This window comes from Croceicoccus ponticola (genome assembly GCF_004004515.1).
GTDB classification, from domain to species: domain Bacteria; phylum Pseudomonadota; class Alphaproteobacteria; order Sphingomonadales; family Sphingomonadaceae; genus Croceicoccus; species Croceicoccus ponticola.
Genome location: NZ_RXOL01000001.1, coordinates 228,042 through 283,169 on the forward strand (window position 1 = coordinate 228,042; position 55,128 = coordinate 283,169).

Here is a 55,128-nt window from a genome sequence, read left to right on the forward strand (position 1 = left end):
TGGCTCGTGAAGAAGTCGAGCGTGGTCAGGTTCTTTGCAAGCCCGGTTCGGTTACGCCGCACACCGAGTTCAGCGCAGAGGTTTACGTCCTGTCGAAGGACGAAGGCGGCCGTCACACTCCGTTCTTCGCCAACTATCGTCCGCAGTTCTACTTCCGCACGACCGACGTGACGGGCGAAGTGATCCTGCCGGAAGGCACCGAGATGGTCATGCCTGGCGACAACGTCACGATCGGCGTGAAGCTCATTGCTCCGATCGCCATGGACGAGGGTCTCCGCTTCGCAATTCGCGAAGGTGGACGGACCGTCGGTTCTGGGGTTGTCAGCAACATCACTAAGTAATATAGGCACGCGACGGCGGGGGTGATTCACTCCCGCCGTCCTGAATTTTCGGAAGGGCCGCCCCTTCCCGCGCAGCTCGAAATCGACGCTGCGATGGTGAGGCGGGGCGGTTCTTTCTTTTTTGGGATCTGCTTCGGCCGGTCTCTTGGCTCTTTCGCATCGGTATGGACATGGAAGCTCAGAATATCCGCATTCGCCTGAAGGCGTTTGATCACCGCGTTCTCGATCAGGCAACTGGTGAGATCGCTGAAACCGCCCGTCGCACGGGCGCGCTCATCCGGGGCCCCATTCCGCTTCCGACGCGCATTGAGAAATTCACCGTGAACCGCGGTCCGCACATCGACAAGAAGTCGCGGGAGCAGTTCGAGGTTCGTACCTACAAGCGGCTGCTCGACATCGTGCAGCCCAACGCCGCTACAGTCGACGCTTTGATGAAGCTCGACCTTGCTGCTGGCGTCAACGTTGAGATCAAGCTGGCTTGATCGGCGAGGATCCGAAAGGGTCCTGGGCTACAGGGATACCGCCGGAATTCATTCCGGGCTGCGTCCCCCGTCTCGCTCTTTCCCTAACGGGGAAGGGCATTATCAGCCCGGGCGGGGTGGTGCATTACAAATTGGGCTGACACGCCTGCCGGGATGGTCTCGGCAGGCCTCTGTTAGGAGAATGGATCATGCGCACTGGCGTGATCGCTAAAAAGGTCGGGATGACCCGCCTTTTTCAGGAGGATGGACGGCACGTTCCCGTTACCGTCCTGGCCCTGGAAGATTGTCAGGTCGTTTCGCACCGCACGATGGATCGCGATGGTTATGTCGCTGTTCAGCTCGGCGCGGGCGAAGCGAAGCTGAAGAACGTCGCCAAGCCGCAGCGCGAGCATTTCGCGAAGGCTGAAGTGACCCCGAAGATGAAGGTCGCCGAATTCCGTCTGGAGGCCGAAGACGGCCTTCCGCCGGTTGGCTCGACCATCAGTGCAGAGCACTTCATCGCTGGCCAAAAGGTCGACATCACCGGTCACACGCAGGGCAAAGGCTTTGCCGGCGCGATGAAACGTTGGGGCTTTGCCGGTTTGCGCGCAACGCACGGCGTTTCGCTCTCGCACCGTTCGCACGGTTCGACGGGGCAGCGTCAGGATCCAGGTCGCGTCTTCAAGAACAAGAAGATGGCTGGCCACATGGGCGATCGTCAGCGCACTCAGCAGAACCTCGAAATCGTGCGCACCGACGCCGATCGCGGCTTGCTTTTCGTTAAGGGTTCTGTTCCGGGCGCAAAGAATTCGTGGCTGGTCGTAACTGATGCCATCAAGCTGCCGCTTCCCGAAGGCCTGCCGTTCCCGGCAGCGCTGCTCGAGAGGAAGAGCACGCAGCCTGAGCATGAAGAAGCACCCGCCGGCATGGTCGAGGCAGCAGCCGAACACGAAGTGCAGCCGGACGTTTCCGTCGAACAGCAGGCTAAGTTGCTGAGCGAACAGGAAGCCGGTGCCGACACCGAAACCAACGCCGCTGAGGGTGACACGCCCGCCAGCGACGCGAACAAGGAGGGCTGATCCGTGAAGGTGAAGGTCCAGAAACTCGACGGCAATGCGTCGGGTGACATCGAGCTGAACGACGACGTCTTCGGCATCGAGCCGCGTGCGGACATCCTGCACCGCGTGGTCACCTGGCAGCTTTGGAACCGTCGTGCCACAGCCCGTCCGACGCGTGAGCGTTCTGAAGTTGCTCGCACCGGCAAGAAGTGGGGTCGCCAGAAGGGCGGCGGCACGGCTCGCCACGGCGATCGCAAGGCCCCGATCTTCATCGGTGGCGGCAAGGCTCATGGTGCACGCAAGCGTGACTTTGACATGTCGCTGAACAAGAAGATCCGCGCACTTGGCCTGAAGATGGCCCTGTCGAGCAAGGCGAAGGACGGTCTTATCGTCGTTGATACGCTTGAGCTTGCAGATGCCAAGACAAAGGCTCTTCGCGCGCAGTTCGAAAAGCTCGGTTTTGCCGGTAAGATCCTCGTGATCGACGGTGAAAGCGTCAATGACGGCTTCCGCAAGGCATCGAGCAATCTTCCGGGCGTGAATGTCATGCCGGCCGTGGGCGCGAACGTCTACGACATCCTGAAGCACGACACGCTGATCCTCACCAAGGACGCGGTCGAGAAGCTGGAGGCGCGTTTCAATGGCTAAGGCTAAGGAAATCGACGTGCGGCACTATGACGTTATCGTCGCCCCGCACATTACCGAGAAGTCGACGCTTCTTTCGGAACATAACGCTGTGGTATTCAAGGTCGCCGAAAGCGCCACGAAGCCGCAGATCAAGGAAGCGGTCGAAGCGCTTTTCGACGTAAAAGTCACCGGCGTGAACACGCTTGTCCAAAAGGGCAAGGTTAAGCGCTGGAAGGGCAAGCCCTACCGGCGCACCGACATGAAAAAGGCGATCGTGACGCTGGCCGAAGGCCAGTCCATCGACGTCACCAGCGGTATCTGAGGCTAGGAAATCATGGCACTCAAGAACTATAAACCGACATCGCCCGCCCGCCGTGGCCTGGTGCTGGTCGACAAGTCGAGCCTCTGGAAGGGTAAGCCTGTCAAGGCTCTCACCGAAGGCAAGAACAAGACTGGCGGCCGCAACAACAAGGGTCACGTGACTTCGCGCGGCATTGGCGGCGGTCACAAGCAGAAATATCGCTACGTCGACTTCAAGCGTCGCAAGTGGGATATGGCTGCGACCGTCGAGCGGCTCGAGTATGATCCCAACCGCACGGCATTCATCGCTCTCGTCAAGTACGAGGACGGCGAAGAGGCCTATATCATCGCTCCGCAGCGGCTCGCTGTTGGTGACAGCGTCATCGCCGGCGAGAAGACCGACACGAAGCCTGGCAACGCTATGCTCCTGTCGCAGATGCCGGTCGGAACGATCGCCCACAACCTGGAAATGAAGCCGGGCAAGGGCGCGCAGATCGCGCGTTCGGCAGGAACTTACGCCCAGATCGTCGGCCGTGACCGCGGCATGGTGATCGTGCGTCTCTCTTCTGGCGAACAGCGCTACCTGCGCGGTGATTGCATGGGCACTGTCGGTGCGGTTTCGAACCCGGACAACAGCAACCAGACGCTGGCCAAGGCCGGTCGTCGTCGCTGGATGGGTAAGCGTCCGCTTACCCGTGGCGTCGCCAAGAACCCGGTCGATCACCCGCATGGCGGTGGCGAAGGCCGTACCTCGGGCGGCCGTCATCCGGTTACGCCATGGGGCAAGCCGACGAAGGGCGCCCGGACCCGCAACAACAAGCAGACGGACAAGTTGATCATCCGTTCGCGGCACGCCAAGAAGAAGAGGTAAGCGGTAATGGCTCGTTCGCTCCGCAAGGGTCCGTTTGTTGACCTGCACCTGCTGAAGAAGGCAGAAATCGCCCAGGACGCTGGCACGCGCGCTCCGATCAAGACTTGGTCGCGTCGCTCCACCATCCTTCCCCAGTTCGTTGGCCTGACCTTTAGCGTCTACAACGGCAAGAAGCACATTCCCGTGTCCGTCAACGAGGACATGGTCGGCCACAAGCTTGGCGAGTTTGCGCCCACGCGCAGCTTCCCGGGTCACGCCGCTGACAAGAAGGGCAAGCGCTGATGAGCAAGCAGTCCGCTCCGCGCCGCGTCGCCGAGAATGAAGCTCTGGCAGTCGGCACCACGATTCGTGGTTCCGCCCAGAAGCTCAACCTTGTCGCCGGCCTCATTCGCGGCAAGAAGGTGGAGGATGCGCTGAACATTCTCACCTTCTCTAAGCGTGCCATGGCGCAGGATGCTCGCAAGGTCCTGGCTTCGGCGATCGCGAATGCCGAGAACAACCACAACCTGGACGTCGACGCGCTCGTCGTGGCGGAAGCCTCGGTCGGCAAATCGATTACCATGAAGCGTTTCCACACCCGCGGCCGTGGCAAGTCGACGCGCATCCTGAAGCCGTTCAGCCGTCTGCGCATCGTGGTTCGTGAACAATCCGACGAAGGGGAGGCCTGATCCATGGGTCATAAATCCAATCCGATCGGCCTGCGCCTTCAGATCAACCGCACTTGGGACAGTCGCTGGTACGCCGAAGGGCGCGACTATGCCGGTCTGCTCAAGGAAGACATCGAGATCCGCAAGTATATCGTCGGCGCATTGCCGCAGGCGGCGATTTCGAAGGTTGTGATCGAGCGTCCGGCAAAGCTTTGCCGCGTGTCGATTTACGCTGCGCGCCCCGGTGTCATTATCGGCAAGAAGGGTGCGGACATCGAAAAGCTTCGCCTCAAGCTCGCATCGATGACCGCGAGCGAAGTGAAGCTGAATATCGTCGAGATCCGCAAGCCGGAAATCGACGCCAAGCTCGTCGCTCAGGGCATTGCCGATCAGCTCGTCCGTCGTGTGGCCTTCCGCCGCGCGATGAAGCGGGCCGTGCAGTCTGCGCTGCGTCTTGGGGCCGAGGGCATTAAGATCACGTGCGGCGGCCGTCTCGGCGGTGCGGAAATCGCGCGCGTCGAATGGTATCGCGAAGGCCGCGTGCCGCTTCACACCCTGCGTGCAAACGTCGATTATGCGGAAGCCGAAGCGCTGACCGCATACGGCATCATCGGTATCAAGTGCTGGATCTTCAAAGGCGAGATCATGGCGCACGACCCGATGGCGCAGGACCGTCTGATGATGGAGGCCCAGACCTCCGGCGTGCGACCGGCGCGCTGAGGCTAGGCTGAGGTAAGACAATGCTGCAACCGAAAAAAACCAAGTTCCGCAAGGCGTTCAAGGGCAAGATCCACGGCGAAGCCAAGGGCGGCACCTCGCTGAACTTCGGCTCGTACGGGCTGAAGGCGATGGAACCCGAGCGTATCACCGCACGCCAGATCGAAGCTGCGCGTCGTGCGATCACCCGTCACATTCGCCGTCAGGGTCGTCTGTGGATTCGCGTGTTCCCCGACGTTCCGGTGTCGAAGAAGCCTGCTGAAGTCCGTCAGGGGAAGGGCAAGGGTTCGGTCGAATACTGGGCTGCACGGGTAAAGCCGGGTCGCATCCTGTTCGAACTGGACGGCGTTCCGGGCCCGCTCGCTGCAGAGGCATTCAGCCGCGCCGCGATGAAGCTGCCGATCAAGACCAAGGTCGTCGCCCGTCTTGGCGACCAGTCGCACCTGGGAGGCGAATGATGGCGAACAACGAAGATATTCGCGCCAAGACCGACGATCAGCTTTCGTCTGATCTCGTCGAGCTGAAGCGTGAGCAGTTCAACCTGCGCTTCCAGGCCGCGACCAACCAGATCGAGCGTCCTGCTCGCATCCGGGAAGTCCGTCGCCAGATTGCGCGTATCAAGACCGCACAAGCGGAGCGTTCGAAGACCGCTCAGCCCGCGGCCGCGAAGTAAGGAAGAGACCATGCCCAAGCGCATCCTCATCGGGACCGTGGTTTCCGACAAGCCCGACAAGACCGTTGTGGTCAACGTCGAACGCAAGGTGAAGCATCCGCTCTACGGAAAGATCATCCGTCGTTCGAAGAAGTACCACGCACATGACGCCGACAACGCTTTCCGCGCTGGCGAAAAGGTGCGGATCGAGGAGGTCGCGCCGATCTCCAAGCTGAAGACGTGGAAGGTTCTCGATCGCGTTGGCGGCCAGGCCGACACCGCCTTGGAAGCCGACATCGAGGTCGACGCCGCAAACGGCTGAACGACGAAAGTTTTTGGAACTACCGGGCTCGTCTAGGCCGTTGTCCCGGCAAGCCGATTGAGAAGGAACCGGATCTATGATCCAGATGCAATCCAACCTTGATGTTGCTGACAACAGCGGCGCCAAGCGAGTCCAGTGCATCAAGGTGCTGGGCGGATCGAAGCGGCGTACTGCCAGCGTCGGTGACGTGATCGTCGTCTCCATCAAGGAGGCGCAGCCGCGTGCAAAGGTCAAGAAGGGCGATGTTCATCGCGCCGTGATCGTTCGCACGAGGAAAGACGTCCGTCGCACCGATGGCAGCGTCATTCGCTTTGACTCGAATGCTGCGGTCCTCGTGAACAAGAACGAGGAACCCATCGGCACGCGTATCTTCGGCCCCGTCGTGCGCGAACTTCGCGGTCGTGGCTTCATGAAGATCATCTCGCTTGCTCCGGAGGTGTTGTAATGGCATCCGCAAAGATCAAGAAGGGTGACAGCGTGGTCGTGTTGTCGGGCAAGGACAAGGGTAAGACCGGTACGGTCACCCAAGTCATGCCCAAGGCTGGCAAGGTTCTGGTCGACGGCGTCAACGTCGCGACCCGTCACCGCAAGCCCACCCAGGTGAATCCGCAGGGCGGGATCGACCGCTCGCCGGCACCGATGGCAATCTGCAAGGTTGCCTTGGCCGATCCCAAGGATGGCAAGCCCACCCGCGTCCGCTTTGAAGAGCACGACGGCAAGAAGGTGCGCGTCGCCGTCAAGTCCGGGGAGAAGATTGATGGCTGATTATATGCCCCGCATGAAGGCGAAGTACGATGCGGAAATCGCCAAGGCGATGACCGAAAAGTTCGGCTACACCAATGCGCTTCAGGTGCCCAAGCTGGCCAAGATCACGCTCAACATGGGCGTTGGCGAAGCCAGCCAGGACAAGAAGAAGGTCCAGACCGCCGCAGCGGAAATGGAACTGATCGCCGGCCAGAAGCCCGTGATCACCAAGGCGAAGAAGTCGATCGCGCAGTTCAAGTTGCGTGAAGGCATGCCGATCGGTTGCAAGGTTACCCTTCGCGGCGAACGGATGTTCGAATTCCTCGACCGTCTGGTCACGATCGCGATGCCCCGCATCCGCGACTTTCGTGGCCTGAATCCGAAGTCGTTCGACGGCAATGGCAACTATGCCATGGGCCTGAAGGAGCAGATCATCTTTCCGGAGATCAGCTACGATCAGATCGACAAGGTGCGTGGCATGGACATCATCGTGACCACCACCGCGAAGACCGACGACGAAGCGCGCGAACTGCTGCGCCTGTTCGGTTTCCCGTTCCCCGCCCCCGAAGAATCGGACACCGGCGCGGATCAGAAGGAGGCGGCGTGAGCCGCTAAGGAAGAGAGCTTAAGTCCATGGCGAAACTGAGTTCCGTGAACAAGAACGAGCGTCGTAAGAAGCTCGTCAAGAAGTATGCATCGCAATACGCGAAGCTGAAGGCGATCGCTGACGATGAGTCGGTCGATGACAGCGATCGTTGGATCGCGCGCCTCAAGCTGGCCGAAATTCCCCGTAACGGGAATCCGACCCGCGTGCGCAATCGCTGCACCACCACCGGCCGCCCGCGGGGTTACTACCGCAAATTCGGCCTCTGCCGCATCGAACTGCGGGATTTGGGCAATAAGGGCCTGATCCCCGGTCTGACCAAGTCGAGCTGGTGAGGAGCCTTTAGATGGCAATGACCGATCCCCTGGGTGATATGCTCACCCGTATCCGCAACGGCCAGCAGGCGAAGAAGGATTCCGTCCTTTCGCCCGCGTCAAAGCTGCGTGCAAACGTACTCGAAGTTCTTCAGCGCGAAGGCTACATTCGTGGTTATAGCGAAGACGAAACCGGCAAGCACAAGGCGCTGCGGATCGAACTTAAGTATTTCGAAGGCGAACCTGCTATCAAGCATGTCGCCCGTGTCTCCAAGCCTGGCCGCCGCGTTTATTCGGGTTCCAAGGAACTTCCGAACATCCGCAACGGTCTTGGCATCACCATCGTCTCGACGCCCAAGGGCGTGCTCTCGGATGCCGAAGCACGCGCCCAGAACGTCGGCGGCGAAGTGCTTGCGGAGGTGTTCTGATGAGCCGCATCGGTAAAAGGCCGGTCGCGATCCCGAGTGGCGTGACCGCTAACATCGAGGGTGACTCGCTCACGGTAAAGGGGCCCAAGGGCACCTTGTCGCTGGGTCTGTCCGACCTCATCGAGTACAAGGTCGAGGACGACCAGATCTCGATCATTCCGGCGAACGACACCAAGGCTGCCCGTAGCCACTGGGGTATGCAGCGCACGCTGGTATCCAACCTCGTCGAGGGCGTGACTCAGGGTTACACCAAGTTCCTTGAGATCACCGGCGTCGGCTATCGTGCGCAGGCGCAGGGCCAGAAGCTCAAGCTTCAGCTCGGTTACAGCCACGACGTCGATCTCGACGTTCCCGAGGGTGTCGAAGTGAAGACGCCCGATCAGACAACTGTGGAGATCAGCGGCATCGACAAGCAGGCCGTTGGCCAGTTTGCCGCCGAGATTCGCCGCTGGCGCAAGCCCGAGCCTTACAAGGGCAAGGGCATCAAGTACCGCGGCGAGTATATCTTCCGCAAGGAAGGGAAGAAGAAGTAAGATGGCAAAGCTTTCCCTTTTCGAGCGCCGCCGTCGTCGCGTGCGCACCGCGCTCCGCGCCCGTTCGGGCGGCAAGCCTCGCCTGTCGGTGCATCGCACCGGCAAGCACATCTACGCTCAGGTTATCGACGATGCACAGGGCAAGACGATTGCCGCTGCTTCGACGCTTGGTGCCGACAGCTCGGGTGCGAACATCGATGCCGCTTCCAAGGTTGGCAAGGACATCGCCGCTGCAGCCACCAAGGCGGGCGTGACGACAGTCGTGTTTGATCGCGGCGGCTTCCTATTCCATGGCCGCGTCAAGGCGCTTGCCGATGCCGCGCGTGAAGGCGGGCTGGAGTTCTGATGATGGCTGACGAAAACAACATCGAAAACAACGCTGGCGAGACCCCCGTGGTCGACAACGCCGGTTCGACTCCTATGCCGACGGTTGCGTCGACCGAAGCGGGTGATAACCAGTCGACGGCGGGCGGCGATCCTTCGCAGCCGCGCGGTGGACGTGGCGCCCGTGGCGGTCGCAACGACCGTGCAGGTGGCGGTGGCGACCGGGGTGGCGATCGTGGCGGCCGCGGTCGTGGCCGCCGTGACGATCGTCGCGGCAATCAGGATGACGGCGGCGAAGAGCTGATCGAAAAGCTGGTGCACATCAACCGCGTTTCGAAAACGGTGAAGGGCGGTAAGCGCTTCGGTTTTGCAGCGCTTGTAGTCGTGGGTGACGGCAAGGGCCGCGTTGGCTTCGGCCATGGCAAGGCTCGCGAAGTCCCTGAGGCGATCAACAAGGCGACTGCGGCGGCCAAGAAGAAGATGGTCCGCGTTCCGCTTAAGGATGGCCGTACGCTGCATCACGACGGCAAGGGCCGCTTTGGTGCGGGCAAGGTCAATCTCCGCACCGCGCCTGCGGGTACCGGCATTATCGCAGGCGGACCGATGCGCGCCGTCTTCGAATCGCTCGGCGTTGCCGACGTGGTTACCAAGTCGGTTGGTTCGTCGAACCCCTACAACATGATCCGCGCCACGTTCGACGCGCTGACTGAACAGACTTCGCCGAAGTCGGTCGCTCAGCGCCGGGGCAAGAAGGTCGTCGATCTTCTGGGCCGCGGTGGTTCGAGCGTGGCCGAGGCCGAGGCTGACGCCGCGGCATTGGTGGAGTAAGCAACCATGGCAAAGACAAAGACCATCAAGCTCAAGCAGATCGGTTCGCCGATCCGTCGGCCCGAAAGCCAGAGGAAGATCCTCATCGGACTGGGTCTGAACAAGATGCACAAGGTCGTAGAGCGTCAGGACACCCCTGAAGTTCGCGGGGCGATCGCGAAGCTTCCGCACATGGTCGCAATCGTCGACTGAGGCGTTGTGATTCGATAACGAGAAGGGGTTCCGGTCGTACGATCGGGACCCTTTTTTCGTTGGCCGTCACTGTTTTCATGCGGTGTGCTTTTTGGGTGCACAATATGCTTCGCGAAAAATCGGTGTGCGGGAGGTAAGCGCCCACTAGAACTGTATTTGCCGGTTCTCGACTTTAATGAGGGGCTGGGCGCGCGTGCGTTGGGTACGAACACACGTCACATGACGATTTGATTTTGGTATCTATTATCAATGCTTTCAGAAAATGACGCGGTGTCGGACGGCCCGTGGATTATTAAGAAGGGCATTACCGCGTTAAGACGGGATCTTCCGTGATCAGCTCCACGACCGAACGACCTAGTTATCAGTACATGGATGCGTTTCGCTTCGTTGCGGCGACCGTTGTCGTGCTCGGGCACGCGAAAGATCTGTTATGGGTGGATGCCGACGAAGTTGAAGCCGGAGTGGCGGGGGTGCTCAAGGCGGTCTATTTCCTGACCGGCTTGGGGCATGAGGCGGTGATGGTCTTTTTCGTGCTCTCGGGTTTCTGGATTGCCCGTTCGGTCGACAGGCGGAAGCATGATGACCATTTCTGGAGGCCTTACCTCGTCGATCGTTGTTCCAGATTGCTAGTCGTGCTCGTTCCGGCACTTTTGATCGGCGGCATTCTGGACGGATATGGCCTGATGCACTTCGATTCGATGCATTTCGGCGGCGCAAGCCCCGCAGTCAGTGTACCAAACGATCTAGCCGGGCGGCTCTCCCTCATCGCCTTTCTTGGCAACGTCGCCTTCCTTCAGGGTCTTGCCGTGCCCACGTTCGGCAGTAACGGGCCATTGTGGAGCCTCTCCTACGAATTCTGGTTCTACATCTGGTTTCCGGCCATCGTCTTTGCCGTTCGTGGCCGCTGGCAGATCGCGCTCGCCTCGCTCGCAGTCGGTGTGATCTGGCCGAAGGTGCTTCTCGGATTCGTCATCTGGCTTATGGGAGCCGGGCTCTATTACGCCGACCGTTCGACGATTGCGAGCGGACGCCCGATGGGCAGGGTGTTCGCGACGCTGCTGCTGCTGTCCTGTGCAGGAGCTTTGCTAATCGCCTTGGTCGTCGCACGGCTTCATATTGTTCCGTTGGCCGTGAGCGACATCGCAGTCGGTGGGACATTTGCAGGGATTGTCTGGGCATTGCTGCGGCTCGATCCGTGCTTTCCTCGTATCGCGCAGATTTTTGCACTCTATGGCTCACGCTCGAGCTTTTCGCTCTATGCCATTCACTTTCCGTTGTTGATGTTCGTCCTCGGCTTGACAGGACTGTCGGACCGTATGCAGCCAGGGGTGGAGGCGATGTTCGGTCTTGGGGTGTTGGTGTTGCTTGCCATTGCCGCCGGATGGGGTTTTTCACTGTTGACCGAAGCGCGCACATCAAATGTTCGGCGGTGGTTTGGCACTGTAATGTCCGGTCGCGCTACTTCGGGCCGCTAGCCCCGTCGGCACCGCGCACGACGAACATGCGCGGGAGGGGTCGACAATGCCTTTGCTATGCCCTAAGCGCCCCGCTTTCCAGGCCGATTGCGGCCACCAACGCGAAGAAAAGCGAAAGCGAGTGTTGAATTATGAAACTCAATGATATCCGCGACAACGAAGGCGCCCGCCATCGTCGCATGCGCATCGGCCGTGGCATCGGCTCGGGCAAAGGCAAGACCGGCGGACGCGGCCAGAAGGGTGCGAAGGCGCGTTCGGGCGTTTCCATCGCTGGTTTCGAAGGCGGCCAGATGCCGCTGCACATGCGTCTCCCGAAGCGCGGGTTCAACAACCCGTTCGGCAAGGACTATGCGCAGGTTAACCTCGGCATGATCCAGAAGTTCATCGACGCCGGAAAGCTTGATGCTTCGGGCGTGGTCGATCACGACATTCTGCAGGCCGCTGGCCTTGCACGTGGCGGCAAGCATGGCGTTCGCCTGCTCGGCAAGGGCGAACTGACCACCAAGGTCAGCTTCAAGGTTGCCGGCGTGTCGAAGGGCGCGCGCGAGCAGATTGAAAAGCTCGGTGGTTCGATCGAGACGACCGCACCGGTCAAGGCCGCCAAGGCCGACGCCGAATAATCAGGACAAGGTTCGGGCGAGGGTGGTTGCATCCTCGCCCGCGCCCTATATGGGCTGTTCCTGACTGGCATGCGGCCATCCGCCGCCACCCCCGCAAGGCGACAGATTCAAGAACATGGCATCACGCGCCGACAATATCGCGAGCAACATGTCCCTGGCCAATTTCGGCAAGGCGACGGAGCTCAAGCAGCGCATCTGGTTTACCCTAGGTGCGCTCATCGTTTTCCGCTTCCTGAGCTTCGTTCCGCTTCCGGGCGTGAACCCGCTGATCCTGCAGGATCTGTATGCGCAGACGCGCGGCGGTGTGCTCGACCTGTTCAACACATTTTCCGGCGGCAGCCTCGAGCGGATGAGCCTCATCGCGCTCGGCATCATGCCGTACATTACCGCCTCCATCGTCGTACAGCTTGCCGCAGCGCTTCATCCGGCAATGGCCGCGATGAAGAAGGAAGGCGAGAGTGGGCGCAAGAAGCTCAACCAGTATACCCGCTACGGGACTGTGGGCCTTACCGCGATCCAGGGTTATTTCCTTGCCGTAGGGCTGGAAACTTTTTCTGCGTCGAGCGGCCTGCATGCGGTCGTCGATCCCGGACTGATGTTCCGCATCGGTTCGGTTATCAGCCTCGTTGGCGGTACCATGTTCCTCCTGTGGCTGGGTGAACAAATCACGTCGCGCGGGATCGGCAACGGCGTTTCGCTTATCATCATGGCGGGCATCATCGCCCAGTTCCCGACGATCACTGCACAGCTATTCGAAGGCGGTCGTTCGGGTTCGATTTCGCCGTTTCTTATCGTGGCCCTGATCTTCGTGATCATTGGGCTGATCCTTTTCATCTGCTTTATGGAGCGTGCGCAGCGCCGGCTCCTGATCCAGTATCCCAAGCGTGCAAGTCAGCGCGGCATGATGCAGGCAGACCGATCGCACCTCCCGCTCAAGCTGAATACGGCCGGCGTCATTCCTCCGATCTTCGCTTCATCGTTACTGCTTCTGCCGCTTACGATCACGCAGTTCGCTCAAAACTCGATCTCCCCGGAAAGCACCATGGGCGGCGTTCTCGTAACGCTTAACCAATATCTTCAGCATGGGCAGCCGATCTATCTGACCCTTTATGCGGTCGGCATCGTGTTCTTCGCATTTTTCTACACGGCGGTCGTTTTCAACCCGGAAGAGACCGCGGACAACCTGAAGCGGAATGGCGGTTTCATTCCCGGTATTCGTCCCGGCAAGCGGACAGCAGACTATCTTGACTATGTCCTGACGCGCATCACGGTCATCGGTGCGGCTTACCTGGCGCTTGTCTGCGTGCTGCCTGAATATATCATCGGCCAGACTGGCCTGCCGTTTTTCCTTGGTGGGACGAGCCTTCTCATCGTCGTCAACGTGACGGTCGATACGATTGCCCAGATCCAGAGCCACCTGCTGGCGCACCAGTACGGCGATCTCATCAAAAAGGCTAAGTTGAAAGGTCGGCTTCGCTGATCGATAAGCCGTCCGGCAACAGGGAGAGTATTCACGTGGACATCATCCTCCTCGGACCGCCGGGTGCTGGCAAGGGGACGCAATCGCAGCGTCTGGTCGATAAGTATGGCATGCGTCAGCTATCGACCGGTGACATGCTCCGGGCCGCAGTGAAGGCTCAGACCCCTGTCGGCATTCAGGCAAAGGCCGTCATGGATGCAGGTGAGCTCGTCTCCGATGCGATCGTCTCAGCCCTGATTAGCGATGAGCTGGCGTCGATGGGGGTTGGAAGCGGCGCGATTTTCGACGGATATCCGCGCACCGCGGTTCAGGCTCGCATGCTGGATGACATCCTCCAAAAGCATGGCCGTACCCTGGCCCATGTCATCGAACTGGACGTAAACGAAGACGCACTGGTCCAACGGATTACCGGCCGTTTCACCTGCGCTTCGTGCGGCAAGGGATACCACGACGTATTCGAACGGCCAAAGCAACCGGGCGTCTGCGATCGATGCGGCGCCACGGAATTCAAGCGCCGCCCCGATGATAACGAGGCCACCGTCCGTACCCGCATGGCGGAGTACCGGGCCAAGACCGCTCCGATCCTCCCTATTTATGAAGCGCGCGGGATCGTCTCGCGAGTGGATGGCATGGCGGACATCGATGACGTGACGAGAGCGATCGGCAAGATACTCGACTGATCTGGTTTGGGGTATAGTGGGCAGGATTGTTTCTGAACCGTTGGCTGGGAACTTACGGAGACACAGCTTCTAATTGCGGCACGACGACGGCCCGTTACTTCTTGCAAAATATTGAAGGGTGTTGCTCGACAAAGCAGCCAGGCACGTTAAGGCGATTGATATGCGTGGGCTTTCAGGACGGCGTGATCTGTCAGCGAAGCTCGGCCCTCTTTGATCGCTTACGCTGTCCGGAATACACGGATCGTCAGGCACATCATTGAGAGGTTGCAACGGTTACTTGCTGCCCGTTGACTTGTAGATCGAATCACCGTAAGCGCGCCCTTCGCTCGTTATGAATCGGGTTAGTCCGGCAGGTTGGCGCTTCGTCGCCTTCCATCCGGACTTTTTGCCGTTGAAGGCTTAAGGGTCTGATTGGCATGGTCGATTTCTGACGGGCATTCGCAAGCGTTGAGATAGGGGCATGGCTAGCCGCCACCCCTGTGGAGCATGGAGAACTAAGTGGCTCGTATTGCCGGGGTAAACATCCCCACCAACAAGCGCGTTATCATCGCGCTCACCTATATCCACGGTATCGGTCCCAAGTCGGCCAAGGATATCGCCGACAAGCTGGGCATAGATCAAGCCCGCCGCGTCCAGGACCTGACGGACCAGGAAGTGCTGCAGATCCGTGAAACGATCGACAGCGACTTCATCGTCGAAGGCGATCTTCGTCGCGATACCGCGATGAACATCAAGCGTCTGATGGACCTGGCCTGCTATCGCGGCCTGCGTCACCGTAAGGGACTTCCCGTTCGCGGCCAGCGCACGCATACCAATGCGCGCACTCGCAAGGGCAAGGCCAAGCCGATCGCCGGCAAGAAGAAGTAAGGATCGCTTTCGTAGCGAACCTCTCCTTCCTTTCAGGATACAGGAACCAAGATAATGGCACGCGAACCCCAGCGCATCCGGCGCCGCGAACGCAAGAACATCTCGAGCGGCGTCGCGCATGTGAACGCCAGCTTCAACAATACCATGATCACCATCACCGACGCTCAGGGCAACGCTATCAGCTGGTCCAGCGCAGGCGCGATGGGCTTCAAGGGTAGCCGCAAGTCGACCCCTTATGCGGCGCAGGTTGCAGCGGACGATGCGGGCAAGAAGGCCGCCGAACACGGCGTCCGTACCCTCGAGGTTGAAGTCAAGGGCCCGGGTTCGGGTCGCGAAAGTGCGCTCCGCGCCCTGCAGGCGGTGGGTTTCACCATCACCTCGATCCGCGACGTTACCCCGATCCCGCACAACGGTGTGCGCCCGTCGAAGCGTCGCCGCGTCTGATCCGATAGGCGAGGGGCGGTCCGACCAGGATCCACGGTCCGCCCATTTGCACTCGCCCGCGGATCACGAAGTGGGATGGGCAGCTTCCCTCGAGCAGCCGACCCACGAAAATAGAACCGACAAACCCTAGGGGAAGTCCATGTCCGTCAATATCAAGAACTGGCAGGAACTGAAGAAGCCCAACAGTCTCGAAATCAAGCCGCAGGGCGATGCCAAGCTGCGCGCTACTTTCGTTGCTGAACCGCTCGAGCGCGGTTTCGGCCTCACGCTCGGCAACGCGCTGCGTCGCGTCCTGTTGTCGAGCCTACAGGGCGCCGCGATCACCTCGATCAAGATCGACAATGTCCTGCACGAGTTCTCGTCGCTGGCCGGCGTTCGCGAAGACATCACCGACATCGTCCTGAACATCAAGCAGGTCGCGCTTAAGATGGAAGGTGAAGGGCTGAAGCGTCTCAACCTCTCCGCGACCGGTCCTGCCGAGGTCACCGCAGGTGACATTCAGGTGTCGGGCGACATGGAGGTCATGAACAAGGACCTCGTGATCTGCCACCTCGACGAAGGTGCGACGCTCAACATGGAGCTGACCTGCGACAGCGGTAAGGGATATGTCCCAGCCGTACAGAACCGCATGGCGGATGCACCGATCGGGCTCATCCCGGTCGACTCGCTATATTCGCCGGTTCGTCAGGTTTCCTACAAGGTCGAGAATGCTCGCGTCGGTCAGGAACTCGATTACGACAAGCTTTCGCTGACTGTCGAGACTGACGGCACGATCACGCCGGAAGACGCGGTGGCGTACGCTGCTCGTATCCTGCAGGACCAGCTTGCGCTCTTCGTGCACTTTGAAGAGGGCATCCCGCAGGGCGTTCCGCAGACTGCCGGGATCGCCGTTGCACCCGAAGAAAGCGATGCCAACCAACTCAACCGTTACCTTCTCAAGAAGGTCGACGAGCTTGAACTGTCGGTTCGTTCGGCCAACTGCCTCAAGAACGACAACATCATCTATATCGGTGACCTGGTCCAGAAGACCGAGGCCGAGATGCTCCGTACGCCTAACTTCGGCCGCAAGTCGCTCAACGAGATTAAGGAAGTTCTTTCCTCGATGGGTCTGCGTCTTGGCATGGACATCCCCGGCTGGCCGCCGGAAAACATCGAAGAGATGGCCAAGAAGCTCGAGCAGGAACTGCTGGGCTGATCGAATTACCGTCCCGGCCCCGGCCGGGACGGTAATTCGGGGTTCATGGCTGACCTCAGCAAACAGCCAGGATCGGGCTACCTGACACGGGCCCCCTACGAACGCCGAGAGATCGGCAAAAAAGGAAAAGACCATGCGTCACAAAATTGCGGGGCGTAAGCTCCAGCGCAAGACCGGCCATCGCAAGATGCTGCTGCGCAACCTCGCTGCCGCTCTTATCAAGCACGAGCAGATCAAGACCACGACACCGAAGGCTCGCGAACTGCGTCCTTATGTCGAGAAACTGATTACGCTCGCCAAGCATGGCGGCCTTTCGAACCGTCGCCTCGCGCACTCGAAGCTGCTCGACGACGCTCAGCTTGCCAAGCTTTTCGACGTTCTTGCTGAACGTTACAAGGACCGTGAAGGCGGCTATACTCGCATCATCAAGGCTGGCATCCGCGCTTCGGACGCTGCCCCGGTTGCGATCATCGAATTCGTCGACCGCGACATCGATGCAAAGGGCCAGGATTCGGGTCCGGTCATGTCGGACGAGGAAGAGTACGAAGAGGCCTGAGCCCTTTCGGACTGCCCACGCGGCATCGATCACAATTTAAGGGGCGCTGGTTGTAATTGCACAACCGGCGCCCTTTCTTATATGCGCGGCTCATTCATGTAAGCTCGTCTCTTGCTGAACGAAAGCTGTCAGAAAGATTCAGGTTCGTCTCAGTATCGATTCGCTAATCCTCTGACTTGTCCGGGCTATCTCGTCCGGTCAGAGCAAAGGATCGCACCGATGAAATCTGTTTCAAAAGCCATTATCGGCTCAGCGGCGGCCGGCGCGATGGCCCTTGCCTCTGCCAGCCCCGCGTTTTCCCGTGACCGTTACGGCCATGATGGAATCGACGCTGGCGACGTGATCGCCGGGGCCCTGATTATCGGAGGCATCGCCGCTATCGCCAGCGCGGGCAGCAAGAACCGCAGTGACGGTTATTACTATGCAGGCGACGATCGAGATTATCGGGATGGGCGTTACGATCGCGACGACCGATATGATCGGTACGACCGGTCCTACAATTCGCGTGGGGGCAGCGCCCGCAGCGCGGTAGAGCAGTGCGTCAATGCAGCAGAGCGCGATGCGCGTCGCGCAGGTTTCCGTCGAGCCGACGTTACCGACATCCGCGAAGTCGATCGCCGGAATGGCGGTTACCGGATCAAGGGTCGGATCGCAGTCGACACCGGCTACAGCGGTTCACGCTATGGTCGCGGATGGGATAATGATTATCGCGGATCGCGCAACGACATGCGCAGCTGGGACAGCGGTAAGTTCACCTGCGAAGTGAGCCATGGGCGCGTCCGTGACCTCGGCTATTCGGGCATCCGCGGCCTGCGCTGATCGATGATCAGTTCGCGCACGAATGCCTTTTGGGCCCGGCGGTAACCCCTTCCCGCCGGGCCCTTTTTTGTTTGCCAGTCGGGAAAACGCGAGTCTGGTTCAGGAATGGGAAACCCTTCTGTGGGCAATCTATGGTATACTGGGTGTCTGTGTGGCGCCTATTGAGGGATCGCAACCATGACCATTCGCATTCGCAAGTCCGCCGGGGCTGTTGCCTTTCTGGCCGCCACATCGCTTGCCATTCCGACGCAGGCCGCAAGCTTGGACGTTCCGGGCAGCGGCGCTGTCGGTCATTGGAGCGCGGTTGACGACACGGCTAACGGCTGGGGCGGCGGTTGGGGTGGTTATGGCGGCCGCTGGCGTGGTCACGGCCGTGTCGACGGAGGCGACGTGCTGGCGGGGATTCTGATCTTTGGCGGTGCTATCGCGGTGGCTAGGGCGATAGAGAATTCAAACGACCGCAATTATCGCGAAAGGGACGTACGTTATCGTGACAGGGACGTACGTTATCGCGACAATCGGGAATACGATCGCGATGCGCGTTATCGGGACTATCGAAATCCGCGCGATGACGAAGCCTCGCGCCGCGGCATCGATGGTGCAATCGAAGATTGCGTCGACGAGGTCGAGCGCGATCAGCGCGTGGCGAGCGTCGATACTGCGGAACGCGATGCTGCGGGATGGCGCGTAGAGGGCGATCTGGCGCGGGGTGGGCGTTTCGCCTGTTCTTTGAGCTCTGATGGCAGGGTCCGCGACGTCGACATTGACATTGGCCGCCGATCCTCTCGTGAGGACGCCGGGTACGAGCAGGCTGCGCGTCAGCCCGATATTGAACGCACTGACGGACGAAATGACGATTACTACGCCAGCGCCCGTTCGCGGGCCGATGCGCCGTCGCCGACCCGTCAGGTCGAGGTCGAAGTTGAAAAAGAACAAGGTTCGGGTGAACGAACCTGGGAAAGAGGCCAAAGCGACGATCGCTACGAGACGGCTGGCGGCCCGGATTACGCGCTCGCGCAATAAAGGGTCAGTGCTTGTCGGTCGCGTCGAAGCGGGAATAGGCCGGCAACTCGATCTTCCACCAGATGGCCGCGCCGCGCAGGGCAAATCCTGCGATCGCGGCCATGCCCAATGCGGCGGATTGCGGCAATCCGGCGATCAGTGCACCTGCGCAAAGCGTGGCCGATAGTGCCGCTGCGGTCACATAGAGTTCGGGTCGCATCAGGATTGACGGAACGCCGGCAAGAACGTCGCGGATAATGCCGCCGACACATCCGGTGACCACGCCCAGCACAATGGCGGGCAAGGGCGCGACGCCGAGTGCCAGTGCCTTTGCAGCGCCTAATGCGGAAAATGCCGCCAACCCGGCCGCATCTGCCCATTCGAGCAGCAGCGCAGGCCAAATCCTTACGGGCATAAACCAGGCAAGCATCGCTGCGGTGAAGACGACCGGTGCGACCCATGGGGATGTGAGCCAGAAGGCCGGCACGCCGATCAGCACATCTCGGACCGATCCCCCACCCACACCGGTCACCAGCGCAAAGAACGCGACGGTCACGAAACTTTGCCGCAACCTCGCCGCAAGCAATGCGCCGGTGAGCGCGAAGACTGCCGTCCCGGCCACATCGAGCAAGGGCGGCAAGACGGGAAGGGCGGATGTCATTCGGGTGCAGATTCCGCATGTGCCGATGGTGCGGGGGCCACGGGCGCGTGCTTTCGCCTGAACAGCAGGACGGCACCCATCGCAGTCATCAGCAGGGTGAGCGCGGCAAACACCATCAGCATTAGGTTGTTTGCGCCTGCGCGTGTCTCGAAATCCATATTGTGCATCGTTCTCATCGCATCGAACATTCGCCACCAGCGGGTTCGGATAGCTTCGATCTCGCCGCTATCCCTGCCAACGTAGACATGGGTTCCATCGGTCAATACGACTTGCCAGACAGGGATGGGTCGGCGCAGATCGGACGGCGGATTGTCTTCCTCGAAGAAGCGGACGGAATCGATCCGGTCGCCACCTTCAATCTCCATAGCAACGATTGTGCGCGCAGCAGCCACGTCGATCTGCGGAACGGCCTGGCCCGAACGAGCAAAGTATCGCTCGACTTTTCCATCGGCATATATCGCGCTGGTGACCGCTGAGTTGCCTTGAATTCGGGTGCGAAGTTCGACCGGGCGGTCCTCGCCCTCGATCAGCTGGGGGGCTAACCAGCCCGCCGGAATAGGGCGGACCTCGGCGTTTTTGCGCAAGGTGTCCCCACGGACTTCCGCCATCGGTTTGGCTACCATGACGATGCCGCTCACCGTCCACAGCAGTAGCGGTATGGCCACGATCCAACCAAGCCAGATGTGAAGTTTTGCAAGGATGCGCATAAAAGATAACCCTCCGCCGCGCATCTCGCGCAGGCGAAGGGTTATCTGTCAATTCGGGTAACCGTGATGCCAACCGCGTTCAGGCGGCAATCGGGCCTTAGATGTGGATCGGCAGACCCCGGACGGCCATCGCGGCTTCCTTGATGGCCTCCGAATGGGTCGGGTGCGCATGGCAGGTGTAGGCGATGTCCTCTGACGTAGCGCCGAATTCCATGGCCTGAGCAACCTGCGCGATCATCGTGCCCGCCAAGGACGCAATGCACCACGCACCAAGGACGCGGTCGGTTTCCGCATCGGCGATGATCTTGACGAATCCATCTGGCTCGCGATTGGTCTTGGCACGGCTGTTGGCCATCATCGGGAAATTGCCGACCTTGATGTCGTGGCCGGCTTCCCTGGCTGCTTCTTCGGTAAGCCCCACGCCTGCCATTTCAGGCATGGTGTAAACGACGCTGGGGATGACGGCATGGTTCACGATGCCGGTTTCACCCGCGATGTTTTCAGCGACCGCGATGCCTTCGTCCTCTGCCTTGTGGGCTAGCATCGGGCCCGGGATCACATCGCCGACGGCCCAGACGCTGTCGACTTTCGTGCGGAACTCGTGATCGGGGACGATCTGGCCACGCTGGTTGGTTTCAAGACCGATGGCGGCGAGGTTCAGGCCGTCTGTGTTCGGCCTGCGACCAATGGCGACAAGGACGCAATCGGCTTCGATCGTTTCGGCATCGCCACCGGCCGAAGGTTCGAGCGTGAGCGTGGCCTTGCCGCCTTCGACGGTGGCGCCGGTGACCTTGGTCGAAAGCTTGAGCTCCATGCCCTGTTTCTTGAAGATCTTGGCCGCTTCCTTGCGCACGGCGCCGTCCATGCCGGGCAGCAGCTGGTCGAGAAATTCCACAATCGTGACTTGCGCGCCAAGCCGGCGCCAGACCGAGCCCAGCTCCAACCCGATCACGCCGCCACCAATCACGACCATCTTGTTGGGGACGCGATCCAGTGCCAGACCGCCAGTGCTGTCGACGATCACGCCACCTTCGTTATCTACCGTCACGCCCGGAAGGGGGGTAACCGACGAGCCAGTCGCGATGACGATGTTCTTCGCCGAATGCTGCGCGTCACCGACTTGCACGGTGTGCTTGTCGACGAACGAGCCGCTGCCTTTCAACCACGTAACCTTGTTCTTCTTGAACAGGAACGCGATGCCGCCGGTCAGCTCCTTGACCGCTGTCGCCTTTTCGCCCTGCATGGTGGGAAGGTCGAGTTCGGGCGCGGGGATCTTGACGCCGAATTTTGCGAGCGTGCCGTTATTTGCTTCCTCGAACAGTTCGGATCCATGCAACAATGCCTTTGACGGGATGCACCCGACATTCAGACACGTTCCGCCCAGCGTTTCGCGGCTTTCCACGCAGGCGGTTTTCAGGCCCAGCTGCGCCGCGCGGATAGCGGCAACATAGCCGCCCGGTCCGGAACCGATGACGATAACGTCGAAGTCGAATTCAGCCATAGTCTTGCCTCTCGTTCGCTGTCGCTGGGGCTCAGAGGTCGATCAGGAGGCGCGTCGGATCTTCGATCGCCTCCTTGATGATCTTCAATGCGGTCACCGCCTCGCGGCCGTCGATAATGCGATGATCGTAGGACAGCGCAAGGTACATCATCGGTCGGATCACGATCTCACCGTCGACTACTACGGCGCGATCTTCGATCCGGTGGAGGCCGAGCACGGCGCTTTGCGGTGGGTTGATGATCGGCGTCGACATCAGCGATCCGAATACGCCGCCGTTGGAAATCGTGAAGGTGCCGCCCTTCATGTCATCCATCGTCAGCGTACCGTCCTTGGCCCGGTTTCCGAAATCGGCGATGTCTTTTTCTATCTGGGCAAAGCTCTTCTTGTCGGCATCGCGCAGCACCGGAACGACAAGTCCGTTGGGCGCGGACACCGCGACCGATACGTCGACATAGTCGTGATAGAGGATCTCGTCACCTTCAAGCTGAGCATTGACGCTGGGCACGTCCTTCAGCGCAAGACACGCGGCCTTTGTAAAAAAGCCCATGAAACCAAGCCGCACGTCGTGCTTCTTGGCGAACAGGTCCTTGTATTTGGCGCGTGCATCCATGACTGCGGTCATGTCCACATCGTTGAACGTCGTGAGCAGCGCCGCAGTTTCCTGCGCGCTTTTCAACCGCTTGGCGATAGTCTGGCGCAGACGCGTCATCTTTACCCGCTCGACATTGCGGCCCGCTGCTGACGGAGCGGCAGTCGGGGTTGGAGCGGGAGCAGGCGTCGGGGCCGGCGTGCCGGTCTTTTTCGCCTCTGCGGCGGCAAGCACGTCCTCCTTGGTCAGGCGGCCATCCTTGCCGGTGCCCTTGACCGTAGTCGGGTCGATGCCATGTTCGAGCACCGCGCGGCGCACGGCGGGCGAAAGGACCACGGCATCATCACTTTCGGAAGGTTCCGGTGTGGCCTGCGAGGGAACGGACGCAGTCTCGTCCTTGCGCTCGGACACGGTCGTGTCGCCAGCGCCCGCACCGTCAATGATCGTCGCGATCACCGCGCCGACAGTGACGGTGTCGCCTTCACCGACCAGCGCTTCACCCATCACGCCCGATGTCGGCGCATTGACGTCGATGGCGACCTTGTCGGTTTCCAGACTGCAGATCGGTTCGTCCTGCGCGACGGCTTCACCCGGCTTCTTCAGCCATTGGCCAACTGTGGCCTCGGTGATCGATTCGCCCAGAACGGGGACCTTTACTTCGATGCTCATCGGTTCGTGTCCTTAACGATTTTCTTGGGCCCGAATTATTTCTGGCGCGCGGCGATGACGTCTTCAACCGAAAGACCAAGGGCGTCGGCGACGAGCGCATTCTGCTGTTCGATATGGCGTTTGGCCAGCCCGGTCGCCGGCGATGCGGACGGTGCGCGACCGGCATAGCGAGCGCGGCTGACGGGCGAACCCGCTTCTGATAATGCCTGTTCGATCTGGCTTTCGACGAAGAACCACGAACCGTTGTTCTTCGGTTCTTCCTGACACCAGATCACCTTTTCGAGGTTTTTCATCCGCGACAGGCGGAGCGCCAGTGGTTCGCCAGGAAACGGGTAGAGTTGTTCGACCCGGACAATGGACGTGTCGTCCAGTCCTGCTGCGTCGCGCGCTTCGATCAGGTCGTAGGCGACTTTGCCCGAACACAATACGAGCCGCTTCACGCTTTCGTCCGCAATGTCCTTGGTGTCGGACACGAGGCGGCGGAAGTGGCTTTCGCCGAGAAATTCCTCACGCACCGATTTCGCCATCGGGTGACGCAGCAACGATTTGGGCGTCATGATGATGAGCGGCTTGCGGAAGGGACGCAGCATCTGGCGGCGCAATACGTGGAAGTAGTTCGCCGGACTGGTGATGTTGCAGACCTGGATATTGTCGCCCGCGCACAGTTGCAGGAAACGTTCAAGGCGAGCCGAAGAGTGCTCCGGCCCCTGTCCCTCGTAACCGTGCGGCAACAGCATCACGAGACCGTTGGCGCGAAGCCACTTTGCCTCTCCCGACGCGATGAACTGGTCGATCATGATCTGCGCGCCGTTGGCGAAGTCGCCGAACTGCGCTTCCCACAGGACCAGAGATTTGGGGTCGGCCAGCGCATAACCGTATTCGAAACCGAGCACACCGTATTCGGACAGCGGGCTGTCATAGACCTCGAAATGCCCGTACGGCACCTGGCACAGCGGAATGTACTTGGCCTCGGTTTCCTGGTCGACCCAGACAGCGTGACGTTGCGAGAACGTACCGCGCCCCGAATCCTGGCCAGACAGGCGAATCGCAAACCCTTCGGCCAGCAACGAACCGAAGGCCAGCGCTTCGGCCGTCGACCAGTCGAAGCCCGCGCCACTGGCGAACATATCGCGCTTGGCATCAAGCACGCGGTTTAAGGTCTTGTGAATGTTGACCTTATCGGGAACCGTCGTGAGCGTCCGGCCAAGGCTGTCGAAGAGCTTGCCCTCAATCCCGCTGGAAATGTTGCGCCGCGCGGTTTCGGGGTCAGCCGGCTTGTTCAGGCCGGCCCAGCGTCCGCCGAACCAGTCGGCCTCGTTCGCCTTATAAGTCTTGCCCGCCTCGAATTCTTCTTCGAGCAGATCGCTGAAGCTTTTGACGGCCGAATCTTCAAAACTCTTGTCGATCACGCCTTCGTCGATCAGTCGCTTGGCATAGAGCGAGGCAACGCCGGGGTGGCTGCGGATCTGCTTGTACATGAGCGGCTGGGTAAAGCTGGGCTCGTCGCCCTCGTTATGGCCGAACCGGCGATAGCACCACATGTCGATGACGATGTCGCGGCCGAACCGCTGGCGATATTCGATGGCCAGTTTGCAGCAGAACGTCACGGCTTCGGGATCGTCGCCGTTGACGTGCAGGATCGGCGCCATGACGCCCTTCGCGACGTCGGAAGGATATGGGCTTGACCGTGCGAACTGAGGGCTGGTGGTAAAGCCGATCTGGTTGTTGATGACAAAATGGATGCAGCCGCCGGTATTGTACCCGCGGATGCCCGAAAAGCCGAGGCATTCCCAGACGATGCCCTGTCCCGCAAACGCCGCGTCGCCGTGGATAAGCACGGGCAACACGGTCTGGTGCTTGCCCTTGCCGATATCGTCGCGGAATTGCTGCTGGGCGCGTACTTTGCCGAGCACGACCGGATCCACTGCTTCGAGGTGCGAGGGGTTGGGCACAAGGCTCATGTGCACTTTCACGCCATCGAATTCGCGGTCGGTGCTGGTGCCCAGATGGTACTTTACGTCGCCCGAACCGCCGACGTCGTCGGGGTTGGCGCTACCGCCCGAAAATTCGTGGAAGATGACCTTGTATGGCTTGCCCATCACGTTCGCCAGGATGTTGAGCCGGCCGCGGTGGGCCATGCCGAACACGATTTCCTTAACGCCCGACATACCGCCGTACTTGATGGCCGATTCCAGCGCCGGAATCATGGATTCGCCGCCATCGAGGCCGAAACGCTTGGTGCCGACGTACTTCTTGCCGAGAAACTTCTCGTACTGCTCACCGCGGATCACGGCCTGCAGGATCGCCTTCTTGCCCATGACAGTGAAGTCGATCGAGGCGTCCTTGCCCTCCATCCGTTCCTGCAGGAAGCGGCGCTCTTCGATGTCGGCGATGTGCATGTATTCAAGGCCGACCTTGCCGCAATAATTCGCGCGCAGGATCGCCACGATCTCGTTTATGGTCGCCCATCCGAGACCGAGATTGCCGCCGATGTAGACCGGACGATCGAGATCGGCGGGGCCGAAACCGTGATATTCGGGAGTAAGATCCGCCGGAAGCTCGAGCTGTGAGAGGCCCAGTGGATCGAGATCGGCGGCCATGTGTCCGCGTACGCGATAGGTGCGGATCAGCAGCATCGCGCGAACCGAATCGTCGCACGCCGCCTCGATCGCCTTTTCGTCGAGCTTTGCGCCCTTCTTTTCGGCGGCGGCCTTGATTTCGGCCTTCATCTGGGTGGGGTCCATCGACGACGTCAGGTCGTCGGTCCCGCCCATGTCGAGCGGCCAGCCCTTGCGAGCCCAGGACGGTCCGGGTTGGGGGCCGTCCGGCTCAAGCTCGGGAAGGAAGGGCTGGTTCTCTTTACCCATTTTCATTCACCCGCATTTGGCCGGCATGTCCGGCGCACGTGTGTGTTGCGGCGTTCGGGGCGGCCCTCCCTCCAAGCCGCCCTTGTGCCGCGAAGCTCAGGCGATTTCCTTGAGCAATTCATCGAGCGTTTCGCCAAGCAGCGACGGCGAGGGGGAGACGCGGATGCCCGCTTCTTCCATGGCCGCGATCTTGTCGTCCGCGCCGCCCTGTCCGCCCGAAACGATGGCGCCGGCATGACCCATGCGACGACCCGGAGGCGCCGTACGGCCCGCAATGAAGCCGACCATCGGCTTTTTGCGCCCGCGCTTGGCTTCGTCCTTGAGGAATTGGGCCGCTTCTTCTTCGGCCGAACCGCCGATTTCACCGATCATGATGATCGACTTGGTCTCGTCGTCGGCAAGGAACAGTTCCAGCACGTCGATGAAGTTGGTGCCGTTTACCGGGTCGCCGCCGATGCCGACAGCGGTGGTCTGGCCAAGGCCGGTGTTGGTGGTCTGGAACACCGCTTCGTAGGTGAGCGTGCCCGAACGCGAGACGACGCCGACCGAGCCCTTTTTGAAGATGGAGCCGGGCATGATGCCGATCTTGCATTCGCCGGGGGTCAGGACGCCGGGGCAGTTCGGGCCGATCAGGCGCGACTTCGAACCCTGCAGGGCGCGCTTCACCTTTACCATGTCGAGCACCGGGATGCCTTCGGTGATGGCGACAATCAGTTCCATTTCGGCGTCGATCGCTTCGAGGATCGAGTCAGCGGCGAACGGCGGCGGGACATAGATGCACGATGCGGTGGCGCCGGTAACCGCCTTGGCCTCGGCCACGGTGTTGAAGTTGGGCAGGCCGATATGCGTCGTGCCGCCCTTGCCGGGGGTGACGCCGCCGACCATCTGCGTGCCGTAGTCCAGCGCCTGCTGGGTGTGGAACGTGCCGGTCGCACCGGTCATGCCCTGGGTGATGACCTTGGTATTCTTGTCTACGAGGATGGACATTCGCTTTTCCCCTCAGCTGATCAGGCGTTGCCGGCCGGACCGGCAAAACCGGTCGTCATGGCAAGCCTAACGGAATGGACATGGATATCCGGCGAATCATCCGCCGGGATGTAATCTTGATCGGACCCGTCGCGAGCGATGGCCGCCACTCCTTGCCCACGCATCGCAATGCTGCCCTGCGCCGTTACCGTCGCAGCGGCGACAATCACGGTCACTGGCGCAATCGCAAGCGCGAAATAGGAAGAGGCGGTCATCGGTTTTGGATCAGGCGAGGCTGGAATCGATGGCCTTGCAGGCTTCGAGCAGTTCCTTGACCGCGTCGACGGACACCTTGAGGTTGCCCTTTTCTTCGTCGTTCAGCGCGATTTCGATGACTTCCTCGATGCCGTCGGCACCGATCATCGCCGGAACGCCTACGTAAAGGCCGTCGACGCCGTACTGGCCGCTAAGATGCGCGGCGCACGGGAGGATGCGCTTCTGGTCGCCAAGGTAGGCTTCGGCCATCGCGATCGCCGAAGTGGCGGGAGCGTAATAGGCCGATCCGGTCTTGAGCAGGCCGACGATCTCGCCTCCGCCAGAACGGGTGCGCTGGACGATGGCGTCCATGGCTTCCTTGCTCGACTTGCCCATCTTGATGAGATCGTCGACCGGGATGCCCGAAATCGTGGTGTAGCTGGTGACGGGGACCATCGTGTCGCCGTGGCCGCCAAGCACGAACGCGTTCACGTCCTTTACCGAAACGCCAAATTCCCACGCGAGGAAGGTGGCAAAGCGCGCCGAGTCCAGCACGCCGGCCATGCCGACGACCTTGTTGTGGGGCAGGCCCGAAAATTCGCGCAGCGCCCAGACCATCGCATCGAGCGGGTTGGTGATGCAGATCACGAATGCGTCGGGCGCATGGTTCTTGATGCCTTCGCCGACCGACTTCATCACCTTGAGATTGATGCCAAGAAGATCGTCGCGGCTCATGCCCGGCTTGCGCGGGACACCGGCGGTGACGATCACGACGTCAGCGCCGGCAATGTCGGCGTAATCGTTGGTGCCGCTGATCTTGGCGTCGAAACCCTCGATCGGACCGCACTGCGCAAGGTCGAGCGCCTTGCCCTGCGGCATGCCTTCGGCGATGTCGAACAGGACGATGTCGCCCATTTCCTTCTTGGCGGCGAGATGGGCGAGCGTGCCGCCGATCATGCCGGAACCGATCAGGGCGATCTTCTTGCGTGCCATATACTGGAGCTCCCTTCGTGTCGCATACGTGTCGCGGCGCGGGCTATTCGCGAAAAACCAGTATTCAGCACGCGGCGACGGCCCGCAATTTTCGTGCGCCACGGCGGGTTCGCGGACGGCCCTAAGCCTGACTTGGGTCGATTGCAACCGTCAAAAGGACAGGTGCCAAAACTATCTTTGCAATCAGTTCGCAATAGCAAAAGAGGGAAATTCTGCTGCTCTATTGCCAGCGTGCTGCGATGCACCTAAGGGCGGCGCGACGTTACGGGTCGCTAACCGCGCAAGTGGTTGGCGCTAAGAGGGAAGGCCGGTGCGAACCATTTGGTTCCATGCCGACGCTGCCCCCGCAACTGTAACCGGATAGTGTGTTCTTCACATGCCACTGGGCGAAAGTTCGGGAAGGCAAGAACGTGCGATGACCCGGGAGCCAGGAGACCTGCCCATAACGGTCGTTCTTGTCGTCGGGCGGGGTGTACCGAAGGCAGCGAGTGAAGCGCATCCCGTGCTTCTCCCGCCGTGAGCGACGTTTCGTTCATGATGGGAGCTTTTATGCGCAAATACCTGTTTCTTTTGACCACTGCCTTTCTCGTTCAGCCTGCGCTGGCCCAGGATGCGTCGAGCAACGACGCCGTCGAATATGCCACGGCCGCGCCGCCGCCGATGGGCGAAGTCGAGGGCGAGACGATCACCGTCGTCGCCACCGGCATGCCGATTTCCACGGCGGAGACTGGGCAGCCCGTTACTATTATCGGTCTGGATGAGATCGAGGCCGTTCAAGGTCCCGATCTGACCCGCGTGCTCCAACGCCTTCCGGGTACGACTGTCACGCGCAACGGCGGCGTCGGCGGATTCACCGGCGTTCGCGTTCGCGGCGCTCCGTCCGAACATCTGCTGGTGCTCATTGATGGCGTGAAGGTCAACGATGCCGGCGCGCCCGGCGGCGGGTTCGACTTCGGCAATTTGCTGGCAGGGAATATCCAGCAGATCGAGCTGCTGCGCGGTCCCAACTCGGTCGTCTGGGGATCGGATGCGATGGGCGGGGTGATGAACCTGACCACGCTCGCGCCTGATGGGATCGTGGCCAGCGGAGAATATGGCAGCGACGAAACGATTTATGCCACGCTGGGCGGCGGGATGCGCACGGGCGCGCTGGAGGCTGGCGTTACGGGCAGCTACATGACGTCTGACGGGTACAGCACGGCTGCTGGCGGAACGGAAGCTGACGGATTTCGCCAGTGGCAGGTGACGGGTCGCGCTCGTTACGAGCTGGCTTACGGTCTGGCGGTGGTCGCGAATGCGCGCCATGCGGATGGTAAGCTCGACCAGGACAGCTTTGCGTGGACGCCGCCTTATGCCCCTGTCGACAGCGCCGATTTTCAGGATACGAAAGAAACTTCGGGCCGCCTCGGTTTCGACTATGCGGGTAAAGCGCTGTCGCTGCGCGGCGGATATTCGCTGGCGAAGACAGCGCGGGTCTATACCGGCGAAAGCTATGGCGACTATCCCTATGCCACCGATGCGCGGAACGACCGAGCCGAACTGTTCGGTCAGTACCGCGTCGCGGGGCCGTTCCGGCTTGATTTCGGGGCGGATCGGGAATGGAGCCGGTTCGCCGATAGCGGCACTACAAAGAAGGTGAACACGAACAGCGGTCATGCGTTGCTCGGTTTCTACACTCCCTTCGCAACCTTGGCGGCTGGCGCCCGGTATGACGACAATTCGCGGTTTGGCGATGCCTGGACATTTGGCGGGAACGCGTCGGTGCGACTTGCCTATGATTTGCGTCTGCGCGCCAGTTACGGCGAGGGTTTCAAGGCACCCACGTTGTATCAGCTTTACGGCTATTACGGCGCACTCGATCTCAAGCCTGAGACAAGCACGGGCTACGATTTCGGCATCGAGAAGGGCACACGCGACGGCTCGTTTTTCGCAGGGGTGTCGTTGTTCCGCCGCAACAGCACAAACCTGATCGATTTCGACCTTTTCAATTCGGTCTACTACAACATCGGGAAGTCGCGGGCCGAAGGCTTCGAGGTCGAGCTTGCCGCGCGGCCATCGGATGAGCTGCGCGCCGGCGTCGTTTATTCCTATGTCGAATCGAAGGATCGCACCGTGGGCGGGTTCTACGAAGGCAACGACCTGAACCGACGCCCACGCCATGCGGTGACGGCCAGCTTCGACTGGACCTCTCCGTTTGGAGTCGCGCTGGGCGCGGATGCGCGGCTGGTCGGCGACAGCTTCGACGATCGCGGGGAATATGTGCCGCTCGACGGGTACGAAACCGTCGATTTGCGGGCTTCGGTTCCGCTCGGCCCCGTCCAAATCTACGGTCGGGTAGAGAACCTGTTCGACGCAGGATATCAGACCGTAGCGGGCTACAACACCGCCGGGCGCAGCGCGCACATTGGCGCGCGGCTGAAGATCTGACGATGCGCGCGCGGTCGTTCATGGCGGGGGCGGCAGCAATGCTCGTTTCCGCCTGCGCGCCCGCGCCCGCAAAACAGCAAAGCGATGGTTTTGCGGACGAGGTGAAGGCCCCGCTCATCGTCTCGCTAAACCCCTGTGCCGATGCGATCCTTGCCGGGATCTCACCGAGCCACCTGATTGCCGTGTCGCATTACAGCCATGACCCTAGATCAAGTTCGATGGATGTCGCGACGGCCCGCCTTTTCCCCGCCATATCGGACAGTGCCGAGGAGATCGCGGCATTTGCGCCCGACGTGGTGGTGGCAGGAACGTTCCTGCCGCCCGCAACGGAACAGGCGCTGGCGCGCATGGGATTTCGCGTGGTGAAGACAGGCTCTATCGCTTCGGTGGACGATGCCCGCGCGCAGGTCCGCGCACTCGCCGCCCTTACCCGGCAAGAGGCCGCGGGCGAGGCGATGATCGCGCGGATGGACCGGGCGTTGGCAACTGCCGCTCCACTTCCGGGTGATACCGTTGTTCCGGCGATGATCTGGCAGGGCGGCGGCATCGTTCCGGGCGAGGAAACGCTGATTTCCGATCTTTTGGTCCGCACCGGCTTCCGGAATTTCAGCGCCGGACGAGGGCTTGGCCAAGGGGCCATTGTTCCCTTGGAAGACGTGCTTGCCGATCCGCCCCGCGTGTTGATGGTGGCGGGCGATGGCCGGATGATGGAGCATCCGTCTTTGGCCGCGCTTGCGTCTGGCACGCGTCGCGTGGCCTTCGATCCTCGGCTCACGTTCTGTGGCGGGCCGACGATAGAAAAAGCCGCGTTGCGTCTCGCCGCGATCCGTCGCGATCTGCCGCGATGAGCCGACTTAACCTTACACTCGCATTGGCGATTGCGGTCGTGTTACCGATTTCGCTTTTGTCGGGGCGGGTTTGGATCTCGCCGCTGGACAGCACGGTGCCCCATGCGGCAACAATTCTTGCCGAACTGCGCCTGCCGCGTGGGTTGCTTGCGGTGATCGTGGGGGCAGGTTTGGGCGGCGCGGGTGCCGCGATGCAGGGCTATCTGCGCAACCCGCTCGCCGATCCGGGCCTATTCGGTATCGCGCCTGCCGCTGCGTTCGGCGCGGTCCTGACGCTGTTTCTCGGTCTTGCTGCCGTGCCGTTCGCGTTGCCCTTTGCCGCATTAATCGGTGCGGGCGGGGCGATGGCGTTGCTGGCGCTCATCGCCGGGCGCACCGGCGGCATTGCGCTCTTTACGCTGGCGGGCCTGATGATCGCCAGCCTTGCGGGCACGTTGACCAGCCTTGCCATCTCGATGTCTCCCAATCCCTTTGCCACTAGCGAGATCGTGACCTGGCTGATGGGCGCGCTGACCGATCGCAGCTGGGGCGACATCTGGATCGCCGCGCCACTGACATTTGCCGGGTTGGCGGTGCTGTGGCGCACCGGTCCGCTGCTCGATGCGCTTACTTTGGGCGAACAGGCCGCGCTTTCGCTAGGTGTGGATGCACGGAGGCTGCAATGGTGGATCGTGATCGGCATCGGCCTGGTTGTCGGGGCAGGGGTCGCGGTGGCCGGTATCGTCGGCTTCGTCGGCCTGATGGTGCCGCACCTCGTTCGCCCGTTCACCGACCGTCGCCCATCGACGCTTATAGTGCCGAGCGTTCTGGCAGGAGCGCTGCTGGTGCTGGTCGCCGACACCGTTTGTCGTCTCCTTCCGCTGGCGAGCGAGCTTCGGCTCGGCATCGCCTTGTCGCTGCTGGGCGCGCCGTTCTTTCTTGCGCTGTTGTTGCGGCTTCGGCGGGATCTGGCCTGATGATTACGGCCACCAACCTTACCGTTAGGCGCGGAGGGCGCGACGTCGTTCGCGACGCCACGCTCTCGCTGGAACCCGGTCGTCTGACGGCGATCTGCGGCCCCAACGGTGCGGGCAAGTCCAGCCTTCTCGCCGCGCTGGCCGCGCTGTTACCGGCAACCGGCGACCTGACACTCGATGGCCGGTCAATTGCATCGCTTTCCCTGCGAGAAAGGGCGCGAGCGATCGGATTCCTGCCCCAGCGGGCAGAGGTCGCATGGGACGTTTCTGTAAGGACGCTCGTCGCGCTGGGCCGGTTGCCATGGTGCGCCGTGCCGGGTCGCCCGGCGCGCGCCAGCCTTTCTGCGGACCGTGCCGCGATCGATGCCGCGCTGGCGGCAATGGAACTGTGCGATCTTGCGGATCGGCCCGTTTCCAATCTGTCCGGCGGCGAAAGGGCAAGGGCGTTCATGGCGCGTGTGCTGGCGGGAGAGCCCGACTGGATACTTGCCGACGAACCTTTGGCCAGCCTCGACCTTGCTCATCAGCAACGGCTGGCCGCATGCCTCGCGCGTGAGGCGGCGGGCGGTCGGGGGGTCGTTGTCGTCATGCATGACCTCGCCACCGCGATGAACCACGCCGACCGGGTGATCGTGCTCGATCAGGGCCGCATCGTTGCCGACGGTCGGCCGCAAGATGCCTTGTGCGAAGCGATTATCCGGCAGGTCTGGCAGGTCGATGCGCGGTGGTTGGGCGATCCCGGATCGAAAGCGCTGGCGACCTGATTGACCGGATAATTGACGGCGGATACGCCCGCGCAAAACGTCGGAATCAACCCTGGGCGCGGTCGAGAGGGTATCGCACCACCGGTTCGTAGAACGGGCCGGATGCGGTGAGCGTGCTTTCATATAGCGTAAAGCTATCGACCATCATCGGCCCAGCCGCAAAATCGCCGTGCCGTGCCATCCAGTCGCCCACCGGCCCGCACGAATGGTTGAGCCGCGCCAGCGTGACATGTGGCACAAAGCGCCTCGTTTCCGGCTCCAATCCCGCCGCGACGACCCCACGTTCGATCTTCTTGCGCAGTATATCCAGCGTTTCCGACGGCTCCACCCCGGCCCAGACTGCGTTGGGCCAGTGGCGACGTTCGAAATGGCCGACGCCTCGAAAGGCGATCTCGAACGGTGCAAGACATATCGACCGCAGCGCGTCGGCAACGTCGTTGGCGCGCGGCGTGTCGACTTCTCCGACGAAACGGAGAGTGAGGTGGAGTTGCGTTTCGTCTTGCCAGCGCGCGTTCTCGATGCCGTCCATCGTGTCGATCATGGCATCGATCACGGCTTCGGGCGGGCAGATTGCAACGAAAAGGCGATGCGACATGGATGAAGCCTTCGTTCGTAGCGGACTGGCGCCATCGGGCTCCACCGGGTTGCCCGGTGATGATATGCTCTTGCCGTTACGTTCGCCATCGTCATGCAATGCATGGAGCTCGCATCCGTCCTGGCCAAGAAGCATCTCGCCGGAAGTTCGCTCGAATCCAGGAGGCAGCGGTTGGATTCGCCGATGCCGACCCCACATGTTCGCCGACGACACGGCGTGGGACCGACGCCCCTTTACATGACAGAACAAAAATGGAACACGGTACTTCATGGCACTGACCACGATCTCCGTCCGCGGCGCGCGCGAACATAACCTCAAAGGTATCAACATCGATCTGCCGCGTGACGCGCTGATCGTGATTACCGGGCTGTCCGGTTCGGGCAAGTCAAGCCTGGCGTTCGATACCATCTATGCAGAAGGGCAGCGCCGCTACGTCGAATCGCTCAGCGCCTATGCGCGGCAGTTCCTAGAAATGATGCAGAAGCCCGATGTCGAACACATCGATGGCCTCTCGCCCGCGATTTCGATCGAGCAGAAGACGACGAGCCGCAACCCGCGCTCCACCGTCGCGACCGTGACCGAGATTTACGACTACATGCGCCTGTTGTGGGCGCGGGTCGGCGTGCCCTACAGCCCGGCGACCGGGCTTCCGATCGAGGCGCAGACCGTGTCGAATATGGTCGACCGCGTAATGGCGCTGCCCGAAGGGACGCGACTGTACCTGCTCGCTCCCGTCGTGCGTGGTCGCAAGGGCGAATATCGCAAGGAACTGGCCGAATGGCAGCGCGCCGGTTTCCAGCGCGTTCGGATCGACGGGGAGATGTACCTCATTGAAGAAGCCCCCGCGCTCGACAAGAAGTACAAGCACGACATCGAAGTCGTGGTCGACCGCATCGCCGTCCGCGCAAGCAAGGATGGCGAGGGCGGGATCGAGACACGCCTGGCGGATTCGTTCGAAACCGCGCTCAAGCTGGCCGAGGGGCTAGCCTATGTGGATTTGGCAGAGGGCGTCGTTCCGGGGCGGGAGGACGAGGACAAGGGGGTGAACGTCACGGGCGGGCAGATGAAGGGGGCCGGGATTCCGGCCAATCGCATCGTTTTTTCCGAAAAGTTCGCATGCCCTGTTTCCGGCTTCACGATTGAGGAAGTCGAACCGCGCCTGTTTTCGTTCAACGCGCCGCAGGGCGCCTGCGCTGCCTGTGACGGGTTGGGCGAAAAGCTCCTGTTCGATCCGCAGATGGTGGTTCCGAATGAAGCGCTGAGCCTGAAAAAGGGCGCCATCGTCCCATGGGCAAAATCTAATCCGCCATCGCCCTATTACATGCAGGTTCTTGCAAGCCTTGGCCGGGAATACGAATTCGAACTGACCACGCCGTGGCAGGATTTCGACAAGGAAATCCGCGATATCATCCTGTATGGCACGAAAGGCCGCGCCATCCCGCTGACGTTCAAGGACGGGCGCAAGGAATATACGGTCAAGAAGGCGTTCGAGGGCGTGATCGGCAATCTCAATCGCCGCTTGCTTCAGACCGAAAGCGCGTGGATGCGCGAGGAATTAGGCAAGTACCAGACGGCGCAGCCGTGTGAGGTTTGCGGAGGCAAGCGGCTCAACGAAAAGGCGCTGGCGGTGAAGATCGCGGGCACCGATATCGCTGAACCTACGAAGATGAGCGTTTCCGACGCGAAGCACTGGTTTCTCGATCTGCCCGAACGGCTGAACGGCACGCAGAACCAGATCGCAAAAGCCATCCTCAAGGAAATCAACGAGCGACTGGGGTTCCTCGACAACGTCGGGCTCGACTACCTCAATCTCGACCGCACGAGCGGCACGCTTTCGGGCGGCGAGAGCCAGCGGATCAGGCTGGCAAGCCAGATCGGGTCGGGCCTGTCGGGCGTGCTTTACGTGCTCGACGAACCGTCGATCGGCTTGCACCAGCGGGACAACGACCTGCTGCTCGAAACTCTGAAGCGGCTGCGCGACCTGGGCAATACGGTCATCGTAGTCGAACATGACGAGGATGCGATCCGCGCGGCCGACTACGTGGTCGACCTTGGTCCCGGTGCCGGCGTCCATGGCGGCGAGATCGTGGCCGAAGGTACGCTGGAGCAGGTGCTGAAGTCCACGAACTCGCTGACCGCCGCCTATCTCAACGGTACGCGTGAAATCGCGGTGCCGGCCAAGCGCCGCAAGGGCAACGGCAAGCAGATCACCGTCCATGGCGCGACCGCCAACAATCTGAAAAACGTGACCGCCAGCATTCCGCTGGCGACGTTCACCTGCATCACCGGCGTTTCGGGTTCGGGCAAGTCGAGTTTCACTATCGACACGCTGCATGCCGGCGCGGCGCGGGCGCTGAACGGCGCGCGCGTCGTTGCTGGCGCGCACGACAAAATTACGGGCCTCGAACACTGTGACAAGGTGATCGAGATCGACCAGTCGCCCATCGGGCGCACCCCGCGGTCGAATCCGGCGACTTACACCGGCGCCTTCACCAATATCCGCGACTGGTTTGCCGGACTGCCTGAATCGCAAGCGCGCGGTTACAAGCCGGGCCGCTTCAGCTTCAACGTGAAGGGCGGGCGGTGCGAGGCCTGCCAAGGCGATGGTCTGATCAAGATCGAGATGCACTTCCTGCCCGACGTCTACGTCACTTGCGAACAGTGTCATGGTAAGCGCTACAACCGCGAAACATTGGAAGTAAAGTTCAAGGGCCTGTCGATCGCTGACGTGCTCGACATGACGATCGAGGATGCGGAAGGATTCTTCAAGGCGGTCCCGCCGATCCGCGACAAGATGCACATGTTGAACGAGGTCGGATTAGGCTACGTCAAGGTCGGTCAACAAGCGACCACGCTTTCCGGTGGCGAAGCGCAACGCGTCAAGCTAGCCAAGGAACTGGCGCGGCGTTCGACCGGACAGACACTCTATATCCTCGATGAGCCTACGACGGGCCTCCATTTCGAGGATGTGCGAAAGCTGCTCGAAGTGCTGCACCGACTAGTCGAGCAGGGTAATTCAGTCGTCGTGATCGAACACAATCTCGATGTCATCAAAACCGCGGACTGGATCGTGGATCTTGGGCCCGAAGGCGGTGTTCGCGGGGGCGAGATCGTGGCCGAAGGCACGCCGGAGAAAGTCGCGCAAAATCCGCGTAGTTTCACCGGCCAGTATCTTGCGCCGATGTTGGGCAAGGTCGTTACGGAAGCTGCCGAATAAGGGCGAGGCACCAAAGCGTGGCCGTCGGACAGATGCATCGTAAGGCGGTGTTTACCATCGTCCGCTAGTAACCTCGGGCGGTTTCGACAATCTGGAGATGGACATGACACGCATGACTTTGGCAGGTGCGATGTTGGTGGGGGCATTGGCGCTGACAGGTTGCGACGATGCGCAACCTGGGCTGGAGGACGAGGTCCGGGCCGAGAAAGTCGTTAGTTGCAAGGATGCTATCGGTCGTTTTGCACCTACCGACCGGAAAAAGGACCAGCTCTGCGAATGTACGACGGCAAAGCTTGCTGCTGAAGAACTGACGGTGGCCGACTTGTCTGGCGCGAAGCGGGACAGGGCCATGGAGCAGCTAAGGTGGTGCCTGCAGCAGGTAGGGCTGATGGCTCCCGCAAAACGTGCCGCACCGGAACTGCCGGCTGATGAAAGCGAGCCCGAGGCTGATCTGGATGCAGTTCCGAAAGCAGTTCAGACCGACACAGAAGCGGAAGTGGTCGCCGAATAGACGGTTAGCTCAACTCTGAAGAAGAGCGAGCTCCACGCGATCCTGTCCGCGTGCCTTGAGCCCGATTGCCTCGGCAGCAGCTTCGGACAGGTCGATAACGCGATTGCCATGGAACGGGCCACGATCGTTGACGCGCACGACAATTGTCTTGCCAGTCCGCGGCGACGTGACGCGAACCTTGCTGCCAAAGGGCAGGGTGCGATGCGCAGCCGTATATTCGGTGGGATTGAAGCGTTCGCCGCTCGCCGTAGGACGACCGGCAAAGCGTGCGCCATACCAGCTGGCATTTCCGATGCCGAGATCCGTCCCAGCGATGGAAGCTTCGTCGGCGATTACGTCCGACTCAAGGAAAGTCCCGTCGATGCGCCCGGTAACGGATAGTTTCGGGGAAATATCGTCGACCGCCAATATAGTGGTTTCGAAACCCGGAGATGCGACCTGCACATCCTCGGAAACTGCCCATGCTGCCGTGCCGGGAACGAGGCTTGCCAAGGCGAAGCCGATCGCGATCCGCGAGATACGGCGGCGCAAATCAGTGGCGCTCATGCCGCGTGCGGAGCTTGGTATCTTGGTCCCGTCCATGCGACAGTTATAACACGGAAAAGTTGGCCATTGCGCTCGGCCCGTCTCAGTTTCGCCACATTCGACCCTGGTTATTTCCAATCATCGGGAACCAACGCCTGCGGGCGAATCGGATAAAAGTTCGATGATGCAGTGATCCCGAACGCAAATGGGGCCGGCATCGCTGCCGGCCCCACTCTCACCGACGCGTGGTCCCGAAGGGAACTTGGCGCCCGGCGTTTCGGCAATCCGATCTCTCGATCGGTGGCCTATGTCGCCCGGCGCTCGCGCCGGCATCCGAATCTATCCGGGGGGTCGGTTCGGCGCAGAAGGGCGTTCCCTTCTCCCGTTCCGTTTCTCGGTCAGATCCGAAGCCGTCTTTCCATGATGGCTCTATCGCTTTTTCCCGATCCAGCATTTCCCAAGAGGGGTTTGCCATCTCGTCCACGAGAGAGCCGGAAATCCGGCCATGCCGTGCCGCCCATCGCGTATCCGTCCGGTCCTCATCCACGATCCACGAGGGATCGATGCGACGCTGGGCCTTTCATTTCGCGCGGCTTGCGCCGGCATATCAATTGGTTCTTAAATTCTCTTTCTTTTCAAGCCTTTCGGCCCGATCTGAAGAGGATTTCGTCCCCGTTCGACAACCTGAAGGTGACTCTCTCGGGCGAGTCGTTCAAGCGCGCAACGGCCGACTTATCCACAAATCGCGTTTTTCGCGGTGGACAAGAGTGGACAACATTTCTGCGGGTGGCGGCGCATCGCTGAAAGCACGGCAGATCCGGGCCAGTTCGCTACCGGCCCGGATCAATTAGCCGTCAGCGGCCTTGTTTGGCCAGAAGCTTGAGGCGCAGGGCGTTCAGCTTTATGAAGCCTTCCGCATCCTTCTGGTCGTAGGCGCCGGCGTCATCTTCGAACGTGACATGGCGTTCGGAATAAAGTGAGTTCGGCGACTTGCGGCCGACCACGCTGGCCATGCCCTTGTACAGTTTGAGTCGGACGGTGCCGCCTACCGAGCCTTGCGAATGGTCGATCGCCGCCTGCAGCATCTCTCGTTCCGGGGAGAACCAGAATCCGTTGTAGATGAGCTCTGCGTATTTCGGCATCAGCTCGTCCTTGAGATGCGCCGCGCCGCGATCCAGGGTGATCTGCTCGATCCCGCGATGGGCGCGGGCATAGATCTCGCCACCGGGTGTTTCGTACATGCCGCGCGACTTCATGCCGACGAAGCGGTTTTCGACAAGGTCGAGCCGCCCGATGCCGTGTTTGCGGCCAAGCTCGTTCAGCGCGGTCAACAAAGTGGCGGGCGACATGGCCGCGCCGTTCAGCGAAACGCCGTCGCCCTTTTCGAAACCGATCTCGATATATTCGGGCGTGTCGGGCGCATCCTCGGGGTTCACCGTGCGCGAATAGACGTAATCGGGCGTCTCTTCCCACGGATCTTCGAGCACCTTGCCCTCTGACGAAGTGTGCAGCAGGTTCGCGTCGGTCGAGAACGGGCTTTCGCCGCGCTTGTCCTTGGGCACCGGAATCTGGTGCTTTTCGGCCCATTCGATCAGCGCAGTGCGCGATCCCAAGTCCCATTCGCGCCACGGTGCGATGATCTTGATTTCGGGATCGAGCGCATAGGCCGACAGTTCGAAGCGAACCTGATCGTTGCCCTTGCCGGTCGCTCCGTGGGCGATGGCGTCGGCGCCGGTTTCGTGCGCGATCTCGATCAGGCGCTTGGAAATCAGCGGCCGGGCAATCGACGTGCCGAGCAGGTAGTCCCCTTCGTACCGCGCATTGGCGCGCATCATCGGGAATACGAAGTCGCGGACGAATTCCTCACGCAGGTCGTCAATGTAGATGTGCTCTTCGGGCACGCCCATCATCTGCGCCTTCTTGCGCGCAGGTTCCAGTTCCTCGCCCTGGCCAAGGTCCGCGGTGAAGGTCACGACCTCGCAGTTGTAGCTGACCTGCAGCCACTTGAGGATGACGCTGGTGTCGAGGCCGCCCGAATATGCAAGGACGACGCGTTTAATGGAATCGCTCATGCGCGCCGGTTAGGCGGGCGTCGCGCGCTTCGCAAGCGTCTCATTGCCGGTAATGTCGCGCAACAGTGCGGGAAGGTACGGCCCAAGCGTCGCCGCGCGCAGCAGGTAGCTGGCAAGAAAGGCAATCCACAACCCGGTATTGCCCATCGGCCGCAGCAGGAGATCGAGCGCGATGTAGAGCACAGTCGTGACGACGGCGGCATTGCGCAAGGCCTTCCCCTGCGTCGCGCCGATAAACACGCCGTCCAGCATCCAGCTTGGCGCGCCCAACAGCGGGACGACGGCGGCATAGGGAAGGAATTGTCGCGCGGTTGCCGCTGTCGCAATGTCGGTCACCATAAAAGCGATCACCGCCGTACCACCCAGCCAGAACGTCAAGGCAAGCATCGCGCCGCCCAGCAGGGCGAATTCGCCCGTCAGCCGCACGGCGCGCACGAACCGGGCCCGCGATCGCGAACCGATGGCTTGGCCGATGCGCGCTTCCGCAGTGAAGGCAAAAGCATCGAGCACGAAGGCGGCAACCGAGATGAATTGCAGCAGGACATGGTTCGCGGCCAGTGTCGTTGCGCCAAGCCGCGCGCCGGCATTCACGAGCCACGTAAAGGTCAGCAACAGCGCGATGGTCCGGATCATCAGGTCGCGATTGACCGCGAACATGCGGGAAAGCGCCGAACGGGCGAAGAGCGCCGCACGCTCGCTTCGCCGCAACAGCGCGACCGGGCCGCCGCCTGCGACACGGGTGCAGATCGCGATGCCGGTGAACACGGCGATCCATTCCGCCCCGGCCGTACCCGCGCCGACCCCGCCCGCGCCCATGCCAAGGCCCCAGACGAATACGATGTCGAGCACGGCATTGGCTCCGTTCATCACGACCTGAAGCGCAAGCGCGGCGCGCGTCCGGCCAAGGCCGAGCAGCCAGCCGGTAATCGCAAAGACGGCAAGGGCGGCAGGCGCGCCGAAGAACCGGGCCGTGACGTAGGCATCGGCCTGCGCATCGACCTGCGCGCCGCCAGACATGACCGCCAGCGCCATCGTCGTCAGCGGTCCCTGCAACAGCAGGAGAGCAAGCCCCAGCGCGCCACCGATGGCCAGCCCGCGCAACAGCATCGCCTCGACCTCCGGTGAGTCGTTGGCGCCATGCGCCTGCGCGGTAAGGCCAGTCAGCCCCATGCGCAGGAAGCCGAATGTCCAGAATACTAGGTTGATGATCATCGCGCCCAGCGCCACTCCGCCCAGGGCGGCGATGTCGCCGGTGCGTCCGATGACGACGGTATCGACGATGCCGACCAGCGGCACCGAAGCCTGACCCAGCATGATCGGCCACGCCTGCGCGAACACGGCGCGACGGGTTAGGGGTGGGGGAGGCGCGATCGTCACCGGTGGGCCATGCCCCGGCGCGCAGTCGGCATCAAGCCGATCCGGTCAGCCGCGCCCCATCAGTTCGGTTTCCGCCGCCTGCATGTAATCGCGCGACAGGGGCAGGGCGCGGCGGTCGCGGACATACTGGATCTGGAAATTGCACATGCCCCCGCTTTCGAACGCGGCGGTCGCACCGGCAAGATAGAAAGTCCACATCCTGAAGAAACGCGGATCGTACATCGCTTCGATCTCGGCCTGATGTTCGATGCAACGATCGTACCAGCAGCGCAGCGTCTTGGCATAATGGATGCGCAGCGTTTCAACGTCGCTGGCGATCAGGCGCACCTTTTCGCTCGCCGCAATGGTTTCGGACAGGGCTGGGATGTAGCCGCCAGGAAAAATGTACTTGCGGGTAAAAGCGTCGGTCATACCCGGCGGACCCATGCGGCCGATGGTGTGGACCAGCGCCACGCCGTCCTGCTCCAACAGGTTGCCGATGCCGCGGAAATAGGTTTCGAATTGCGGCTGGCCGACATGTTCGAACATGCCGACCGAAACGATGCGGTCAAACCGGCGTCCCGATTTCGCCAGATCGCGGTAATCGACAAGCTCGAAACTGGTGCTGTCCGCCACGCCGGCTGCCGCGGCGCGTTCGCGGGCGAGGGCGAGCTGTTCCTCGCTCAGCGTGATGCCGGTTACATGCACCCCGGCCTTGCGCGCGAGATAGATCGCCATCCCACCCCAGCCGCACCCGATGTCGAGCACGGTCTGCCCCGGCTTTAGCGCCAATTTCGCTGCGATATGCGCCAGCTTCGCATCCTGCGCATCTTCCAGCGTCATGCCTTCGTCCGGCCAATAGGCGCACGAATACTGCATGTGCGGCTCATCCAGCATCAGGCGGTAGAGGTCGTTACCGATGTCGTAGTGGTGCGAGACATTTGATTTGGAACTCGCCGCCCGGTTCGTGGCGGTGCGGCGAAAGGCGAGCCGGTCCCTCAGCCGCCGCATCACCGTTGGAGGGCGCAGGCGCTGGCCCCGGTCCCACGGCTGGTTGGCGCGCAGCATGTGGATCAGTCCCATGATCCCGCCGCGCTCTATCGTCAGCTTGCCGTCCATGAATGCTTCGGCCGCGCCAAGCCGGGGGTCGGTCAGGATCTGGCGCGCCGCGCCGGCGTCCAGTCGGATGGTAACATCCTCGAAACCCCGCGCAGGCGTGCCGAACCGTTCGCTCCGGCCGCTGGCATGATGGACTTCCAACGTGCCATGTTTGACGATGCTGGAAAAAAAGCGAGAAAGAATACGTTCGGTTGCGCTCATACGATCTGATGTAAACGCCGATTTCACGATTAAGGCAATATGGGGATCACGTGTTCTCCCGCGCCAGGAACAGTACGTCACGATACTGTTCCAACAAATGCTGACCCGAATCGACGTGGACGACTTGCCCGCTGGCCAATGTTCCGCCGGCAAGGAAAACCGCCGCGTCCGCCAGTTCGGTCGGGTCGGTCAATCGCTGCAACAGGTTCATGCGCCCGCTGTCTTGATGCTCGCCCGGTTCTTGATCGAAACTGGGCAGCATGGCGCCGGGCGACAGGCCGTATATGCGATCGTCGCTGTCCCGATGCGCGATGGCCAGCATCTGCGTCGCGGCGCCAAGCGCGGCCTTGGCCATGGTATAACTGAAGAAATCGGGGTTAATGTTCGCAAGTTTTTGATCCAGCACGTTGATCACGCAGCGGCCCGCCGATGCCTTTGCCGTGGCCAGAAAACGCTGCGCCAGCACGACGGGCGCTTCGGCGTTCACCTGCATGGCGCGATCGAATGTTCGTGCATCGATCGCGGTGGCGCTGTCGAATTCGAACAGTGAAGCGCAATTGACCACTGTGCGCCATTCGCGGAGCCGTGCGGCGAGATCAGCGACGCCCGCAGCGACCGCTCCGGTGTTGGCAAGGTCAAAGCCTATCGTCTCGGCGCAGGGCAACTGTGCGGCGAGGTGCTCTGCCTCTTGCGCGGAGCGACGGTAGTGGATGACGACGTGCCAGCCATCGTCCGCAAAGCGGCGCGCGATTGCCGCGCCAAGGCGTCTTGCCGCCCCGGTAACGAGCACAGCGGGGCGGGTCACATGGGCGTCTTCGGGCATGACGATGCTTGGAACATAAATCGCGCTGTCAGGCAAACGGCCATGCTGAATGCACACGGCCAAGCAAAAGGGCCGGCTGCGATCTGCAACCGGCCCTTTCAGCTAGTATATCAAATGAAGCGATCAACGGCAGCGGGCATCGCCGCGGTCAATCGAACGACCGATGATGGCCCCTGCCGCGGCACCCAGAATGGTTCCGGTAGTACGATCACGCCCACCGTCAAGTTCGCGTCCGAGCAGCGCACCGCCGGCAGCCCCGATGATAAGCCCGGTCGTGCCGTCGTCGCGTTTGCAATAATAGCGCCCGTCGTCACCACGCCAGTACCGATCGCCGCGACGCATAGCACGCGGGGCATAATAGCGATCGCCACCGCCATGTTTGGCGCGCGCACCGTGTGCAGGCGCCCATGGCGGCGGATCCGCCATTGCGGGCGCCGCGGGGATCGCGACGGCTGCTGCCAGCACGGCTCCGATCAAACCCTTCTTCATTCGTCGATCCTTTCTGTCGTTCGCCTGCCCTTGGCCAATCGGCCCCTGACAGTGCTTGACGCAGTAATTGCATCCTTGAACCGGAACGGGCGATGAACCGCTCCTTCAGAAAAAGTCTAATGGCCGAAGCGTTTCGGAGTTCCGATGAAATGCGCTTAACCCGCTTTTCACCACGTTGTTCGGCTCAAAGCGCCGCGATCTGATCTTCCGCATCCGCAAGCGCCTGTTCCGGCCCGACCGCGCCGACGCCATGGCCGCGCACGAAGGTCACGTCGGTCACGCCAATGAAGTTCAGGAATGCTTCGAGCAGGCCTTCGTGGAAGGTCAGCGGCGCATTGCCCGGCTGATAGGCGCCACCGGCCGCAGACGCGACGATTACGCGGCGTCCTCCGGCCAGCCCTTCGGGCCCGTTTTCGGAATAGCGAAAGGTTACGCGCGGAACGCCAAGCCGGTCGATCCACGATTTGAGGTTGGAGGGAATCGTGAAATTGTACATCGGCGCGCCGATTACCACGACGTCGGCGGCAAGAAATTCGTCCAGCACTTTCCGCTCGGTCGCGGCGGCCGCCTTCATGTCGTCGGTCATGTCCTCTTCGGGAAAGCGGATCGCGCCGGTGATGACGGGGTTGAGATGGGCCAGCGGTTCGGTGCCCAGATCGCGATAGACGACGATGGCGTCGGGATTATCGGTCGTGAGCTTGTCGACGATTTTCGCGGTCAGCGCGCGGGTGACCGATGCGGCGCCGGTCGTGGCGCTGTCGATGTGCAGGATATTCACTTTGCATTTCTCCGGTATCAAATGATAACCGGGTCGATATGGATATGACCCCCGCAATCGCGCAAGAAGGCACAGGAACGTCCGGTGGGAACATGGATGTTACCACGCAGATCGAATCGTTCGGCGCATGTCAGGCGGTAACCGACATGCTTTCGCGCGTCGGCGACAAATGGTCGATGCAGGTCGTCATGAAACTGGGCGAGGAGCCGCGCCGCTTCAACGAGCTGCGTCGCGCCGTTGACGGCATTTCCCAAAGGATGTTGACCCGCACCCTGCGCAACCTTGAGCGCGATGGGCTGGTCAGCCGCACCGTGACGCCCACGGTGCCGCCGCGGGTCGATTATGCGCTGACCGATCTTGGCCGTTCGCTGTGGATGCCCGTTGCGGAACTGAGCCGGTGGGTGCTGGAAAACCGCGTCGTCATCGAAGCCGCGCGCGCGCAATACGACCTGACGATCGAGTAGGGCGCTACTCCTCCAGCGCCGCTTCCTTTTCGGCGGCGATCCGGTCCAGCTCGGCCCGGCTCTTCTTTTCCGCGGAGGTCTTCAACTGTCCGCAAGCGGCGTCGATGTCGCGCCCACGCGGGGTGCGCACAGGGGCGCTGATGCCTGCTTCGAAGACGATGTTCGAAAAGGAACGGATGCGTTCGGGCGTCGAACATTCGTAGGTCGCGCCGGGCCACGGGTTGAACGGGATCAGGTTGACCTTGGCCGGAAGGTCGTACTTGCGGATCAGGCGAACCAATTCGCGCGCATCGTCGTCGCTGTCGTTCTTGTCCCGCAACATCACGTATTCGAACGTGATGCGCCGCGCATTCGATGCGCCGGGGTAATCGGCGCAAGCCTGCAGCAGCTGCTCAATCCCGTACTTCTTGTTGATCGGCACGATCTCGTCGCGCACGTCCTTGCTCACCGCGTGGAGCGATACGGCAAGGTTCACGCCGATTTCGTCGCCGCAACGCGCCATCATCGGCACGACGCCGCTGGTGGAAAGCGTTATGCGCCGTTTAGACAGGGCCAGCCCGTCGCCATCCATGACGATTTTCAGCGCGTCGCGGACATTGTCGAAATTGTACAGCGGTTCGCCCATGCCCATCATCACGATGTTCGTCAGCAGGCGTCCGTCGGAGCTGTAGTTGCCCTCGTCCTCCGCATCGTCGAGGCCGTCCATCCGGCCCTTGGGCCATTCGCCCAGCGCGTCGCGGGCCAACATGACCTGTCCCACGATTTCACCGGGGGTCAGGTTACGGACAAGGCGCATGGTGCCGGTGTGGCAGAACCGGCAGTTGAGCGTGCATCCGACCTGGCTCGATACACACAGCGTTCCCCGGTCCGCGTCCGGGATGAACACCATTTCGTAATCGTGGCTGTCGGCCGTGCGCAAAAGCCATTTACGCGTGCCGTCGGTCGAATGCTGCGCTTCCACCACTTCGGGGCGGGCGATGACGAACCGTTCGGTCAGCCACGGACGCATGGTCTTGGCGATGTCGGTCATCGCCTCGAATTCCGAAACACCGCGATGGTAGATCCAGTGAAAAACCTGCTTGCTGCGCAGTTTTGCCGCCTTGGCATCGAGGCCTGCCTGTTCGAACAGGGCGGCGATCTGCTTCTTCGGCAAGCCGAGCAGGTCAATCAGACCGTCTGCACGCGGGGTCACCTCTCGCGGGACGGGGACGGGATCAATGTGGCCCGGGACGGACATGTTCATCTGCATGGCGCGGCATATAGGCACGAACGGCTGTCTGGCAAAGGGCGTATGGAGGCGCGTTTCAAGTCCCGTTTCAGGAAATTGTGCAATGCAGCGTAACTCATCGCAATTGCAGCACGCTTCAACGACAAAACGAGCCTTTTTTACGATGAAGCGAAACGTTGTCTCATGTTCATGAAACAAGTCAGCTCATTCAATCATTTCCGTGGTCCAGCCTCCCAAAAGGGGCATGAGGGAAATAATTGGAGTTGTTATGAAAAAGATTGTTGCACTGCTCGTCGCCGGTACCGCTTTCGGTGCCATTGCCATGCCTGCCGCTGCTCAGAACATGCAGGGCGGAAACTTTTCTGGTCCGCGCGTTGAAGCCATCATCGGCTATGACGCGTCGCAGGCTGGTTCCACTTCGGATAACGAACTCAACGATCAGGACGATCAGGACATCGACGGCCTGCTTTATGGCGTTGGCATCGGTTACGACATGGATATGGGCGGCCTGGTCCTTGGTATCGAAGGTGAGTACACCGATTCGACCGCCAAGACCGAATTCAGCGATGGCGGCGATTACGAAGGTTTCGGCCTTGGTCGCGTCGACACGGGTCGTGACCTCTATGTCGGTGCCCGTCTTGGCGCCAAGGTCGCTCCCGACCTCCTTGCATACGTGAAGGGTGGCTACACCAACACGAAGTTCAACGTCCTTGCGACCGACGGCGAAACTGAGCTGGAGCAGGACATCAACACCGACGGCTGGCGCGCAGGCGCAGGCCTTGAGTATGCGATGAGCGACAACATGTTCACCAAGATCGAGTATCGCTACTCGACCTACAAAGAAGGTGAATTCGAAAACGGCGAAATGACCGACAGCGAGCGGTTCGATATCGACACCGATCGTCATCAGGTCGTGGCTTCGATCGGCATGCGCTTCTAATCTGAAACGCAGTCCCATTGCGAAAAAGCGCGGGTCGGGTAACCGGCCCGCGTTTTCGTATGCGTTGCCGGTTCGAACGATCGGCTAGCGACTACATGCGATGATTGCGGCATCGATTGCCGTTGGCGCGCCTTTTAGTCGGTAGGCATCGCGAAACAGGCGCCCTTGCGTATCGCGGGCACCGACGGTCATCGTGTCGCGGCTGCGCATTGCGGCGACAATCGCCTCGTTCCCGCCACCGACATCCGCAGCACTATCCTTTCCCCACGCGCTGTCGCCGCCGCCGTTCAGGCGAAAGCGGCGGTTCCCGACATCCAGCGTGACGATCGCATCTCGTGCGATGGTGCGCGACAGGCGCATGGTGAACCGTTCCGCGCCGGGCGCGACGCTGACGCTGGCAAAAGGCTGGCGTTCGCGGGCATATGGGGTGGGTTCGGCCAAGGCGATGGCATAGCACCTCTCACCATCGCGAAACGCGCCCCAGCCCGAATGAACCGACACGGCCTTTGGCGCCGATTGGGCCTGAGCCGCCAGTCCGGGCACTGCGACAAGCGTCGCCAAGGCTATCATCCATTTAGCCATAAGCGATGGACATGACCTCCCACTCTTTGTCGCCCGCAGGCAGGTGCACGGAGCGCAAGTCGCCTACGCTGGACCCGCGCAAGGCGCGGGCGAGGGGGGAGCCCCAGCCGATCAGGCTCTTTCCCGCATCCGCTTCGTCATCGCCAACGATGGTGACGGTGCGATGCACATTGTCCTCGTCCGCGATGGTGACGGTGGCGCCGAAAAACACGCGGGTCGTGTCGGGTTGATCCGCGGGATTGACGACGCGGGCCGCTTTCATCCGGCGGGAAAGGTGTGACAATTCGCGATCGATCTCGCGCAATCGCTTGCGCCCGTAAATGTAATCGCCGTTTTCGCTACGGTCGCCGTTCCCTGCGGCCCAGCTGACGATGTCGACGACTTTCGGGCGTTCGGTGCCCAGCAATACGTCGTAACGTGCCCGCAGGGTGGCGTACCCCGCGGGCGTTATCGGATTGCCCTTGACCTTGATCGGTTCGCTCATCGCGCCATCCCTAGCGCGGGGTGAGCGCCGGGGCCATTACTGACCCGGGCGTTTCCCAAGGTAATAACTCAGCGGATACGGGCCGCTTCGGTTGCCGGATTCGGGGTAGAGCGCATCGTAATAGGCCGCGTTCTCAAGCACCCGCGCGACATAGCGGCGCGTTTCGGTGAACGGGATCGCCTCGATCCATTCGACCCAGCCAATCTCGCCCTTGCGCGGATCGCCGTTGGTGCGCAGCCATTTGCCGACATTTCCCGGCCCGGCATTATAAGCCGCGACGGCAAGCGGATAGGACCCGCCAAACGTGTTCATCATTCGGGAAAAGTACCCGGCACCAAGCTTCACGTTATACTGAGGATCGGCGATCAGCGCCTCTCGGTTGTAACTGAGGTACATTTTGCCCGCCTGTTCCTGCGCAGTGCCGGGCATAAGCTGCATCAATCCGCGGGCGCCAGCGTGGCTCATCGCATCGGTGGCGAACTGGCTTTCCTGGCGACTGATCGCGTGGATCATCGACCAGTTGCTCGTCCCCATCGGCACATCGATGCGCGGGAAGGCGTATTTGGAAAAGGCGTAGACCTGCGCGGTCGAAGCTTCGCGCCCGGCGATGACGCCAAGATCCCGGCGTCCCATATCACGCGCCAATTCGGCGATGAGCGAGAAATCCTCGGTCGTCTGCGCCTGCTGGCCCAGTTCGCGGAAGAAATACACCGCCGTGCGCCAATCGCCGATCCGCCCGACTTCGCGCGCGGCCTGAACCAGCGGGCGAGCATTGAATTCAGCGCGCTTGGCCATCGAGGGCATCGGCAGGGTGCCGACCGGAACTTCGAGCTTGCGACCCAGTTTCTCCAGCGCGAGCTGGCCATAAAACTGATCCGGGAATGCGGCCGCGGCTTCGTAATTGCGCCGCGCGACATCCTGCGCCCCCGACTTGTCACCGGCCAGGCCCGCGAAATAGAAACCTTTTGTGCGGGCGGGTGCTGTGCGCTGGCTCCTCGCATAAGTTTCGAACATGTCCGCAGCGCTGCGCGCATCGCCACGGGCGAGCGCGGCTTCGCCAAGCGGGTAGAACAGCTTTTCGTATTCGTCGCGGATGCCGCTCGACATTTTCGACACGTCGGCATCGGGCGCAAAGGCTTGGGCGGCGCGCCGGGCGATGCGAACCGCCGTTGCCGTGTCGCCCATAGCCAGGGCGTCGCCCGCCTGAAGCCGCAGTTCGGTGACGAACGCTTGCGGATCGATAGGCGTGTGCGAAAGCACCGGAGCATTCGCCAAGAGATTGCGCGCAGCCGAACCCTGTCCGGTGGTGCGCAATTGCCGTGCCCGGTTGTAAAGCCAACCCGGATCGCCGCTCGCGTCTTGCGGAACGGTCAGCCCTACGGCCAGCGGGTCCTGCCCCTGCAAGGTCGCAAGCCGCGCCATCAGCAAGCCGCGCGATGCGCCGCTGACGCGCATGATCTGGCGCTGAGCAGCTTCCCTATCGGCTTGCCACAGCAACTCGTTCATCCGCGCGACCTGATCGTTCTCGCTGAAATTATTGCCGAACATCGCAGCGACCGTCGCTTCGGCTGTGGGCGACATCTTGCCACCCCGCCATGCCTCGGTCGCAACGGCCGTCGCTTCCGACCTTCCCAGCGAGCGCAAGGCGAGCGCATATTGGGCGCGGGCAACGTTGGTGAGCGGGGGATTGCGATCGAAAAAGGCAACAAGACGGCCCGGTTCGACATATTTGTCGACCAATGCGGCCTCTGCCTTGCCCTGTAACAGATCCTGTCGCGGAAAACCGGGATATTGACTGATGAATCCGGCATATTCCTCGAACGAACCGCCGTTCTGCGCCACAAGCTGGTTCCACCGGCTGATCGCATAAGTCATCGGTCCGGTCCGGGCGGCCATGCTGCGCATCCGTGCCTTGTCCCAGTCGGACGGGCTCCACTTGATATCACCGAAAACCTGCGTCTGGCCCGGCGCATCCTGAGCGAACGCAGGTGACGCGGATAGCCCGCCAAGCACGATGCCAAGGACACCGGCGCGAGCGAATGAAGAATATCGATTTTTTCCCATACTGGACATTATAGGGAAACCCTCCTTATCAGCCCCTGAACGGGTAACCCTGAACGATTAACTCAAGCGCATCGTTCCGTGTTAACCAATCAAGACTTACGAACAACAATAGCACTTTTTGCGGAGCCTTTCTCGATGTTTTCAGGGTCCATTCCCGCTCTCGTGACGCCTTTTCGTGACGGTTCGGTCGACGAATCCGCCTTTCGGCAGCTGATCGACTGGCAGATCGAGAACGGCTCGAACGGATTGGTGCCGTGCGGCACGACAGGGGAAGCTTCGACGCTTACGAATGCCGAACACCATCGCGTCATCGAAATCTGCGTCGAACATACGGCGGGGCGGGTTCCGGTCATCGCCGGATGCGGTTCCAACGATACTGCCAATGCGCTGATGCACATGATCTTTTCGAAACGTTACGGCGCCACCGCGGCACTCGTTGTAGCGCCATATTACAACCGGCCCAGCCAAGCCGGGCTGATCGCCCATTTTTCGCATCTGGCCGAAAACTGCGATCTGCCGATCGTGCTTTACAACGTGCCGGGCCGCACGGTGACGGATATAGAGCCCGAGACGGTATGCGAACTGGCGAAGCGGTTTCCCGACGGGATCGTCGGCATCAAGGACGCGAGCGGCGATCTGTCGCGGGTGGTCGATCATCGCATGGGCATCGGTCCGGATTTCTGCCAGCTTTCGGGTGATGACGAACTGTCGCTGCCAGCGAACGCGGCGGGTGCCTCGGGCTGCATTTCGGTGACCGCCAATGTCGCGCCAAAGCTGTGCGCCGAATTCCAGCAGGCCTGCGTCGAAAACGATTTCACCCGCGCGCGTGAAATCAACGATCTGCTTTACCCGCTCCATTACGCGATGTTCGAGGATGCGAGCCCCGCGCCGTGCAAATACGCCCTTTCGCGCGTGCACGCCTGGATGACCGATGACTTGCGCCTGCCGCTGGTCAAGTGTTCGGAAAAAGCCAAGGCCGCAGTGGACGCAGCTTTGGTGCACGCGGGACTGATCTGATCCCGATAACGTGAGGCCACACGTAGCGATCGGCACGCACTCTCGTCGCCCATCGCTACATTTCCATGGTGAGCCATGGCCAGCGCCTCGTTTACGCTACCTCCCAAGCCGCGAAACGCATATCGGTGCGGCAATGCGGTGAAACCCTTCCGTTTTTGCCGTCATGCTCCTACATGCGCGTCATGGCCCGCCCCAAACCCATCGCGTTCGAAAAAACCAAGGTCGTCGCCGAAAATCGGCGCGCGCGGTTCGACTATTTCATCGAAGACAAGTTCGAGGCCGGCATTGCGCTGACCGGGACCGAGGTAAAGGCGCTGCGTTCGGGCGAGGGGTCGATCGCTGAATCATATGCTGAAATTCGCGACGGGCAGGTATGGCTCGTCAACGCCAATGTGCCGGAATTCAGCCACGGTAACCGCTTCAACCACGTGCCGAAGCGCCCGCGCAAGCTGCTGCTCCATGCCCGCGAGATCGAGAAGCTGTTCGGTTCGGTGGAGCGCAAGGGCATGACGCTCGTGCCGCTGTCGGTCTATTTCAATTCCAAGGGCCGGGCAAAAGTCGAACTGGCGCTGGCCAAAGGCAAGCAGGCGCACGACAAGCGGGCTACGGTGAAGGACCGCGACTGGAAACGGGACAAGGCGCGGGTCATGCGCGAACACGGATGACCGAAGTTTCGCCGGCGTGACCGCGCTGGCTTTGGGGCTGAGGAAAGCGCCCTGTTGATGACAAGTCACGTTGGGCCGGGCATGATATTTGCGTAGGCGTTCACCAGCCGTGTATCTGTTGTTCGCTATTGGGGGGTAGTGACCGGGTTGATTGTCCGGTCGTGACGGCAAGAAAGAGGTTCATGACCAAGGGCTTTGCCAGCCGCTTTGCGGGTTGGGCGCGGTCGAAGATGCCGACTCGCGAACAGATGGAGCGCAACCGCTTCATCCGTCCTTATGCGCATCGCGTGCTGCGTTCCGAACTCTGGCGCTTCACCCGGCGGTCGGTGCCGCGTGGCGTGGCGCTGGGCATTGCTGCGGGTATCATCATTCCGTTGGGGCAGATTTTCGTTGCGGCCATGCTCGCTTTGCCGTTTCGCGCCAACGTTCCGGTGGCCGCCGCGCTGACGTTCATCACCAATCCCATAACGACGCCGTTCGTCTGGTGGTTTGCCAACTGGCTCGGCACCGTCCTGCTTCGCATGGATGAAGTCACGCAGGTTGCGCCGTTCAGCGCGGCCATGCAGCAGACCGAATTCGACAAGTTTCTCGAATGGCTGACCGGAGAGACGCTGGTCACCGCGTTTGGGCTCGTCGCTTTGGCATCGGTTTGCAGCGCGGTCAGCTATCTGGTTTCTGCCTGGGCATGGCGCTGGTGGATTGGACGTAAGCGGTTGCGCGCCATGCGGTTGCGCCGCGAAAGGCTCGAGCGCGCGCGCCATGCCCATGCCCATGTTCACGCCGAAGCCGAAGCGGAGCTCTGATGTTCGGACCGCTCCGGGAACCGCCGCGGCGCAGTGTGCCGGATTGGGTCCTGATCGGCACCGCCGTGCTCGCCAGCGCGGTGGCGGTCCAGTTGATGACGGACTTGTGGCAACTAACCGTCGCCTATGCCGGAGCGCTGGTCGCATTTGTCGCGGTGATGCGCGCGGCGGTCAGGCGCGTGCCGGTGGATGCCGAAGAAAAGCTCGCACCTCCCGACTGGTCGGTGACCGTCGCCGCGATCGAGCGTCCCGATGTGGCAACTGTAATCACCGAACGCAGCGGCAAGGTCGTGTGCGCCAACACGCGTTATGGCGAATGGTTCGGGTTCTATAACGCTCCGCCGCAATTGGCGCTGGACGAGGAATCGCAGACTCGGCTCGTCGAAGCTGCGCGAGAGGCGTGGCGCGCGGGCGAAGCGAGCGTATCGCTGCTCGTCGGCACGAGCGGGCGCTGGCATGCGGACTTGCGCCGCGCGGGACGGGGCCAGAACCACCTCGTCTGGGAATTCGCTCCTGTCGAAATGGTGGATCTTGGCGCGCGGCTTGTGCGACAGCTTGACGACAAGCTTGGCCGGGCACTGGGCGCGGCCGGCATCCAGGCGGTCGCCGTCAGCGCGGAGGGTGAAATCCTTGGCGCCAATGCCGATTTCGCCCGCCGCGCCGCTGCCGACCGCCCCGAAAACCTCGTCGGCCGGGAATTCGTCGAGTATCTGACGGCGGACGATTACGACCGCATTTACTATGCGCGCGAAGGTACCAGCGGCGAAGACTTACGTCTGATCCATTTGCCTGTTGTCGATCCCGACCTTTCGATGGCGAACGGGCGTGACGCGCCGGTTCTGTTTTTGATCATCGAAGGCGGCCTGCACGCGGGAAATTCGGCGGCGTTGCCTGAAATCGAAAGCTTGTTGGCTTTGCTTCCCCTTGGTCTGGCGATGACCGATCGTGACGGGCGGTTCCTTTTTGCGAACAAGGCCTTCCGCCGCGCCGCAGGGCTCGAAACGGTTGGCGAAATCCCGCCGTTTCCGTCCGATCTCGTGGTGCGCGAGGATAAAGGCGCGCTCGCCGATTCGATCCGGCGCCATGCAGCTGGCACGCCGAGTTCGGGGGCATTGCCGGTCCGGCTCCACGCCAGCGCAGAAGAACCCGTAACGCTCAGCCTTGCAGGCGTGCGCGGGCTTGGCGAAGCGGCGGTCCTGCTCAGCCTGAAGGACACGACCGAAGAAACGCGGCTCAAGCGGCAGGTGGCGCAAGCGACCAAGATGCAGGCTGTCGGGCAGCTTGCCGGCGGTGTCGCGCATGACTTCAACAACGTGCTTACCGCGATCATCGGCTATTGCGATCTCATGCTGCTGCGCCATGCGCCGGGTGACAGCGATTACGACGACATCCAGCAGATCAAGGCCAATTCCAACCGCGCGGCATCGTTGACGCGGCAATTGCTCGCATTTTCGCGGCAACAAACCCTGCGGCCCCAAGTGTTGCAATTGCCCGATGTCGTGTCCGAAGTTTCTGCCCTGCTGAAGCGGCTGATAGGCGAAAAGATCCGATTGGAGGTCAAGCACGACCGCGCGCTGGGCGCGGTGCGGGCCGATCCGCAGCAGCTCGAACAAGTCATCGTGAACCTTGCCGTCAATGCGCGCGACGCGATGCTGGCCAAGGGCGAAGTTGGAACGCTCACGATTTCTACCCGCAAGGTCACGCCACGCGATGTTCGCGCGCTGAAGAACGAGATTCTTCCGCTGGGCAACTATACCGCGCTGGTTGTCGAAGACACCGGTGAGGGCATTCCGGCGGACATGCTCGGAAAGATTTTCGAGCCGTTCTTCACGACAAAGGAAACCGGCAAGGGCACCGGCCTCGGCCTATCGACCGTCTACGGCATCGTGAA

General features: G+C 61.4%; 63 protein-coding genes and 1 riboswitch (2 of these 64 running past the window's edge). Of the genes, 43 read left to right on the forward strand and 20 right to left on the reverse strand.

Annotated elements, in window-relative coordinates:
- The 31 genes from tuf to EKN06_RS01255 form a co-directional block, all read left to right on the forward strand.
- On the forward strand, positions 1–341 hold the 3' portion of the coding sequence (tuf, locus tag EKN06_RS01105) for an elongation factor Tu (RefSeq protein WP_127611041.1). Its footprint begins 835 nt before the window's first position; the window shows 341 of its 1,176 coding nt (coding positions 836–1,176); its start codon lies beyond the left edge, outside the window; it ends in the stop codon at positions 339–341.
- A gap of 170 nt (positions 342–511) precedes the next feature.
- The gene (gene rpsJ / locus EKN06_RS01110) at positions 512–823 is read left to right on the forward strand and encodes a 30S ribosomal protein S10 (protein ID WP_047820271.1); all 312 of its coding nucleotides are present in this window, start codon (positions 512–514) and stop codon (positions 821–823) included.
- Between the two features lie 188 nt (positions 824–1,011).
- Entirely contained in the window at positions 1,012–1,881 is an 870-nt protein-coding gene (gene rplC, locus EKN06_RS01115; RefSeq protein WP_127611042.1) for a 50S ribosomal protein L3, read from the forward strand.
- Positions 1,882–1,884: 3 nt separating this feature from the next.
- Positions 1,885–2,508, forward strand: coding sequence for a 50S ribosomal protein L4 (gene rplD, locus EKN06_RS01120; protein WP_127611043.1), 624 nt, complete (start codon positions 1,885–1,887; stop codon positions 2,506–2,508).
- Positions 2,501–2,809, forward strand: a complete 309-nt coding sequence (locus EKN06_RS01125) for a 50S ribosomal protein L23 (protein WP_127611044.1) — start codon at positions 2,501–2,503, stop codon at positions 2,807–2,809. Before rplD ends, EKN06_RS01125 begins: the two co-directional genes overlap by 8 nt.
- A 12-nt stretch (positions 2,810–2,821) precedes the next feature.
- Positions 2,822–3,658 (forward strand): 50S ribosomal protein L2, encoded by an 837-nt coding sequence (gene rplB, locus EKN06_RS01130; RefSeq protein WP_127611045.1) that lies wholly within the window; start codon positions 2,822–2,824, stop codon positions 3,656–3,658.
- Between the two features lie 6 nt (positions 3,659–3,664).
- Complete coding sequence (gene rpsS / locus EKN06_RS01135; protein WP_127611046.1) at positions 3,665–3,940, forward strand: 30S ribosomal protein S19; 276 nt, start codon at positions 3,665–3,667, stop codon at positions 3,938–3,940.
- Positions 3,940–4,326, forward strand: coding sequence for a 50S ribosomal protein L22 (gene rplV / locus EKN06_RS01140; protein WP_127611047.1), 387 nt, complete (start codon positions 3,940–3,942; stop codon positions 4,324–4,326). The genes rpsS and rplV overlap by 1 nt, the downstream gene beginning before the upstream one ends.
- A 3-nt stretch (positions 4,327–4,329) precedes the next feature.
- Positions 4,330–5,025: a 30S ribosomal protein S3 gene (gene rpsC / locus EKN06_RS01145; RefSeq protein WP_127611048.1), complete on the forward strand. Its 696-nt coding sequence runs from the start codon at positions 4,330–4,332 to the stop codon at positions 5,023–5,025.
- A 20-nt stretch (positions 5,026–5,045) separates the two neighbouring features.
- On the forward strand, positions 5,046–5,480 hold the full coding sequence (gene rplP / locus EKN06_RS01150; RefSeq protein ID WP_127611049.1) for a 50S ribosomal protein L16: 435 nt from the start codon (positions 5,046–5,048) through the stop codon (positions 5,478–5,480).
- The gene (gene rpmC, locus EKN06_RS01155) at positions 5,480–5,695 is read left to right on the forward strand and encodes a 50S ribosomal protein L29 (RefSeq protein WP_205693787.1); all 216 of its coding nucleotides are present in this window, start codon (positions 5,480–5,482) and stop codon (positions 5,693–5,695) included. Before rplP ends, rpmC begins: the two co-directional genes overlap by 1 nt.
- Before the next feature lie 10 nt (positions 5,696–5,705).
- A complete protein-coding gene (rpsQ, locus tag EKN06_RS01160; RefSeq protein ID WP_127611051.1) occupies positions 5,706–5,996 on the forward strand; it encodes a 30S ribosomal protein S17 in 291 nt (96 codons plus the stop codon).
- Between the two features lie 76 nt (positions 5,997–6,072).
- A complete protein-coding gene (gene rplN, locus EKN06_RS01165) occupies positions 6,073–6,441 on the forward strand; it encodes a 50S ribosomal protein L14 (protein WP_127611052.1) in 369 nt (122 codons plus the stop codon).
- Positions 6,441–6,761: a 50S ribosomal protein L24 gene (rplX, locus tag EKN06_RS01170; protein ID WP_127611053.1), complete on the forward strand. Its 321-nt coding sequence runs from the start codon at positions 6,441–6,443 to the stop codon at positions 6,759–6,761. Before rplN ends, rplX begins: the two co-directional genes overlap by 1 nt.
- Positions 6,754–7,347 carry a 50S ribosomal protein L5 gene (rplE, locus tag EKN06_RS01175; protein ID WP_127611054.1) on the forward strand — a complete coding sequence of 198 codons (594 nt, stop codon included), beginning with the start codon at positions 6,754–6,756 and terminating at the stop codon, positions 7,345–7,347. Before rplX ends, rplE begins: the two co-directional genes overlap by 8 nt.
- Positions 7,348–7,373: 26 nt before the next feature.
- The gene (gene rpsN, locus EKN06_RS01180) at positions 7,374–7,679 is read left to right on the forward strand and encodes a 30S ribosomal protein S14 (protein ID WP_127611055.1); all 306 of its coding nucleotides are present in this window, start codon (positions 7,374–7,376) and stop codon (positions 7,677–7,679) included.
- Positions 7,680–7,690: 11 nt separating this feature from the next.
- Positions 7,691–8,086, forward strand: coding sequence for a 30S ribosomal protein S8 (gene rpsH / locus EKN06_RS01185; protein ID WP_127611056.1), 396 nt, complete (start codon positions 7,691–7,693; stop codon positions 8,084–8,086).
- Complete coding sequence (rplF, locus tag EKN06_RS01190) at positions 8,086–8,619, forward strand: 50S ribosomal protein L6 (protein ID WP_127611057.1); 534 nt, start codon at positions 8,086–8,088, stop codon at positions 8,617–8,619. The genes rpsH and rplF overlap by 1 nt, the downstream gene beginning before the upstream one ends.
- A 1-nt stretch (position 8,620) precedes the next feature.
- Positions 8,621–8,965 carry a 50S ribosomal protein L18 gene (rplR, locus tag EKN06_RS01195; RefSeq protein WP_127611058.1) on the forward strand — a complete coding sequence of 115 codons (345 nt, stop codon included), beginning with the start codon at positions 8,621–8,623 and terminating at the stop codon, positions 8,963–8,965.
- Positions 8,966–8,967: 2 nt separating this feature from the next.
- Complete coding sequence (rpsE, locus tag EKN06_RS01200; RefSeq protein WP_420810742.1) at positions 8,968–9,771, forward strand: 30S ribosomal protein S5; 804 nt, start codon at positions 8,968–8,970, stop codon at positions 9,769–9,771.
- A 6-nt stretch (positions 9,772–9,777) separates the two neighbouring features.
- A complete protein-coding gene (gene rpmD, locus EKN06_RS01205) occupies positions 9,778–9,963 on the forward strand; it encodes a 50S ribosomal protein L30 (protein WP_127611059.1) in 186 nt (61 codons plus the stop codon).
- Positions 9,964–10,292: 329 nt separating this feature from the next.
- Positions 10,293–11,438 (forward strand): acyltransferase family protein, encoded by a 1,146-nt coding sequence (locus EKN06_RS01210; protein ID WP_127611060.1) that lies wholly within the window; start codon positions 10,293–10,295, stop codon positions 11,436–11,438.
- A 131-nt stretch (positions 11,439–11,569) separates the two neighbouring features.
- Positions 11,570–12,058 carry a 50S ribosomal protein L15 gene (gene rplO / locus EKN06_RS01215; protein WP_127611061.1) on the forward strand — a complete coding sequence of 163 codons (489 nt, stop codon included), beginning with the start codon at positions 11,570–11,572 and terminating at the stop codon, positions 12,056–12,058.
- Between the two features lie 115 nt (positions 12,059–12,173).
- A complete protein-coding gene (secY, locus tag EKN06_RS01220) occupies positions 12,174–13,538 on the forward strand; it encodes a preprotein translocase subunit SecY (protein WP_127611062.1) in 1,365 nt (454 codons plus the stop codon).
- A 35-nt stretch (positions 13,539–13,573) separates the two neighbouring features.
- Positions 13,574–14,218 carry an adenylate kinase gene (locus EKN06_RS01225; RefSeq protein WP_127611063.1) on the forward strand — a complete coding sequence of 215 codons (645 nt, stop codon included), beginning with the start codon at positions 13,574–13,576 and terminating at the stop codon, positions 14,216–14,218.
- Positions 14,219–14,716: 498 nt separating this feature from the next.
- Positions 14,717–15,085: a 30S ribosomal protein S13 gene (gene rpsM / locus EKN06_RS01230; RefSeq protein WP_127611064.1), complete on the forward strand. Its 369-nt coding sequence runs from the start codon at positions 14,717–14,719 to the stop codon at positions 15,083–15,085.
- A gap of 54 nt (positions 15,086–15,139) precedes the next feature.
- Positions 15,140–15,529, forward strand: coding sequence for a 30S ribosomal protein S11 (gene rpsK, locus EKN06_RS01235; protein WP_127611065.1), 390 nt, complete (start codon positions 15,140–15,142; stop codon positions 15,527–15,529).
- Between the two features lie 139 nt (positions 15,530–15,668).
- Complete coding sequence (locus EKN06_RS01240) at positions 15,669–16,724, forward strand: DNA-directed RNA polymerase subunit alpha (protein ID WP_127611066.1); 1,056 nt, start codon at positions 15,669–15,671, stop codon at positions 16,722–16,724.
- Positions 16,725–16,857: 133 nt separating this feature from the next.
- The gene (gene rplQ, locus EKN06_RS01245) at positions 16,858–17,280 is read left to right on the forward strand and encodes a 50S ribosomal protein L17 (protein WP_127611067.1); all 423 of its coding nucleotides are present in this window, start codon (positions 16,858–16,860) and stop codon (positions 17,278–17,280) included.
- 219 nt (positions 17,281–17,499) lie between these two features.
- A complete protein-coding gene (locus tag EKN06_RS01250; protein WP_127611068.1) occupies positions 17,500–18,099 on the forward strand; it encodes a hypothetical protein in 600 nt (199 codons plus the stop codon).
- A gap of 177 nt (positions 18,100–18,276) precedes the next feature.
- Positions 18,277–19,122 carry a hypothetical protein gene (locus EKN06_RS01255; protein WP_127611069.1) on the forward strand — a complete coding sequence of 282 codons (846 nt, stop codon included), beginning with the start codon at positions 18,277–18,279 and terminating at the stop codon, positions 19,120–19,122.
- 4 nt (positions 19,123–19,126) lie between these two features.
- On the opposite strand, the gene EKN06_RS01260 is transcribed toward EKN06_RS01255, so the two are convergent.
- The 8 genes from EKN06_RS01260 to mdh all read right to left on the reverse strand — a co-directional run bounded on the left by EKN06_RS01260 (position 19,127) and on the right by mdh (position 28,309).
- Positions 19,127–19,762 (reverse strand): trimeric intracellular cation channel family protein, encoded by a 636-nt coding sequence (locus EKN06_RS01260; protein ID WP_127611070.1) that lies wholly within the window; start codon positions 19,760–19,762, stop codon positions 19,127–19,129.
- Entirely contained in the window at positions 19,759–20,493 is a 735-nt protein-coding gene (locus EKN06_RS01265) for a PepSY domain-containing protein (protein ID WP_127611071.1), read from the reverse strand. The genes EKN06_RS01260 and EKN06_RS01265 overlap by 4 nt, the downstream gene beginning before the upstream one ends.
- Before the next feature lie 73 nt (positions 20,494–20,566).
- On the reverse strand, positions 20,567–21,970 hold the full coding sequence (gene lpdA / locus EKN06_RS01270; RefSeq protein ID WP_127611072.1) for a dihydrolipoyl dehydrogenase: 1,404 nt from the start codon (positions 21,968–21,970) through the stop codon (positions 20,567–20,569).
- A 31-nt stretch (positions 21,971–22,001) separates the two neighbouring features.
- Positions 22,002–23,228: a 2-oxoglutarate dehydrogenase complex dihydrolipoyllysine-residue succinyltransferase gene (odhB, locus tag EKN06_RS01275; protein WP_127611073.1), complete on the reverse strand. Its 1,227-nt coding sequence runs from the start codon at positions 23,226–23,228 to the stop codon at positions 22,002–22,004.
- Between the two features lie 35 nt (positions 23,229–23,263).
- Complete coding sequence (locus tag EKN06_RS01280) at positions 23,264–26,095, reverse strand: 2-oxoglutarate dehydrogenase E1 component (RefSeq protein WP_127611074.1); 2,832 nt, start codon at positions 26,093–26,095, stop codon at positions 23,264–23,266.
- Between the two features lie 96 nt (positions 26,096–26,191).
- Positions 26,192–27,082: a succinate--CoA ligase subunit alpha gene (gene sucD / locus EKN06_RS01285; protein WP_127611075.1), complete on the reverse strand. Its 891-nt coding sequence runs from the start codon at positions 27,080–27,082 to the stop codon at positions 26,192–26,194.
- Between the two features lie 20 nt (positions 27,083–27,102).
- Positions 27,103–27,336 carry a hypothetical protein gene (locus tag EKN06_RS01290; protein ID WP_127611076.1) on the reverse strand — a complete coding sequence of 78 codons (234 nt, stop codon included), beginning with the start codon at positions 27,334–27,336 and terminating at the stop codon, positions 27,103–27,105.
- A gap of 10 nt (positions 27,337–27,346) precedes the next feature.
- On the reverse strand, positions 27,347–28,309 hold the full coding sequence (mdh, locus tag EKN06_RS01295) for a malate dehydrogenase (protein ID WP_127611077.1): 963 nt from the start codon (positions 28,307–28,309) through the stop codon (positions 27,347–27,349).
- Positions 28,310–28,558: 249 nt separating this feature from the next.
- Positions 28,559–28,767: riboswitch (cobalamin riboswitch) on the forward strand.
- A 58-nt stretch (positions 28,768–28,825) separates the two neighbouring features.
- Between mdh and EKN06_RS01300 the strand changes: the two genes are divergently transcribed.
- From EKN06_RS01300 to EKN06_RS01315, 4 genes are read left to right on the forward strand one after another with little or no spacing between them, the layout of a single operon-like run.
- Positions 28,826–30,736 carry a TonB-dependent receptor plug domain-containing protein gene (locus EKN06_RS01300; RefSeq protein ID WP_240654547.1) on the forward strand — a complete coding sequence of 637 codons (1,911 nt, stop codon included), beginning with the start codon at positions 28,826–28,828 and terminating at the stop codon, positions 30,734–30,736.
- Between the two features lie 2 nt (positions 30,737–30,738).
- Positions 30,739–31,584 carry an ABC transporter substrate-binding protein gene (locus EKN06_RS01305; RefSeq protein WP_240654548.1) on the forward strand — a complete coding sequence of 282 codons (846 nt, stop codon included), beginning with the start codon at positions 30,739–30,741 and terminating at the stop codon, positions 31,582–31,584.
- Positions 31,581–32,540, forward strand: a complete 960-nt coding sequence (locus EKN06_RS01310) for a FecCD family ABC transporter permease (RefSeq protein ID WP_127611078.1) — start codon at positions 31,581–31,583, stop codon at positions 32,538–32,540. The genes EKN06_RS01305 and EKN06_RS01310 overlap by 4 nt, the downstream gene beginning before the upstream one ends.
- A complete protein-coding gene (locus tag EKN06_RS01315; RefSeq protein WP_127611079.1) occupies positions 32,540–33,304 on the forward strand; it encodes an ABC transporter ATP-binding protein in 765 nt (254 codons plus the stop codon). The genes EKN06_RS01310 and EKN06_RS01315 overlap by 1 nt, the downstream gene beginning before the upstream one ends.
- Positions 33,305–33,350: 46 nt before the next feature.
- On the opposite strand, the gene thpR is transcribed toward EKN06_RS01315, so the two are convergent.
- Complete coding sequence (thpR, locus tag EKN06_RS01320) at positions 33,351–33,899, reverse strand: RNA 2',3'-cyclic phosphodiesterase (protein WP_127611080.1); 549 nt, start codon at positions 33,897–33,899, stop codon at positions 33,351–33,353.
- A gap of 268 nt (positions 33,900–34,167) precedes the next feature.
- On the opposite strand from thpR, the gene uvrA reads away from it, so the two are divergent.
- Together uvrA and EKN06_RS01330 are read left to right on the forward strand one after the other, a co-directional pair.
- The gene (gene uvrA, locus EKN06_RS01325; RefSeq protein WP_127611081.1) at positions 34,168–37,116 is read left to right on the forward strand and encodes an excinuclease ABC subunit UvrA; all 2,949 of its coding nucleotides are present in this window, start codon (positions 34,168–34,170) and stop codon (positions 37,114–37,116) included.
- A gap of 103 nt (positions 37,117–37,219) precedes the next feature.
- Positions 37,220–37,627 carry a hypothetical protein gene (locus tag EKN06_RS01330; protein WP_127611082.1) on the forward strand — a complete coding sequence of 136 codons (408 nt, stop codon included), beginning with the start codon at positions 37,220–37,222 and terminating at the stop codon, positions 37,625–37,627.
- A gap of 9 nt (positions 37,628–37,636) precedes the next feature.
- On the opposite strand, the gene EKN06_RS01335 is transcribed toward EKN06_RS01330, so the two are convergent.
- The 7 genes from EKN06_RS01335 to EKN06_RS01365 all read right to left on the reverse strand — a co-directional run bounded on the left by EKN06_RS01335 (position 37,637) and on the right by EKN06_RS01365 (position 44,990).
- Entirely contained in the window at positions 37,637–38,173 is a 537-nt protein-coding gene (locus EKN06_RS01335) for a septal ring lytic transglycosylase RlpA family protein (RefSeq protein ID WP_127611083.1), read from the reverse strand.
- 833 nt (positions 38,174–39,006) lie between these two features.
- The gene (locus EKN06_RS01340; RefSeq protein WP_127611084.1) at positions 39,007–40,224 is read right to left on the reverse strand and encodes an argininosuccinate synthase; all 1,218 of its coding nucleotides are present in this window, start codon (positions 40,222–40,224) and stop codon (positions 39,007–39,009) included.
- 9 nt (positions 40,225–40,233) lie between these two features.
- Positions 40,234–41,562, reverse strand: coding sequence for an MATE family efflux transporter (locus EKN06_RS01345; RefSeq protein ID WP_240654549.1), 1,329 nt, complete (start codon positions 41,560–41,562; stop codon positions 40,234–40,236).
- Positions 41,563–41,646: 84 nt separating this feature from the next.
- A complete protein-coding gene (locus EKN06_RS01350; protein WP_127611085.1) occupies positions 41,647–42,900 on the reverse strand; it encodes an SAM-dependent methyltransferase in 1,254 nt (417 codons plus the stop codon).
- Positions 42,901–42,946: 46 nt separating this feature from the next.
- Positions 42,947–43,723, reverse strand: a complete 777-nt coding sequence (locus EKN06_RS01355) for an SDR family oxidoreductase (RefSeq protein WP_127611086.1) — start codon at positions 43,721–43,723, stop codon at positions 42,947–42,949.
- 123 nt (positions 43,724–43,846) lie between these two features.
- Entirely contained in the window at positions 43,847–44,212 is a 366-nt protein-coding gene (locus tag EKN06_RS01360; RefSeq protein WP_127611087.1) for a glycine zipper 2TM domain-containing protein, read from the reverse strand.
- 184 nt (positions 44,213–44,396) lie between these two features.
- A complete protein-coding gene (locus tag EKN06_RS01365) occupies positions 44,397–44,990 on the reverse strand; it encodes an FMN-dependent NADH-azoreductase (RefSeq protein ID WP_127611088.1) in 594 nt (197 codons plus the stop codon).
- Between the two features lie 92 nt (positions 44,991–45,082).
- On the opposite strand from EKN06_RS01365, the gene EKN06_RS01370 reads away from it, so the two are divergent.
- A complete protein-coding gene (locus EKN06_RS01370) occupies positions 45,083–45,454 on the forward strand; it encodes a winged helix-turn-helix transcriptional regulator (protein WP_205693788.1) in 372 nt (123 codons plus the stop codon).
- Between the two features lie 4 nt (positions 45,455–45,458).
- Here the strand turns inward: EKN06_RS01370 and rlmN are convergent, their stop codons facing one another.
- On the reverse strand, positions 45,459–46,703 hold the full coding sequence (rlmN, locus tag EKN06_RS01375; protein ID WP_127611089.1) for a dual-specificity RNA methyltransferase RlmN: 1,245 nt from the start codon (positions 46,701–46,703) through the stop codon (positions 45,459–45,461).
- A gap of 247 nt (positions 46,704–46,950) precedes the next feature.
- Here rlmN and EKN06_RS01380 point away from each other — a divergent pair, with 247 nt between their 5' ends.
- A complete protein-coding gene (locus tag EKN06_RS01380) occupies positions 46,951–47,622 on the forward strand; it encodes an outer membrane protein (protein ID WP_127611090.1) in 672 nt (223 codons plus the stop codon).
- A gap of 84 nt (positions 47,623–47,706) precedes the next feature.
- Here EKN06_RS01380 and EKN06_RS01385 read toward each other — a convergent pair whose 3' ends face one another.
- The 3 genes from EKN06_RS01385 to EKN06_RS01395 are packed head-to-tail and all read right to left on the reverse strand — an operon-like array spanning position 47,707 to position 50,761.
- Positions 47,707–48,192, reverse strand: coding sequence for a hypothetical protein (locus tag EKN06_RS01385; RefSeq protein WP_240654550.1), 486 nt, complete (start codon positions 48,190–48,192; stop codon positions 47,707–47,709).
- Between the two features lie 4 nt (positions 48,193–48,196).
- The gene (gene greB, locus EKN06_RS01390; RefSeq protein WP_240654551.1) at positions 48,197–48,688 is read right to left on the reverse strand and encodes a transcription elongation factor GreB; all 492 of its coding nucleotides are present in this window, start codon (positions 48,686–48,688) and stop codon (positions 48,197–48,199) included.
- 36 nt (positions 48,689–48,724) lie between these two features.
- On the reverse strand, positions 48,725–50,761 hold the full coding sequence (locus tag EKN06_RS01395; protein ID WP_240654552.1) for a lytic transglycosylase domain-containing protein: 2,037 nt from the start codon (positions 50,759–50,761) through the stop codon (positions 48,725–48,727).
- A gap of 126 nt (positions 50,762–50,887) precedes the next feature.
- Between EKN06_RS01395 and dapA the strand changes: the two genes are divergently transcribed.
- The 4 genes from dapA to EKN06_RS01415 form a co-directional block, all read left to right on the forward strand.
- Positions 50,888–51,769, forward strand: coding sequence for a 4-hydroxy-tetrahydrodipicolinate synthase (dapA, locus tag EKN06_RS01400; RefSeq protein WP_127611092.1), 882 nt, complete (start codon positions 50,888–50,890; stop codon positions 51,767–51,769).
- Positions 51,770–51,951: 182 nt separating this feature from the next.
- Entirely contained in the window at positions 51,952–52,434 is a 483-nt protein-coding gene (gene smpB, locus EKN06_RS01405; protein ID WP_127611093.1) for an SsrA-binding protein SmpB, read from the forward strand.
- Between the two features lie 182 nt (positions 52,435–52,616).
- Positions 52,617–53,237: a DUF2062 domain-containing protein gene (locus EKN06_RS01410; protein ID WP_240654553.1), complete on the forward strand. Its 621-nt coding sequence runs from the start codon at positions 52,617–52,619 to the stop codon at positions 53,235–53,237.
- Positions 53,237–55,128 carry the 5' portion of a hybrid sensor histidine kinase/response regulator gene (locus tag EKN06_RS01415; RefSeq protein ID WP_127611094.1) on the forward strand. 520 nt of this gene lie beyond the right edge of the window, so only the first 1,892 of its 2,412 coding nucleotides appear in the window; its start codon is at positions 53,237–53,239; its stop codon lies beyond the right edge, outside the window. The genes EKN06_RS01410 and EKN06_RS01415 overlap by 1 nt, the downstream gene beginning before the upstream one ends.

Bases quoted from the DNA above. Each gene is read 5' to 3' on its own strand.
- EKN06_RS01335 (WP_127611083.1), bottom strand. From the start codon at position 38,173: ATGAGCGCCACTGATTTGCGCCGCCGTATCTCGCGGATCGCGATCGGC.
- uvrA (WP_127611081.1), top strand. From the start codon at position 34,168: ATGGCACTGACCACGATCTCCGTCCGCGGCGCGCGCGAACATAACCTC.
- rpsQ (WP_127611051.1), top strand. From the start codon at position 5,706: ATGCCCAAGCGCATCCTCATCGGGACCGTGGTTTCCGACAAGCCCGAC.
- rpsH (WP_127611056.1), top strand. From the start codon at position 7,691: ATGGCAATGACCGATCCCCTGGGTGATATGCTCACCCGTATCCGCAAC.
- EKN06_RS01260 (WP_127611070.1), bottom strand. From the start codon at position 19,762: ATGACATCCGCCCTTCCCGTCTTGCCGCCCTTGCTCGATGTGGCCGGG.
- rpmC (WP_205693787.1), top strand. From the start codon at position 5,480: ATGGCGAACAACGAAGATATTCGCGCCAAGACCGACGATCAGCTTTCG.
- dapA (WP_127611092.1), top strand. From the start codon at position 50,888: ATGTTTTCAGGGTCCATTCCCGCTCTCGTGACGCCTTTTCGTGACGGT.
- EKN06_RS01410 (WP_240654553.1), top strand. From the start codon at position 52,617: ATGACCAAGGGCTTTGCCAGCCGCTTTGCGGGTTGGGCGCGGTCGAAG.
- rplQ (WP_127611067.1), top strand. From the start codon at position 16,858: ATGCGTCACAAAATTGCGGGGCGTAAGCTCCAGCGCAAGACCGGCCAT.
- rplV (WP_127611047.1), top strand. From the start codon at position 3,940: ATGAGCAAGCAGTCCGCTCCGCGCCGCGTCGCCGAGAATGAAGCTCTG.
- EKN06_RS01310 (WP_127611078.1), top strand. From the start codon at position 31,581: ATGAGCCGACTTAACCTTACACTCGCATTGGCGATTGCGGTCGTGTTA.
- rplP (WP_127611049.1), top strand. From the start codon at position 5,046: ATGCTGCAACCGAAAAAAACCAAGTTCCGCAAGGCGTTCAAGGGCAAG.
- EKN06_RS01125 (WP_127611044.1), top strand. From the start codon at position 2,501: ATGGCTAAGGCTAAGGAAATCGACGTGCGGCACTATGACGTTATCGTC.
- rlmN (WP_127611089.1), bottom strand. From the start codon at position 46,703: ATGCAGATGAACATGTCCGTCCCGGGCCACATTGATCCCGTCCCCGTC.
- rplB (WP_127611045.1), top strand. From the start codon at position 2,822: ATGGCACTCAAGAACTATAAACCGACATCGCCCGCCCGCCGTGGCCTG.
- EKN06_RS01385 (WP_240654550.1), bottom strand. From the start codon at position 48,192: ATGATAGCCTTGGCGACGCTTGTCGCAGTGCCCGGACTGGCGGCTCAG.
- rpsE (WP_420810742.1), top strand. From the start codon at position 8,968: ATGGCTGACGAAAACAACATCGAAAACAACGCTGGCGAGACCCCCGTG.
- rplE (WP_127611054.1), top strand. From the start codon at position 6,754: ATGGCTGATTATATGCCCCGCATGAAGGCGAAGTACGATGCGGAAATC.
- EKN06_RS01330 (WP_127611082.1), top strand. From the start codon at position 37,220: ATGACACGCATGACTTTGGCAGGTGCGATGTTGGTGGGGGCATTGGCG.
- EKN06_RS01315 (WP_127611079.1), top strand. From the start codon at position 32,540: ATGATTACGGCCACCAACCTTACCGTTAGGCGCGGAGGGCGCGACGTC.
- EKN06_RS01265 (WP_127611071.1), bottom strand. From the start codon at position 20,493: ATGCGCGGCGGAGGGTTATCTTTTATGCGCATCCTTGCAAAACTTCAC.
- secY (WP_127611062.1), top strand. From the start codon at position 12,174: ATGGCATCACGCGCCGACAATATCGCGAGCAACATGTCCCTGGCCAAT.
- EKN06_RS01305 (WP_240654548.1), top strand. From the start codon at position 30,739: ATGCGCGCGCGGTCGTTCATGGCGGGGGCGGCAGCAATGCTCGTTTCC.
- EKN06_RS01250 (WP_127611068.1), top strand. From the start codon at position 17,500: ATGAAATCTGTTTCAAAAGCCATTATCGGCTCAGCGGCGGCCGGCGCG.
- greB (WP_240654551.1), bottom strand. From the start codon at position 48,688: ATGAGCGAACCGATCAAGGTCAAGGGCAATCCGATAACGCCCGCGGGG.
- rplR (WP_127611058.1), top strand. From the start codon at position 8,621: ATGGCAAAGCTTTCCCTTTTCGAGCGCCGCCGTCGTCGCGTGCGCACC.
- rpsJ (WP_047820271.1), top strand. From the start codon at position 512: ATGGAAGCTCAGAATATCCGCATTCGCCTGAAGGCGTTTGATCACCGC.
- EKN06_RS01370 (WP_205693788.1), top strand. From the start codon at position 45,083: ATGGATGTTACCACGCAGATCGAATCGTTCGGCGCATGTCAGGCGGTA.
- rpsS (WP_127611046.1), top strand. From the start codon at position 3,665: ATGGCTCGTTCGCTCCGCAAGGGTCCGTTTGTTGACCTGCACCTGCTG.
- EKN06_RS01360 (WP_127611087.1), bottom strand. From the start codon at position 44,212: ATGAAGAAGGGTTTGATCGGAGCCGTGCTGGCAGCAGCCGTCGCGATC.
- EKN06_RS01340 (WP_127611084.1), bottom strand. From the start codon at position 40,224: ATGAGCGATTCCATTAAACGCGTCGTCCTTGCATATTCGGGCGGCCTC.
- rpsC (WP_127611048.1), top strand. From the start codon at position 4,330: ATGGGTCATAAATCCAATCCGATCGGCCTGCGCCTTCAGATCAACCGC.
- smpB (WP_127611093.1), top strand. From the start codon at position 51,952: ATGGCCCGCCCCAAACCCATCGCGTTCGAAAAAACCAAGGTCGTCGCC.
- EKN06_RS01355 (WP_127611086.1), bottom strand. From the start codon at position 43,723: ATGCCCGAAGACGCCCATGTGACCCGCCCCGCTGTGCTCGTTACCGGG.
- EKN06_RS01255 (WP_127611069.1), top strand. From the start codon at position 18,277: ATGACCATTCGCATTCGCAAGTCCGCCGGGGCTGTTGCCTTTCTGGCC.
- rplO (WP_127611061.1), top strand. From the start codon at position 11,570: ATGAAACTCAATGATATCCGCGACAACGAAGGCGCCCGCCATCGTCGC.
- rpsN (WP_127611055.1), top strand. From the start codon at position 7,374: ATGGCGAAACTGAGTTCCGTGAACAAGAACGAGCGTCGTAAGAAGCTC.
- EKN06_RS01395 (WP_240654552.1), bottom strand. From the start codon at position 50,761: ATGTCCAGTATGGGAAAAAATCGATATTCTTCATTCGCTCGCGCCGGT.
- sucD (WP_127611075.1), bottom strand. From the start codon at position 27,082: ATGTCCATCCTCGTAGACAAGAATACCAAGGTCATCACCCAGGGCATG.
- EKN06_RS01240 (WP_127611066.1), top strand. From the start codon at position 15,669: ATGTCCGTCAATATCAAGAACTGGCAGGAACTGAAGAAGCCCAACAGT.
- rplX (WP_127611053.1), top strand. From the start codon at position 6,441: ATGGCATCCGCAAAGATCAAGAAGGGTGACAGCGTGGTCGTGTTGTCG.
- rplF (WP_127611057.1), top strand. From the start codon at position 8,086: ATGAGCCGCATCGGTAAAAGGCCGGTCGCGATCCCGAGTGGCGTGACC.
- rplC (WP_127611042.1), top strand. From the start codon at position 1,012: ATGCGCACTGGCGTGATCGCTAAAAAGGTCGGGATGACCCGCCTTTTT.
- mdh (WP_127611077.1), bottom strand. From the start codon at position 28,309: ATGGCACGCAAGAAGATCGCCCTGATCGGTTCCGGCATGATCGGCGGC.
- lpdA (WP_127611072.1), bottom strand. From the start codon at position 21,970: ATGGCTGAATTCGACTTCGACGTTATCGTCATCGGTTCCGGACCGGGC.
- odhB (WP_127611073.1), bottom strand. From the start codon at position 23,228: ATGAGCATCGAAGTAAAGGTCCCCGTTCTGGGCGAATCGATCACCGAG.
- EKN06_RS01380 (WP_127611090.1), top strand. From the start codon at position 46,951: ATGAAAAAGATTGTTGCACTGCTCGTCGCCGGTACCGCTTTCGGTGCC.
- rplN (WP_127611052.1), top strand. From the start codon at position 6,073: ATGATCCAGATGCAATCCAACCTTGATGTTGCTGACAACAGCGGCGCC.
- thpR (WP_127611080.1), bottom strand. From the start codon at position 33,899: ATGTCGCATCGCCTTTTCGTTGCAATCTGCCCGCCCGAAGCCGTGATC.
- EKN06_RS01350 (WP_127611085.1), bottom strand. From the start codon at position 42,900: ATGAGCGCAACCGAACGTATTCTTTCTCGCTTTTTTTCCAGCATCGTC.
- rpsK (WP_127611065.1), top strand. From the start codon at position 15,140: ATGGCACGCGAACCCCAGCGCATCCGGCGCCGCGAACGCAAGAACATC.
- EKN06_RS01280 (WP_127611074.1), bottom strand. From the start codon at position 26,095: ATGGGTAAAGAGAACCAGCCCTTCCTTCCCGAGCTTGAGCCGGACGGC.
- rpmD (WP_127611059.1), top strand. From the start codon at position 9,778: ATGGCAAAGACAAAGACCATCAAGCTCAAGCAGATCGGTTCGCCGATC.
- EKN06_RS01290 (WP_127611076.1), bottom strand. From the start codon at position 27,336: ATGACCGCCTCTTCCTATTTCGCGCTTGCGATTGCGCCAGTGACCGTG.